The following is a 57,671-nucleotide window of genomic DNA, read 5'->3' on the forward strand; positions in this document are numbered from 1 at the left end:
TAGTTTGGTATGCTCTTTTTTAGGCTCACCCCCTAAAAAAGTAACGGACCTTCAAGATTTTTTCCAATTAGGGTCTTGACATAGTACCGCTGCTCTAACTATTTAATCAAGTTTTTTTGATTTAATTTGCAACCTAAATTTACCACTTATAAAAAGTGGAGTCAATGATTTAATCAAAAAAAATTGATTAATATGAAAGAATCCGCATATTGAATTATCTCTCCTTTTTTAATATCAAACACTTCTGCACCATCTTGGAGATCCAATCTTCCAAATGTTCCCCTGTGTTGTCGGATTTTTCGAGGTTGTGGATACGAAGTAACGTAAAATCCCCTTAAAAAACCTTTATCTAGGAAAAATGTCAGACTGTCTTACCCACTTCCTATGACAGAACAAGAAAAATAAGTCTTCACAGAACAATGTCTGTAAAGACTAGACGAAGGATAGGCGCTCTTAAATCCACTGCATATCGGCGCGAATCAACAAATCTTTTAAAGCTCGAATCGCCGTTACAGCTCGTTTAGGATTACTGGCATGAGGCAAATAATGATCCAAATGCGGTTCAACGGAGAGAAATCCGTCGTACTTGCGTTCTTTAAGAGCAATCAGCAACCTTAGAATATCTCCATCACCCTCACCTGCTGGTACAAATTGCTTTGGCAAAGAAGTTGCATCCTTGATATGTACATAATCGGTGTACTCCGCGAGTTTCGGATAAGCATCGTCCATGGTATTCACATCATCTTTGACGAAATTCCCTGAATCAAAAGCAAAGCGGAGCGAAAGTGATTGACAGTGTTGCAAAATTTCAACGCAGCGGTCATCTTTCGAGCCGTAGAGTCCGCAGTCATTTTCAAGAATCAGGATAACGCCATGCTGTTCGGCCACATCCGTGAAGTGTTTCATTCTGCGAAGCACTTTGTCTCTGCATTCATCTAAATTCGCTCCTTTCGGAGGCTGAAACGAGAAAATGCGGATATACGGTGTATTCAGCTTGCAGCTCGTATACCTCGCTGCAGCCCTTCTAATTGCGGTGCGAAATCATTAACAACCGGGTATTTGCCAAGCGGGGAACCAATGGAAGAAATCGCAAAACCGCGCGCTTCAGCAGCTTCTCGCACTTTCTTAAGTTCTTCATCTGACAAATCCAGCACATTTTTCCCCCAAACATTGCGAAGCTCGAGGTGGGTAATCCCTTCCTGCTGCAACACATCCATTTGTTCCACCAAATCGTGTGAAATCTCATCTGCGAAACACGTTATTTTTACACTTGGCATCTTATTTTCTCCTTTATTGGGAACCGTCAGTGTAGATTTCTCTACAGACGGTTCCATTACGTTAGTGAGTACAGTTCCGTTGAGATCTTACTACTTTAATTACTCACACTGATAATAAGACTGCTTATTCGGACAACATCTCCTTGGGTCGCCATGACGGTAATACGCGCATCTCCCTCTCTTACGAGAACAATACTACCCGTCTGATCCACCTGTGCTATGGTAGCATTATCTGTAAAGAATGCTATGGAGGTCGTCTCGGGATTTAAATTATAATCTGTTCCGTCTGACGATACTCCCTTCAACGACAGCTTAAGCTGGTCACCCACCTTGTTAGAAGAAGGGGCGAAATATTCATCCCATTTGGAAGCATCCAAATTGGCCTGCTCTTGGTTGGTATAGAAGCGAACCTCTGAGAACCCATTCCAGCCATCCTTCGTGGGACCATAACCATACGACTGCAGCCTGATAAAGCGGGTCTGGACGTCTCCTAGCTGGAACATCTCCGGGAATAGTGTGGTTCCGCTGGTAGACTGCATGGGAAGTAAAGGCTGCCAGTATAAACCATCATCGGAAATTTCCACTTCGAAATTGTATGAACGTTCATTCCCTAAATAACCTGACACGGACATCGAATGAACATTTACTTTATTCCCCAGATCGTAACGTATCCAATTCACCTCACCTTGACTGGTAGCCGACCATCTGGTGTTCAGATCATTATCAATTGTCCGATCAGGTGTGTTCACGTTAGCATAACCATCATTGGCATCCACGTAAGTTACATGAATCCATGTAGGCACGAATTCCACTTCCTCCTCACCTTCAATGGATACTTTGAGCCCGGCCAGCTGCTGTGAGGCGTTCTCCGACGTCTGGTCTTCCACAAACGTAAATGTGTAAATACCAACTCCGTTATGCCCTGCTTCGGATTGAAAAATGTGACATATTCTCCATCCACCTTCAAACGGAGGTTCAGCAGATTGAACAGCTCTACCTTCAGTGCAGCATCATCATTGCCTGAGAAATGAAAAGGGAAATCGCTATAAACTAGCAGTCCTGACGAGTCCCGAAGCACATGTACCCCGAGTGCCTCAGCCAGCTTATCCTCTGCAAGTGTAGTTACACCATTGACCAGCTGTGCATTCGCCTTCAAGACGTGTAATATGGACGGTGTACACCATCTCCCGCTGCTCCTTGGAAGCCACGGCGATGGTAACCGGATTGTCCCCCACCGCCAAGGAAACATTATAAGCCGTACCCGTTACATGCGGGCTGCCATTGATCGTCATATGATCGTAGAAGCTGGAAGTTGAGACAGGCGTCAATGAAAGTCGATCCACATTGTTGCCCACATAAATGCTGTATTCGGTCCGCCACGGACTAAAGTTCAACGCTCCGAGAGATAGCTCCAGGCTGCTAAGCGTAGCTGCTGCTCCCTGTTTGGTCACCAGAACGCTGTACGCCTTCTCCGTTCCATCCTGAGCCGTTACTAGAATGTTGATCGGATTGTTCAACCGATAATTCTACTAGGTAAGGTACATTTGAGAAATGAGGAGTACCATTAATGGTAAGGCTTTTGTAAACAGACGACAGGACGACTGGGGTCACCTCCAGGCTATTCACTTGATCTCCCACATCCACTTGATAGCTGGTGATTTCAGAATGAAAATCCAACATTCCCCTACTGAGAGTCAAACTGCTCAAGCTGGCATCATTGCTCAGAAAAATTCGGTTTACCTGTAAGGTATATGTGGTAGCTGTATCGTCCTGCGCCCTGACCTCAATGGGAATAGTGTTCATACCTGGCGCCAATTGGACCATATAGGTGCTGCCCGATACCGTTTCCTGCCCATTAATCTTCAAACTCTTGTACACTGCCGAGGCAACCGTCGGTGTAATGTCAATGCTGCTGTAGACACTTCCAGCGACATCCAACTGATAGTCCTTTACCAGGGGATTGAAATCCAGTGTTCCGGGTTGAACTGCAAGACTGGACAGAGTCGCATCGCTGCTCAGTGTTGGCGGAGTTGGAGTAAACATCGGTTGAAATCGCACGGCATCGGCCAGTACGAAGTTGTCAGCACCGTCCACTTTTATTTTTATATAATTGCTTCCGCTTGCCCCAAAATCAAATTCTCCTAACGAAATCCAAACGGCACCGCTGCTCCCCTTCTGGCTGATCGTAACAGAACTAAGCGTCTGTACACCGGAGCCATTCAAATGGGAAATATCGACAGGTACGTTAGTGGAGCGACTTGACTGGGATCTGTAAACCGATAAATAAACCCGATATTTTCCTTCTTGAAAGGCAGCTGATGTATTGTATTGAATAAATTGCCCGCTTTGAGAGGAGAGTCCTACAGTTCTGTAATCGCTTCCTATGGACCTATCGGGATTACTGGCGGTTGAGGTGCTGCCCCAAACTCAATCTATCGTTACTCCTGGGCTACTGTTGTCAATGACAATATCATGACTGCCCAAGGCATCTTCTAGAGAAGCAGCTTGCACATAGGGAACATTGCTTGCTAGCAAGCTAAGCATCATTAGAAAAATAGAGGCTAGTATGGTAATTCTTTTGGGTTTCAAATTTTCATCCTCCTCGAAAAAGATGCCACCGCTAAGTAAATGTCCGGGCGAAGGCCGATACAGCAACTTTCATCCCTCGCCCAGACGCGCTTACTTGTTATATACCCGATACAACATGACCGCAGCTTCCGCTCTGGTAATCTCATCCAAAGGACGTATGCCATGACCATCACCTTGAAGAATGCCGGCGGCCGTTAGTAGCGTTACACTTTCCCTGGCATACTCAGCCACCACAGCGTGGTCGGCGAAAATGGAGAGATCAGATTTGCTCCCTGTATTCTCTAACTTATCAGCAATATTCAGAGCTCGGGCTGTCAATGTAAATATATCCTGACGGGAGATAAAAGACTCTGGCTCGAAGCGATCGCCGCCTGTTCCCTCGGTTATTCCCAAACTAAAGGCAATGCCCACAGCCTTAGCGAAATAAGCGTTCTTATCCACATCGCTGAAATTGGTCTCCATGTCTGCTGTCAATCCCAAGGAATGAATCAGCAGCATAAGAAAGTCCGCTCGCGATATCAGTTCTCCAGGGGCAAAGGTTGATTCGGAGGTGCCATGAATGATTCCCTTGGAAGCAAGCACGGAGGTAGCCTCCTCAGCCCACTTGTAAGCAGCTGTATCCTGGAAGGTTTTCTCAACAAACGTTATGGCGTAGACAGCTTCGTTCAAATTACGGTCATGGAAGGTAACCATACCTGATGCATGGTTGTATTTACCGTCCACCACAGCAATAGGCGTTCCATCTGTGCCAATGCGCCAAACAACAATATGCTCCGCGTTCTTTAGTTCTTCTGCTGTAGGCGTATACGGCAAGGAGATTCCAATGGACGGAAGCAATGTCTCCTGAGTAGGAAGCAAGCGATCCGTTAGCAAGCTCACCTTAATCATTGTGCGATTGCCTATTGCCTCTTTGGTTTTGCTATTCAGATTAGAAGGTTCGGCAGGCTCTAAAAGAAGAGTCAATCGTGACTGCTCAGATGTTGATATGGGAATCAATTCTCCCGGCAACGTCACAGTGCCCAGAGGAGTGCTGATCTCCACTAGCAGCTTATCTTCCTGTCCTTTCATCTCATTAATAGGGAGGTCGATGACAAAAGATGTTGCTTGCTCAACTGACTCCACCTTAATACTGACCTTTCGCAAGCCCTTTTCACTAGGAATTGCCTGTTTCAAGGCCTCCAGAAAGGCGGCGCTGTCAATCTGTGTTTTACTGTTTCTAGGGGCAATTGGCTTATTTCATTACAATCAGATTTACCAATGGATTGAAGTAGCTGGTTGAGCGACTTCTCATCGAATTTCTCAAAATTATAAAGCTCCTTCATCTTCTCTTCTCTAAGATACCACTTGCCAGAAGAGTGTTTAGCAGAAAAATAGTCCTTGTATTCCGAAAGAAGTCGTGGTTTGGTTGTAGTTAATTTCCTGTTTCAGAGATGGCATGTTGATTGGAGAGAAAGACCATTCATCTTTCAGTAACTGTGCTCCCTTTATTTTCAGTCTAACACTTTATTTTCACCGAACGGCGGGAATATTGCTGTTTTTTGAATATCGGTCAGCGTAGGAGGATGCCGCATAGGAATCTGGTTTTATGACAGGTAGCCAACCCAGGGATTCAACACGATCGACCATTTCCGAAACATAAAGCGCCGTTTTGCTAACTGCTTTATCATGTCCTGCATCAATATGGATAAAATTATCAAGAGCAGCACCATGGTAGACGAAAGGAAGGAGAATGTCCTCCAGCTGACTTCTCTTTTGATCATCGAAGTAGCAAGCAATTTCCTCGCTTAAGCTAGTCTCGGTAGAAAGCTTATCGCGTACCGACATGATCTGACGAGGGATAATAACTTGCCGGTAACATGCCCATGCCCCTCTATTTTCGCGCCGTATGATTATACCTGTGATCATCTTGGTATAACCACGGTGGACATGACCGTCCGTACCAATTATCAAATTGTAGGTTGCATGCGGCTCCATTCTCATAAAGGACTCGATGCGAGAGAAGACGGTGTCGATTTCCATTCTTCGTTCGGCTGTGTTTGTAAATTCCATGTTGTGAATCCAGGGTATTTTCGGGTTCCTTTTCATATCATCACCTATACCTCAACGGGTCTCTCTTCCTTTCAGATTAGAATTTTTATTTTGGCAGGAGCTGCTGGGGTCGAACCAACGATATCGGCGTCAAAGGCCGCTGCCTTACCACTTGGCGAAGCTCCTATGAGTGTGACGAGTAGGATTCGAACCTGCGCGTTGTTTAAGGACCAGATTTACAATCTGGCGGCATCAACTTCTCGCCCATCGTCACGTATATATTGGTGCGCTCCATGAGACTCGAACTCATAATTGTCGTTAGACACGGTCATGGTCATCGAACCCATCACAGTCTGTTTTGGAGGCAGACTCGTGCTGCCTTACCGCTGGGCTATACCCCTATAAGATTGGTGTTTACGAATGGAATCGAACGAACCATTGACCTCGGGCTTATCAGGCCATTGCTCTACCTGTCTGAGCTACGTAAACATATTGGCTGTCCCAAGGTGACTTGAACCCCTGAACTATGAGACCATTTTTTATTTTTTGGTGACGTGGACGGGGCTCGAACCCGCAGATCCCGACGTGAAAGGCCGGTGTGTTTGTCCAGTTTCACCACCACGTCATGATGGTTTGGTCAGGATGGCCGGATTCGAACCGACGACGACTTGTTCCCAAGACTAGCGTTCTACCAAGCTGAACTACATCCCGATTTGGTGAGAAGAGACCGATTCGAACCGACGAACCCATAAGGGAGCCGGGTTACAACCAGCTGCGTTAAGCCGCTTAGATATTCTCTCAAACTAGTGCGGTTGGTGAGACTTGAACTCACAGTTGAGCTTTCGCTCACGGGGGGTTAAATCCCGCATGTCTGCCATTTCATCACAACCGCATGGCTCCCCCTCCTGGAATCGAACCAAGGATCACGGAGTCAAAGACCGTTGCCATACCACTTGGCTAAGGGGCAATATTGGGGAGATCGACCAGAATCGAACTGGCTCATATCGGGGTCACAACCCGACGTGTTATCCATTTCACCACGACCTCCATAGTGGTCTGAAGCGGGATCGAACCGCCAACACTCCTTTTTTTCTGACCGATGCTCTACCTTTGGGAGCTACCTGACCTTGGCGCGGTATACGGGAATCTAACCTGTTTCCAATGTTTGGAAGGTATTTGATTACTATTAAACCAATACCGCAAACGCACTCTACCGAACTGAGCTATACCCCGATGGAGATAGCTGCGGTAATGCCCCGCTATCTGTTGCCCGTCGTTTATCGGTAGACTGTTTGATGATCCCATTCGTATGAATATTGGTGGGTCCTGAGAGATTTGAACTCTCGACCAATCGATTAAAAGTCGATTGCTCTACCATTGAGCTAAGGACCCAATTGGTGCACCTGGAGGGACTTGAACCCCCACACCATTTCGGGCATCACGATTTAAACGTGACCTGTCTGCCATTCCAAGCACAGGTGCAATTTGGCTGCCTGAGAAGGGATCGAACCTCCGATCGGTGGGTCAAAGCCACCAGCCTTTCCTCTTGGCTATCAGGCAATATGGCCGAAGGACTCGGGATCGAACCGAGATCTGAGGAGTTTCAATCTTCCGCATAGACCATCTTTGCTATCCTTCGATTTTGGTGACGGCAGTGAGATTCGAACTCACGAATGCTGCTGTGAAAGAGCAGTGTGTTAGGACCACTTCACCATGCCGCCATGGAACATTTGATGGGATTCGAAACCATGAGATAAAAGTTTTGCAGACCTTCGCGTTTTGGCCGTTTCGCTACAAGTGCATATTTTTAGAACATATGTTTGGTTATTTGGGCATAATAAAAAGCTACCTTCAACGTCCCTTCCTTCATTTGGCATGAAGAAAGGCCACCATGGAGAGTAGCCTTTACGCATGGAAACTATTTTGTTAGCACGAAAGTGGATTAGCTGCTACAAAATCGCAGCGGGACAACCTCGCGAAACAAAAATCTCCGATGTATATAAGCGTAAAAGGCAAACGTATGATGTTGGATAAATTCGAACCAGTGTCCACACTGATTTAGGAATAACTCGGGTAATTGCTGTTCTTGTTTCTCCGTGTAAAACTTAATTTCGTGAGCATTCATGGTTCGTTTCCTCCTTCATCAATTTCATGTTTCGAATCGTAACACAGGATAATTTTACCTGTCAAGACTTATTTTTCAAATTAATTTTGCTCGCAATTCAATAAAAATAGGGTTGCCAGATCGCATTAACGATCCTGACAACCCTTTTTCACGTGTTTATGAGGAGCGAAACTACACCTCGAAAAACTGCCGCATATTTAGGGAGTTCGGGATCGCGATAACAGGAAATAAAGGTTGCTCGTAAAACTCGCACCCATTCGGCTGAATGTTAAAATGTTGATCATTACCGTTAAGTTTCCACATATCGTTTCCCTCCCTCTCTCAGTTTGATTTGATGTTTCTAATCATATATGCAGGTATTTCCAATTGTCAAGAACATTTTTTATTTATCATTTTTCATAGCAAATTAGTCCTCAAAAACAGTTGTTTTTTCGAGAATTTCGGTGAGTTCAACCTTCTCGTAATTGTGTTTGTTCTAACCAAGAAGATCCGAAGCCGCGTTAATAAACCTAGACAATTTCCTAATAGCCACAACGTGTGCATTGCACTAAATCGATGATAGTCATCAAGAAAATGGCTTAGTAATTCGTGGATCCTTTACTATACAAGCGGTAAAGTAACCTCGAACCTTGTTCCAAATCCTTTGCGAGAGGTAGCTGTCATATATCCCTTGTGATTTTCAATAATACGATAACAAATTGACAATCCAAGGCCTACACCATTTTCTTTTGTTGTAAAAAAAGGATTCAATATCTGATCAAGTTCTTCTTTCGTCATTCCCACCCCGTTATCTTCAATGATGATCTTAAATTCTTGATTGTCAGTATCTAATTCAGTACATAGTTGAATAAATCCATTCTTTTCAATGGATTCAATTGCGTTCTGAAGAAGGTTAACTAATACTTGTTTAATCTGAGAAGGGTCAATCATCGCTATCGTTAATTCATCATCGTAGATAGCTGTAATTGATGTGTTTTTCAAAATGGCTTGACTATTCATAAAGCGTATGGTGTCTTTCAATAATTCTTTCATATCAATTGCTCTTCTCTCTGGAGTACTAGGCTTCGCCATGACTACAAAATCCGAGACCAATTGCTTCATACTTTGAAGCTCAATATTAATTAAACCAACGTAGTTCTGAAATTTTTGTTGATCATTAGACCGCTGTAAGAGCTGGAAAAAGCCAATAATTGAGGTTAATGGATTCCGAATCTCATGAGCTAATCCAGCTGCCATTTTCCCAATTGCTGAGAATTTTTCCGAGTTAATGATTTGCTTCTCCAAGATTACTCGTTCTGTGATGTCACGAAACTGAGCGAATGCACCAAGTAATTCACCACGTTCATTTAAGATTGGCAGCACATCAAAGAGACACACATTTTCTTGATCTAATGAATAACGAAAAGTGAGCTCGATATTTTCACACTGTTTACGATATTTGAGTGCTTGATAGAAATAGCTACCAAAATGTTCAAATGGAAAAACTGGTGTGCCTGTAACGCTCAGTCGATTTCTTCCCGTTATCTTTTCTGCATAAGCATTAAATTCTGTAATGATTCCTCTCTCATCTGTCATGATGATACCATTTCGCATATTATCGACTACAAGCTGCTGTATGAGGTTTTGATTATGATTTGTGAGGCGTAGTGACAATTCTCGTTCAATAGAGTCCACCATATTTGCAAGCAGAGCTAAATAAGTATGATTATGATGCTCGACAGAAGTCATGATTGAAATAGCACCTGAGAGGTTGTGGTAATTTGTGAAATGGAATGGAACGCAGTAACAAGCAGCATTCTCCAACATCGTATGGTAGTGTTCCGCACCTATAATTTGAATAGGCTTTTGTTCTTGAAGTGCCAGAGCTACTACGTTTGTCCCCATAAATTCTTCATCACACTTAATGCCACTTTTGATGCCTAATTGATTTATCATCGATTTCATAGTTTTGTCACCATAATTATCTAAAAGGTAGCCAGTGTCATTGCTTACAACTATTAGATGAGGCGTCCCCGACAAGAATGATAATATTTTTTCTGAAAAATATTTGGTGACAACAAGGATATCTCTATATTTGTCCTTCTCTTCAAGAAGTTGTATTGCTGATAACTTTAACCCCGGAGTAGGTATTTTCAAGGGGTCCATCCCCCGTTCCAAACACCTTTGTCGGGAATTTACGATCCATTCATTCATATGATTCTCCTCAATTTAATAGCAAGTTCAAATATCATTAAATTTGAAATTAACAATTCTTACTGCTGCAGATAGTAGTGGCAACGAGTGAATTTAGCAGAATTGTATGCTAAAGACCCCATCGATTACCGAAGGGATTCGTCTACATGTGATACTAATCCTTATTTTCCCCTACACTGTTAGCGATGTAAAGAGTTTTGTCTATATCTATTCAAAAACCAATACTCTGATATACTCCATCTTTTTCTAAAGAGACTTTATTCGTTTTTTCGTCTAATACAACATCAAATTCATTTTGCATTACACTTGATAGTTCATCAATAATAGGAAATTTATCTTTAATGAATACAATATTAATAACTAATATTAAGGCACTTAGAAGGATTACTTTTTTCGTTTTTTTCAAAATTCTCCCTCTTTCTTTTAGCGTTCTAATGATTATGTTTAAACAAATATCTTGATAAAGTTGCCGTTAGAATAAGTGATGTAATTGCAATAATAAATAAACTAATTACTTGAATAAGACTTTGAATTTGTAATCGCACATTTAAGTGATCCAATATTATGAAGCGTATAGTTATTAAAGTAAGGTAATAAATAGATCCAAACAATAAAATGAATACTATCATTTTTATGAACTTATACAAGAGAAACACCTCTTTCAAAAAATGATTCGTTGGTGGGAATCCCCCTGGAATTATCCACTTAATTCCATTTGTTCAAAAGGCAACCGGTTTAGTCGGTTGCCTTTTCGTCTAGATTATTGAGCTATAGTTCTCCCGTTAGTTAAGTGGTCACGCTTTATACTATTTCTGGATGTATACTAATTAAAGTTTTAAGTAGTCGGAGGTGAGGAAATGGTTCCAAGATAAAATGTAGCGGGAGGGTTTCATTGAACACAGCTTTTCCACCCGATTCAAGATATTGTCCGAGTGTTATTTCATTCGTTACAATCTTTACAATATCGGATTGATTAAGTAACAAGATACCCTTCGTTTCAGCAGCAGGTACAGGGACATCTTGTGATATGGCTAAATATATTGTAGTTAATTGATCGCTATCCATTCGTTTTCCAACCAGTATCGGTTCAATGTCACCTTCTTGCCAGCCTCCAGGAATCAATTTGAGATTATCAGAAGCATCATACCAGTATGTAGCTGGGGGTTTAATCGGGGTTAAACGAAGTGTTGCCTCCTCATATGCTTCTCGTGAAGCACATTCCCAACCTGTCTCACCGATTTCTTTGTGACCACCCAATCTAACAACACCTAATGTTGTTCCAGATTTTGTAGGACCAACTTGAAAAGGAAATAAACCAGTAATATTAACATAAACCCCAGCGGTACTAACGTTTTCATTAATATCCATGTAATTCATCTTCCTTTTTTACCATAGCGAAAGTATAACTATCCCCTTTTTCGAAAGATTGACGGGTGGCTTCAATCCATCCTTCAGCTACCCCATCTGGATATGGATGAGGAATCGAAAGAGTTGTGCCTGCTACTTCTACGTTCCCAGCTAATACTTGAACCATTTTTGCATCAGATGGTTCGAAAAGCCGAAGGAATAAGCGATTTGTTTCAAAATTAAGTATCATATCTTGTCCTCCATTTATATCTATTATATATCTGCCCGAATAAGCAGTCAGCCTTATTGTGCTATCGTTTTCATTAGTTAAATGCGTTTTTTCCAAATACCGCCCAATCATCCAATCGCTGAGATTCAAGCGATAACTGTTCTGTCTTTATCCATTCTTTTGCTTCAACAACAAGTGGAGAGGAATTAGAAGAATTGATTTCATTAATTGGCAACCAAAATGCCCCTAAAGAATCTTGTCCTTCGAATTTTTCAGGATTCTTTGATAGTATTCCAGAAATGTATTGGACCAAATAAATCACAGCTACATGATGAATATGCGTAGTACCTCTTTTAGGAAGTTCATAAGGGATTAAAAAATCACAAACACCGACGTTCCTTTTAATGTCGATGTTAATTCCTGATTCCTCAATGAACTCTCTTTTCACAGCTTCTACTAACGATTCATTAGCTTCAACTGTTCCTCCAGGAAGGTCATATCGCCCAATGTATGGACCATTCCCTTTATGAATGACTAATAGCTTTTCTTCAATCATGCAAATCCCATACGCACCTAAATGCCGATGCCATTTTTCATTTTCGTTCAATAAAAACACCCCGCACAGAGACTATAACACATCTCTATTATTCTAGGAGATATTCCCTGTATCCTGCCCGTTAGCGGAATAGGCCACCTAATTTATCAACGGCGGCCTGCAAGGTCTTGTTATTCAGCTAATGTTTCTCGTTAATTTAACAAATGGTTTATTCAATTATGTGAAGCCTTCGTTTATTGCCGTTCTTGTTTTCTGCCGATAAATGCGAACGATAGCAAACTGCCGCCGAACAATATAATAGTTGTAACGATAAGTGACATATGCATTCCGTCAATAAACGATTTGCTGCCACTCAGAATCGAGCCGAGGATGGCGACCCCCAGCGTCGCGCCAAGCTGGCGGCTTGAATTTAGAGCGCCTGAAACTGCACCGGTCTGTTCCTTCGGGACGGAAGAGATTACGGCCGCCATCAACGAGGGAATCGTAAAGGACACTCCGAAACCGATCAGCAGCAATCCAATCATAGTAATGACATAGCTCGTGTTCACTTCCGTCCAGACTTGCAGCAGTGTACCCACTGCACCAAGGCTAAAGCCGAGAGTCATCGGTATACGCGCTCCGATTCTGCCAACAATTCGACCAGTCAGAATTGGATTTAAGGCCAGTGGTATCATCATTGGAAGGAGCGCGAGTCCGGCTATGTGGGCCGATAATCCTCGCGTTTGTTGAAAAAATAATGGCAGTACAAATAGAATTCCAGATAGGCCGATGTTAATCGCCATCCCGGCAAGCATTCCGGCTGATACCGTCGCATTCCTAAATAGCCGTAATGGAAGTAATGGTGTCTTGCCTTTCGCCTCAACAATCAAAAATAGGATAGCGCTCAACAGAGCCAGACTAAATGATGCAAAAATAACCGGGGAATTCCATCCGTACGTTTCCCCCTCCATCAGTCCGAACGACAATGCAGCTATGGCGACAATGACCGTGATTTGCCCCCAAAAGTCAAAGCTTTTCCGCGGTTTACGGTCCGTTTCCCGGACGAATAGGAAAGTCATGATTAAGCTAATGCCTGCAAGCGGCACGTTAAGAAGGAAAATGCTGCGCCAACCGAACGAGTCCACCAATAGCCCGCCGACAACAGGTCCTGCCGCCATCGCTGCCCCGGTAACCGCTGCCCAACTGCCAAGCGCTCGGGCACGTTCAGCTGGTCCAGGGTAGGCATGGGCAAGCAGTGTAAGTGAGGCTGGCATCAGAGCTGCGCCTCCTATACCGAGTATTGTACGTAGGCCGATAAGCGCGCCTAGCGTCGAAACTGCTGCCGAAATGGCTGATGCTGCGAGAAATAGGGCCAGACCGCCTGTATAGACACGTTTAGCCCCAAGTTTGTCAGCAAAGGCACCCATTGATAGCAGGAAACTCGCAAACACGATCGTGTAGGCATTGACCACCCATTGAAGACCGGATATCCCCCCACCCAACTCGGCGCGAATCGCAGGTAGTGCGACGCTCACAACCGTCATATCCAAGAGCACCATAAAGTATCCGAGTGAAAGTCCGAGAAGCAACAGCCCTTTGGCCAGCTTGTCGGTTCTGTTGGACTGTATTTGCATTTCTTTTTCCAAAGTAAGTCCCCTTTCATTACAATATTAAGTATTCGCAGTTTCGTCTCAGTCATAGTGTATAATGAATTGTATACTAGAATAAGATGAGGGTTTATCATAGGAGGAATTCTCCTACGATATGAGTCTGACAAGGAGAGCAGGATCAAATTTATGGAACAATCAAACAATACGCGGCTTGATGAGCTGGCTCAGTTTTTGAGGACACGTCGCGCCCGTATTTCACCCGAGCAAGCTGGTCTACCTAATGGAGGCCGCCGGCGCACGCCGGGACTTAGACGCGGCGAAGTGGCGCAACTCTCGGGCGTCAGTGTGGACTGGTACACATGGCTGGAACAAGCGCGAAATATTCAGGTATCGGCTCAAGTGCTAGAAAACATTGCCCTGGCTCTCCAGCTTGATTTGAATGAGCGCAAGCATTTATTTTTACTGGCCCTCCAGCAGCTGCCTGCCGATCTGACACCAGTCGAAAACACCATTAGTCTGACACTTCAGAACTTCCTTGACCTACAAGGTACGAGTCCAGCCTATGTTACCGATCAACGCCTAAATATTGTTGCATGGAACAAGGCTGCAAATTTGATTTATGGGGATTATGGGGCTATGTCGAAGCTCGAGCGAAATACTGTTTGGCGGACGTTCACTTCGCAATACGTGCGTGAATTGCTTCAAGGAAACTGGGAAAGGCATGCCCGGCATCGTTTAGCTCATTTTCGCGCCAGCTACGGTAAATTCGCCGGTGATCCTTGGTGGATGGAACTCATCGGGGATTTGAATCAGGTAAGCGCGGAATTCAGGGCATGGTGGCCCCAGCACGATGTTCTGAATGGTCCAGAAGGAAAGAAAATTAATCATCATCCGACGGCCGGACTACTTGTATTTGATCAAATTTCTTTTCTTGTATCTGATTCTCCCCACCTTACGGTCACGATTAATATACCGGCAAACGATAACGATACGATCCCCAAGCTTAATAAGCTTTTATCGAGTAATTGATACAAAATCGGCCCGATCTTATCGATCGAGCTGAATCTTTCTTGTTATGGATTCCGGTTTGAGAACGATCCCCGATTAGAAACGTTTGGCAACTTCCTTAGCATGTGCAATTGCTTTTTCTTTAATAGCTTGAGCTTGCTCTTGTGATTTTAATGCCGTTCCTTCAACAAAAATTGCCTCAATAGATTGAATCCCATAGAACTGTAAAACTTTATTCAGATAGCTGTATCCCATTTCAAGTGGAGCTAAAGGGCCTTCCGAATAAACAGAACCACTTGCTTGAATGTGTAAGACGTTCTTACTGGTCAACAGACCTTCAGGGCCGTTTTCGGTATATCTAAAAGTCTTACCCGGAATTGAAGTCGCATCTGTGTAATCTTTCATAACCGGTGGGATCGTGAAATTCCACAACGGGGAAACATATACGTACTTATCAGCAGCCACGAATTGATCAACAATCGCTTCAAGACGAGCCACTTTTGACTTCATCTCCCGGATTTGCCTCGCGGTACGCTTCGATAAACTCTTTGCCTACCGCGTGGCTATACGATAATACAGCCTGAGCCTGTCTCTGATTTTGGAAACCTTACATCAATGGGGAGTGGCCCATGTTGAGTGAAAGGAGCTCAAAAAGGAGAAAAATGAACAAACAGAAACGGACTAGCGTTCGACATTACGCTAGTCCGTTTCATTCTGCTCCGAGCACAATATAACGAAAGTGATTACGAGGCATGTCCGGCATCGCGGCCTGCCAGAACATAACGAAGTTCGATAAATTCGAACTATCCTCCCGTTAGCTTAACTGTCAGTCCAGATTTCAGCTTTATTTAACCGAACTAAATTACTTTCTTATCATCCGTCGAGAATGAGATAAATTTCTTGTCACCAGATATATCAACCTTTTCCTACAATTGGTTCCTCCTAAATATTTTACGAAAGAACCCCCTCTAAATTTGTATGAACGATGGATTATTTGGAATAATAAAGCTTAATATAAAAAAAGGAGCAAAATCCTTGGTTGCCATTGCTTACTCGATATTATGGTTACTAGCTGCCATTAAATTTGCTGACCGAAATTGGGAGAAGTACTATCCAACACTCCTCTTTGCTGCATTGAGTAATTGTCTTTATGAGTTGCTCTGTTATCAACATCAACTTTGGCAAATGGAGCCGAATGGTCTTAAGGTGTCTATGATTCCGATCTTATTGCTTGTTCTGATAGGCATGCCAGTATCGAGTTGGATATATCTTTCGAACTACCCGCGAAATAGTAAACTTCTTCGCCAGGCTTATTACATTATCTTTTTCACTGGCGTTTTTGTTTTGCTTGAATTTGTTTCTGTCAAATGTGGATCAATAACGTATCATAACGGATGGAACCTACTGTGGTCATCGTTTTTTGATATAATCATGTTTGTAATGCTGCGAATTCATTATCGAAAACCGTTATTTGGCTTGATGATGTCGATACCATATACTGGGCTTTTGATGTTTATATTTGATATAGGTTTTGATAAGATGAAATGAACCTCGTTATTCTATATATAAGCGCTGACCCTTGGGTCGGTGCTTTTTTATATAGCAACTTCGTTGATAGTTAGAAACGTATCTGCCCTTTGGGAAGCTCTGACCTAGAGGTTACTATACTAACACATATTGGAAGTGTTCTGCCCAATGGCTTAAGGAGGCTGCCGATCGCGGCAGACTTACTCTCAGCACGAAATGGCGTCAGGCGCTCGATCGGCGGTCTCCCACCTTTTCTGCCTCTGTCACGTGCCGCTGAACGAGGCAAACGGTATAAAGTCGGCGTGTCATGGAGTCGTTTTCCCCTCAAGAAAGATAGATTAGGAAAACGGTATAGGTACCGTTTTCCCAATCCCTTGCAGCTATGAGACTAGAGTCCGAGTATCTTACTGGCCAATGTCGCAAGGTCAAAAATGTCCAGCTTGCCGTTCAGATCGAGGTCATATATCGCAATCTTAGCCCAATCTGAGCTTTCGGTTGTTGCCCCGTAATTCTTTGCCAAGATAGCCAAATCGCCGATGGTCGCATTGCTATTTACCGAAACGACGAAGGCTTGAATGGCCGTTATCAAGTCGGCTACAGCTTGATCCACTTGCGCTTGGGTAACGATCTGACCAAGCACCGCGCTTGCCACGTTGATCGCCGCACTCAGCGCATCGACGGCTTGCTGCGGATAATGTCCCCACTTCGTGCCTACAACCGCAGAAGCTAACTTCATCTGCGCATTCTCAAGCTTGCTAGTCAGCGTCGTTCTGTCCACTTTAATCTGCACTTGATAATCAGGTCCGCTGTTCAGCTGCGTTTCCGTACCTTGGCCGTCTGCAAGAACGACTTTGGTTAGGTAGACGGAGCCGGTGACCGTTCCGGCAACGGCTTGCGTTTGGAAATGAAGCTTCAGCACGTCGATGGTACCACTAATTGCATCCACACCCGCGTCCGCCACAATGATTCTTACAGCTCCCGGCGACTGGACTTCACCTAAGATGGCATAGCCGTCGATCAAGGAGTCCGCCGAGATGTACGTCAACTTTGTCGGATCGAAGTTGACCGTCATCTCCTTGGCATACACGCTGGTCGTAACACTGACCAACCCATAGGTCAGGTCAAACGATTGTCCTGCGCTAACTTCAGCCGGTCCGATTAACCGGGTACCGCTGTTTACTTGTACCATTACCGTTGCTGTTGCTTTAATCGTTGTCCCCTGAACCGTACCTTCAACTGTGAACGTGCCCGTGTCTGCGTACATTTCCGGAGTTATGGCATCCCAGGCAACGCTAACCTCCGAGTTGGTTCCATTTGCGTAGGCAGCGGTTACTGTCTCCGGCATGACCGGGGCTGTTTCCGCTGTAGTTGTTACAAACACCGGTTCAATGCCGGTGATGGTATTGACAACAACCACGGTCGCAGCAGGTCTCGATACACCGGAAGGTCTACCTGGAATTGTCGGATTCGTTACTGTGAAAGTACCTGTCGATGCATAATTCGACGGGGCAATGGCAGGCCAAGTGACTCCCGAAACCTGTGCAGTCGTGCCGCCATTATATACGGCGGTTGCAACGCTCGGCATAACAGGAGGTACCCCTACCTCCGTATATATGGTAGGGAAAGGTTGATAACTTATGACCGCTTTAGGAGCCACCGTTACCGTAGCTTTCGCTTTTAAGTTCGTTCCGGCTACGCTGCCTTCCACGGTAAATGTGCCTGCCGAAGCGTATTGAGCCGGGGTAATCGCACTCCAAACGACATCCGCTTTAGTCGTCGTACCATTATCGTAAGCTGTCGTCACTTGGGCCGGCATGACCGGCGTGATGCCTGCTACGGTGTTCACGAAGGAATCTCCGATCGCAATAACGGAAGAAGACCTGACCGTTACATTCGCTTTAGCCGATATCGAAGTCCCTGGTACCGTACCCGTAACGGTGAATTGACCGGGCTGATTCAGCAAGCTTGGATCGTAGGAATCCCATGTCACCACGTTGCTGACATTATCGACCGAACCGTCATTGTAGGTCGCTTCAACATAGGAAGGCAGTTGAGGCGCTTTCCCCACCAGCGTCTGAGTGTTCTCATCAGCAATACTGGTAATCGATACCTGATCCGTAAGCCTTACATACACAGTGGCTTCCGCCTGCACGTTCGTTCCGTCGACAGTCCCCACTACGGTGAAGCTTCCCGTTTGCGACAGTTGTTGAGACGCAATCGGATCCCACAGCACGTTGGCCTCCACCATCGAGCCGTCTGTAAGAACTTTGGTTACTTTTGAAGGAAGCATCGGCTGTACATCCAGCGGCGTGCTGACCTTTATCGGCTTAACGCTTGCCGTTGGGGTAGCAGACACTTTCCATTCCAGAATACCGGTCCATTGTGTGCCTCTCGTAATCGTCATGCGCAGCTTCGTTGTCGATACTGGCATGAAGGTCGTCGTATTATACTTATTCAGGGCAACACCGTTGCCGAGTACAGCCTTCACATCCACAAACTCGCTGCCGTTCCAATACTGCAGCTTGCTCGATGTAGGCGCAAGAATACCGCCGTTGTCTGTCCACCAGTAAACATCGGATTTGTTGATGTTTACTGGTGTCGGCCATTCGTACTGAACCCATTGGCTCGCACCTGCTTGAGCCCAGTTCCCGTAGGCTCCGCCTTGCTTATCGGTCGAGTTTCTCGGATCATATCCGTCATTAATGGCGCTGAGATTTTCCCAGGAAGAGACGAAGGAGGTGCTAGGTGTTGCAATAAGCGCCAGGTTTACATCATTCGGAAGCGGATCGACCGTAACCGTAACGTCCACAGCCGTTGTCAGATCGCCATCGGTGGCGGATAAAGTCACCACATAGCTGCCAGCCTTATTGAAGGTGGCTAACGTGTTCTCCGAGTTTGCATTCGCGAAGAACGCTTGACCGCCTTCCGGACCGATCTTCAGGCTCCAGGTCGAGTTCAACACGCCTTCCGGCGCTCCATCATCCGTAACGGATGCAAGTAAATTCGCTTTCAGCGGAATTTTCACACTTGTATCCTGCTGTGCTGTCACGACAGGCGGCATATTCTTGGCAACCGGAGCAGGCACGCCCGTATTGAACACTTGAACTTCCTTCAGCGCTACGCTGTTTCCCGTCTTCGGCTTCATCAGCACTCTGAACTTTTGCGCCGTTACGGACGGGAATTGATCATGATTGTAGTTAGCCAGCGTAGGCGACTTATATTGTCCTGGAATCGCGATCCATGCCGATGTCGCTTCATCATAATACTGGACGGTATAGATCGAAGGCTCGCGGTAAGTAGTGCTCGGCTTATCGTTATAAAAGTACAATTTGACATCGTCGAACGTTTGCGGCTGCCCGAAATCAAGTTGGTACCATTCTTGAGTGTTCGTCGAGCCTTTGCTTCCCCAGATCGGCGGATTAGCGTAGAAGGTGCCGGAAACGTACGAGTTGCCGCTAATTGTAAATCCGTTCACGGCGTTCGCTGTAGTTGTATTATCTGCTGTGAAGGAAGCGGTCGCAGTTGCGCTCAACGCCAGGTTAGGCGCGCTGCCTGTTTCGGCGGTCAAATCCACGCCGATTTTCTGGAACATATCTGTGGCCCTGCTGTTCTTCGAGAGATCCACTTCGGTAGCTGACTTCATCTGTGCATTGCTATTATGAGTCAATACACTCGCTCCGGTGTTATCCTTGACGGCAACATCCCCGGTGGACGGGTTCCATTCGACATGGGCAAGCTTATCCGTGGTGAAAGCCAGCTCGCCGTCGATGTAAACCGAATACCCCTCAGGCACTCCAGCGTAGTTAACAGTTCCGTCCGGCTTATCCCAGACGATCGTCATGTCGGTATCGTGATAGTTTAAATTGTTCAACGTAAAGTGGTTCCAACCGATGTCAATGGGCCACAGCTCGACCGTCGAATCCGTACGGGGCACAAGACCAGCCACGTTCTCGATCATGGAATAGTTGTAGTTGCCCAAAATATTGTGATGAATCCATGATCTGTAGTCAATTTGCTTCGTATTCGGATTCCAGCTGTTGAAAAATTCATTGTTGTCTAAAAATTGAATATCGCCATTTGGCGCCATCGACCAGCCGGTCCAGTACATCAGCTTCTTGAACATATCGGCCGTGATGTAGTTTTGATTCGGATATTTACGCAGCACTTCCGAGAAAAGTCTTATGTTGCCGGTCGCATTAATATTGGAGAAGTTGTTCGTTCCGCCGACTCCCGCTGCAACTGATGCCGCTTTGTCCTTCTGGTTCGCTGTAAAAAACGGGAATACCGGGAACTCTTCTTTATCCGCCCAATAACGCAGCGACTCCAAATATTTCGGGTCATCTGTAGGAACTAATCCATCCATCTGGAACGGATAATAGTTGTTCGCTTCTTTCCATGGAATAAAGGTGTTGGATTGTAAATCCTTCTGTAAGAACATCTTCGAATTGTCATCCCATAAATTAGTCAAAATCGCATTTTTCAGATTATTGGCAATGGCGTACATTTCTTCCGCCTTAGCCGTATTTCCGGCAAAGCTGTAAGCCTTCGCCGAGGCCATCGCGTTCCCGTACACGAATGCGCTTTCCGTTCGGTCCTGATCGATGTTGCCTCGTTTCTCGAAATAATGAAACGCATTTCCGTCTCCGTCATTACCAGTCAACGATCCCCAGTTATAGTTGATCACATTGTTGTTGTTCGTATCGAACCGGTCCAACTGACCTTTTACATCCTTCTCAGCGTAACGCCCAAGATTATTTAAAATTTCCGGCTGGCCGCCATGAACTTGATAAGTTTGCCAGGCGGAATCGCCTATGTATTGAGCGTAGCTATTGTTCCAGTTGGCTGGGTCACCTGGGTTATCGGTAAACAAGCTGTCCCTGGATACTTCACCCACAGAAATCCAGTCGCCGTACGAATAAATCGGGTTTCTTAAATATTTGAGATCCTGCATATGCATCGGCTGCGTCAAAACGATCGCATTGTTGTAGCCAAGCGCTCCCTCGACGGAGATCGGGAATTGGTAGTCGTTTCCTGGAATATTGGCGTCAAGAAAGTTGAAACGGCTTAACCACCATCTGTAATAAATGATCTTCTTGATGTTTTCGTCAGGAACATCCATGTAGGGGATATTATCGGCCCACCACTGGTTGTTTTCCTTCATCTGGGTCAAGTATGCGGTATTCGGGTCGTAACCTTTATAGCGGTTATATTCCGTCAGCGATTCGGGAATTTCATTGGCAATGAAACCCATTTGGAACTTAATCGTGATGGATGCCCCGGCCTCCAAAGTAACGGTTCTTGTCAAGCCCCCGTTGCTAGCCGTCATACCGTCGCCGCTCAGCCTCGGGTACAGCTTCGTCAATTTGTTCTTGACATCAATACTACCGGTCAATTCCGTACCATTAGACGTCGGAGTTGTTGAATAAGGTGAATCTGCCGTTAAGGTTAATGATTTGCTGGCAGCTCCGATGTTTTTTATCGTTACATTCGTAACAGCTACGTTGTTATCGGTTATAAATTTGGTTTCCTCTAGCGTATAGCCGGCAGAGGCAGCATTGTAGAAACCGTACCAGTAGCTGGGTGTTTGATACCTCTTAGATACATCCTCTGTAAAGGTTATGCCTGTGGCCTGTATGGAGTATGCTTTTTGTTGACTAATCTCATCCCAATATGCCACATTATTGCCGAATCCGATAACCGACGCGCTATGTCCGTACATGTACAGTGCTTTACCGCGAGACATCATATACGTTCCTGCAGGGTCATTTCCACGCCGTGCTAGCAATCTGTCCATCCAGTACGAAGTTCCGCCCGCCGCAAGGTCGGCTTTGAACATATCCTGCATCATACTTCTGCTGGCATTATAGGCTGCAGGCTCAGCCGGAACAACCGGACCACCCGCGGAATTCGTAAACACGGGCATACCAGGATCATTATTATTCGGAACCGAGTCGGCAAACACGGTTACAGTTCCATTCAACAACATTGAACAAACCATCCCTGCTACTATCGCAGTCTTACGGATATTCCCCTTTTTTCGCCGCATAATGGCCTCCATATGACATATTTTTATTGCCGGATGAATGATACCCCAAATGCTTGCCCCTCCTGCAACCACCTCCGAACGAAGTTGTTACTGGATGAACTGATACAGTCTGTACAATACCGTTGCCGCTTGCGCTCTAGTGGAGCTGCCCTTGGGTTCGAAATAGCCCGCTTTTACACCGTTCATCAGACCCGCCTGCTGCACGGCCGTGACCGCTTCTCTGGCATAGTTCGAGGTTTGCTGCAGGTCCAGGAATCCTGCTGTCTTGCCAGCGGATTCGGCGGTTACTATCGTAACTTTAAGATGTTGCGCAATCCGGTAGATCAGCACGGCCATATCCTCACGGGTGATCGTATCGTTGACACCGAAGCTGCCAGCATCCTTGCCTTGCACAATGCCAGCCTTCTGCGCGGAGGCAATGGCCCGGTAATACCAGGCATTCGGTTCGACATCCGTTAAACCAGTAACCGCTTCATAGTCGGCCAGATCGAATAAACCAACGAGCATCTGAATGAATTCCGCCCGAGTCACTAGCCCCTCCGGAGCATACAACGCTTCGCCTCTGCCTTGGACGACTTCTCTAGCCGCCAGCCCATTTACCGCCTCGCGAGCCCAAGCGTACCCATCCATATCCTGAAAGGATACCTGTACAAGTTGCGCCGCATATTGGCTGAAGTGGCTCGGTTTAAATTCGACCTTACCTGTAATGGCATTGTATCGACCGTTCTTGACCACCTCAAGCTGGCCGTCTCCCGCTATATAGTAGATCACAACTTGACTTGGATTTTCGCCGGGTGCCAGCGTATAAGGCAATTCAACCTTGATCTCGTTCCCGTCAAAGCGAGTCAAATTTTGCCCGTCAAGGCTCAATTTGAAATCATAGACGGTGGAGGAACCAATCCGTTGTCTGGCCTGTGGTGTGAGGGTTACTGGGTCCACTTTGGTGACGGACAACTGAAGATTCGAAGTTTCAGAAACTTGACTGTTTCTGAGAAGCTTCGTAGCGATAGATACCGTTCCCAATTCCGACTCAATAATAATGGTATCAACGTCGCCCTCAACTTGTTGCAGCGCAGCGGCCGGCAGGTTGATCTGCAGTTCACGAACCTCGGAAGTTTTATTCACTTTGATCATTATCGATTTATTCTTCGACTGCTTTGCAGCTGCGAGCAGATCTTTCGCTTGAGCACTTACGGTGGCAGTCCCTTGGTTTGAAGGCAGTGCTTCAAGAGAGATGACGTCTTGATTCAAATTTGAACCGGAATTCGAGTTACCGGCGGGGGCCCCTGCACCCGGGTCAGGGATTGGACCCGGATTTGGACCAGGGTTTGGACCAGGGTTGGAGTTCGCTGGCGTAACTGCCACCTTCGCTTCTTTTCCTTCTGTCGTTGCAAGCGATTCCATTTTGCTGTCTAAAGCGGTCAATGTATTCAGACTTACGGAAGCAGACCCCGTATCTGTTGCTTTGAAAGTAAGTGAAAACAGGTTTTTGTCCCCGCTAAACCCCGGCTGCTGTCCCGTATGAGTAAAAACAAGCAGGATGTTGTCGTTGGAGACTTTTGGTGCCAGAACAAAGGTCTCTCCGCTTATACTGCTAAAATAGCCCGTATACTGAAGTTTCGTTGTATCGTACACAAGCCCGATTTCTGCGCCATAGACATCCGTAAGTGAAGTCCCCTTAACGGTCAACGTCACCGTCTCTCCCGACCTCACCGTGTTCGATAAAAAATCCAATTCGAATTTATCTGATGACTCTGTCGCGTTAGAAATAGGCAGAAAAGAAACAAGGAGCAGGAAAACCAAAGAAAATACTTTTAGGTTTAGTGACATGTGAGTAGCCTCCATATAGAAAGTTTCAGATGGGGGATGACTTGAAGTCACCCCCATCTGGGCTCATCGTTTTAGTTTAGTAGTATGCGTTGTGCCATGGAGACAAGGTCAAATAAATTTAGCTTGCCGTCATTGTTCGCGTCAAACAAGCGAAGCGACTGCCAATTCGCGGAGCTGCTGGTCGCATTGTAATTCGCTGCAAGTAGGGCCAAATCACCGATACTTGCCGACTGGCTGGCCGAAGCTTGGAACAGTGCAAACGCCTGCGAGAGTGCATCGCGAGCCAGATCCACCTGAGCTTGGGTAGTATCGCTTTGAGCTGACACCGTGTTGGCTGCAGCAATGGCACTATTGAGGCTGTCGATCGCGCTTTGCGGATAGTATCCGAAGCGCGGTGCTTCCGGATTGAGAACCTTCGCATTCGCAACAGCTGCTGAAACCTCCGCGATGACCTCGTTCAATTCGGTCTTGTTCACAGGAACGATGGCGATCGTATGCCCATTCCCTTTGTTTACCGGCAACTCGTTACCGAATTGATCGGCCAGCACGATTCCACTCATATAAACATTCGTAGTCACAGATTGATTCAAAGATCGGAACGTCAGCGCGAGGAGATCCATTGTGCCAGTCACCGGAGATGGGCCTGTGCTTGCCTCTATGATCCTGTATGTCCCTTCACCATACACGCTTCCTACTACGCTAAAGCCGTCCAGCAAGGAGCTCGCGCCTACAAACTCCAGTTCAGCCGGATTGTAGTTGACCGTCACTGATTTTGCGTATACGCTATCGGTTACATTCGACAAGCCGTAGGTCAGCTGGAAGGAATCTCCCGCCGTGACGGAGCTCGGTCCACTCAACCGATACGAAAGCGTCATGTCGCTTTCTGGAATCACAACTTCCATATCCGGGCTGGCATTCAGAGAACCGTTTTTCATATACCGAACAAAATACTTGCCGGCGGCGAGACCTGTGACTTCTCTTCCTGTGATCGCAGTATATTCTGCCGCACCTTCGATCCTATACTCCATTTCCGGTGTTACGCCATGGAGCTTTCCATCGTTTCCGTTGAAAATTGTCGGCGCAACCCCTGTTGGTGTTGTCGGTGCTTGCTGCACTGGTTGGAAAACTTCCCATTCCCATAAGCCAACGCCATTACCATCCCGAACTTGCTTTGTCAACGTAACACGCAGTGATTTAACTTTCAGAACCTGGTCAAATTTATAAACATTTGTGGTTCCCACCGGAGTAGTACTAGCTACGATGCCATCGGTAACAGTCCCTGCCGTTACCCATGCACCTGTTTGGCTATCTAACGGGATGTATGAATACGTGTACTGTTTAGGCGCTTTTATACCGCCATTATCCGTCCAAAGCACCAAGTTTGAGCTTTGGATTGTTGCACCCTGCGGCCAATCATATTGCACCCATTCCTCAGAGCTTGTAACGCCCCATGTACCCCAATGCGGGTTGTTGGTAGCGTCTTTTCTGCCGTCATTTACTGCAGGAAGGCTCTCCCAGGACGAAGTGTAGCTGGCAGAGATATTGGCGGAAAACGCCATATTATTATTTCGTGGAGTCAACAACCGTAAATCTGTCAGTAGTTTTTCAATCGCCTGAGCAACTTCCTCTTCTGTAGCAGCCTTGTTCGCCATCACAGCGGATGCGTTCGCGAGCGCGACAGCAATTGGCGCTAGACCTTCACCACTTAAATTCGTAGCTTTTAATGCATTTGCATAGCTGTAAATCCTTGCTAGTTCTGTTTTGTCTGCCCCACTCGTAAATCCATTGACCTTCCATTCCAAAACGCCGCTTCCAACGATAACAGGTTTCATGTCAATACGAGCGCCTGTAATGTATGCAGGCTCAAAGGTGGTTGTGTTGTATTTATTCAATGCATTTCCGAGACCGTTTATTGCTCTTGGTGTGTACCAATTTCCGTTCTCATCACGAAGCTGTAGCTTCATATCCGTGGGTTGGAAATTCCCGGAACCATCGCGGAAAACATATACATCCATCGAGGAAGCAAGGAAAGCTTCATCCCATTGATACATGATCCATGTCGGGTCTCCTTCTTTACCCCAGTTGTGCCATGCGCTGTTCGCTGCACCTTTGGTAGGCGAGAAATCCGCTGAACTCTTTGGGTCGAACCCGTTGTTCAGTGCCGAAGGGTACCCGTCACCGCCGGAGAAACTGGCAGTAGGTGTTGCAGTCAGCGCATTATTGTTAGGTTGTGATTTCACGACATATACAGTGACACGTGCCTTCGAGTCGCTGCCTGTGATATCACCCGTGACTACGAATTCACCTTCATTCGCATAGCTGACTGGATCAAATTCGTTCCACGAAACGTCAGCCTTCCTAAATCCGTCATCGATCAGAACATCCACCTGACCAGGAAGTGCCGGTGCTGTGCCCTTTTGTGTCACAACGCTGAGTGCCCGGTAAGAGCCATCGTTGTCTTTTGTGATATTAATCGTGACATCCTTGCTGGCCACTTTGTCATCATCAGCCGCCGTAAAAGTAAACACGTAGGTGCCTGCCTTGCTAACGCCACGGGCATACGAATTTGCTTTATCACCATCGACAAAAGTAATTTCCCCTGCGCCATTTGGACTTTGCTTGAGCGTCCATCCATATGACAAATTGGGTTCAAATACCGCGCTGTACAGCGGATCCGGGGTCGCCGCACCGGATAATACGAGAATACTGCTATTCGAAGCATCTTGGACCGCAGTCACTTCCCCAATGTTTGGAGGCTGTTTTTCCGGCGCTGCGGCTAACTCAATGGTCAGTTCGCCAGAACCACTTTTTTGCCCGTCGTTGGCGGTTAGCTTGACTGTATAGGTTCCGCCTTTGGTACCGACAGCCTTTGTGGTGGTTGCCTTAGGATTGGTGAAGCTTAGTTTGCCGCCTTCTGGGGTACTGACAACCTCCCACTGGTAGGTCAGCGAGCCATTCGGTGCGCCGTCGTCGTTCACCATGCCGTTCAGCGTTAATGGAATCAACGCCTGCGGGTTTTGTGTCGCAGTCTCTACCGTAACCTGCGGAGCTTGATTTTCACCTATAGCTGTCTTTTCAATCGTCAATTCGGCCGTAGGTGCGTTGCTCATTTGGTACATCGCAACACCCTTATTGTTCTGAACATAGAACTGTCCGGCATCTGCATCATCCAGCTTAATTGTATAATAGCCATTCTCTAGGCCTGCCCCGTCAAAAGTAATCTTTGAAGCGTGCTCTTTTTCATCAAGATTCGAAATCTGCAAATGAAATGCCTTACCGTCTTTTTGAATCTGAGCACTTTCAATTTTATCACTTTCCGAGACCAGGTAAATTTTCTCATCGATTAGGTTGATGCGCTTGCCAAAACCGTCCTTTGGTGTGATATGGTAGCTTTCGCCTTCGTCAGTGACCAAAGCTCCATATCCGAAAAGTCCAAATACCGGATCGGTGACAATATCTGAACTGATGCGCAACAGCGAGCCATACAGCCCTTCCTCTGATTCGCCGGAAAAGTCCTGCCAGCCGTTGTTCATAACGCGTGTACCACCATCGTTTACGTTTTTGGTGCCGGTTCCTCCCTTCTGAGCGTTATATCTCCAAGAGATTCCGCCTACAGACTGTGCAGAAATCTGCCCCATATTAATGGCGTTGAAGTTTGAAATTTTCGCCGCATAGTTGCGCTGCTGTGCGATAGCAGACTGATCATCAGACCTCCCGTTATTCTGATAGCGGAGCCAGTCATCCATAATTGATCCCGCCAAAGACGCAGTATATTGGAAATTCCACCAGCCTTCGCCTGCGCGGAATACCGGTACGGAATAATAGTACCAAGTGGGCTGAATGCCTCGCATGGCACGAGTCTTCAAGTCAGCCATTCCCATACTTTTCAGGGCTGCGCCTGCCCGCGCGTCTTCAGGGTAGTATGTGCGCAGCGCCTTGGCTGCGGAATAGGCTCCTTCTTCGCCGGTATTGTCATATTCAAATTCTGACCCGTAAGGATAAGCGGCGTTTGTCACGTTCCGTCCTTTGGTTTGGGCGAACTTACTTTTCAGCTTCTCATACTCAGTCAGCATTCCCTCTTCTTTCAGTGCCTCAATCATATCTGGAATCTGCTGTTCACCATAGAATCCAGTTGATCCGCTGGAGGCACGGTTATAGTATATGCCATAGGCCTTTTCTAGATAGTATTGCGGCGTTTCGCGGTACTCCATCAGATTGGGATACGACTTTTGGATCCGATACATATTGAAAAATCCAGTTGCTTCCATAATTTCGGAGAACGTCCGTGTATAGGGACTTGTTGAATTCGTGTTAACACCTGAATCTTTGAGGTAGTTTGCAACCGTAAAACTACTCTGCGTATTCTTCATATAATTTTCCCACATGAAGTCGATCAGGTAGGTTTCAATTGATCGAATTTCATCTGGATTTGGATCCAGATAATTCTTCGTGACCATGAAATTGATGTTATCGTGACTCCAGTCATCGCCCCAATGGCTTGTCGTTGTGTCAAGACCGGTTGTAAGATACCAGTCACGGTAGATGCCGTAGTTAGGATTGTTCGGGTCCTTGTCTTGCGTGTTCTCAACCATAAATTCGGAATGGGCCTGCACCGTTTGGTCAAGCTCGGCCAGAACATTGAATTCAAATTGGGTGAATTTATCTACCTGTTCACTACCGGCCTTCAGCTTGTAGTTCACTCGAACGCTGTTATTGCCGATATTGCCAAATTGGAGCGAATAGATATGATGCTGTTCACCGTTTATAATCTTGGTTTCTACAAACTGTACGGATTCTGTATAATCCGGGTTCCCGTCAGGAAGTCCACGTCCGGCGCGAGAATTGTTGACCATTTTATCTCTGGTCTGGCCTGGCTTGATATCCGGAATATGCGCTTCGTCAAACGGATCATTCTCGTCAACAGACTGTATATCTATAGACTGTATGTCGATGAAGCTGTCGTCGTAATGCAGATCCAGCTTAACGGGCATATTGATCGCAGTCTGAAAGCCGGGCAACGCTACTGCATCAATCATTCCTGATTTGTACAGGATGGAGCGAAGGTTTGCCTCACGGTCCTCCATAGAGGTAGAAGCATTATTTGGGCTGTTAGCATTATCCTGCGGGCTGTTGTCACCTGCGCGTACCGCTGAAAATTTAAACTTATAAGTTTTTTCCTCATTCGGTCCCAAAACCAAGCTGGTGGCATCGGTAAAATATCCACGGCCGGTTTTCTGTATATCCTTGGAATGGATATACAAAACATTCAGCCCCGGAAACCAGCCGCCACTGTCACCGACCCAGTTTGAGTAATTACTTCCAGCACGCAGTTCTCCCGCGTCGCCCAACCAATAATCAACATACTCTATGCGTGCGCCACTTTCCGGCACTGGGGTAAACAGCATGAAATTTCCTTCGCCACTCGTGCGGATAGCATAGGAATACCCGCTGTCGGCGCCGGCAAAATTATGTGTGGTAACTCGGTTGTCATAGGTATCCGATACAGATCTATATTTGTTATTCCAAGCCATCGGCAATCCGATATCACCGAATTCAATATATTTGCTGCTTTTGTTTTTCACAGTGATACCCCACTGCATTGAACCGTCTTCGCTATTCATATCAAATACAGACTTTACGTCAAAACCTTTCATCACCCGATTGGCAGTGGAGTTCAAGTCCTGTCCTATATAGTTGACTTCCACTTTCTTACCGTCTGGTGAGGCCGTTTTCGCAATGTAAGGATTATTAGGATTGATGGTAGAATATTTTGTTGAACCACCAGCAGCCAGTGTTTTGTTTGTATCAACTTCTACAAAGCCAGCCCTGTTGTCAGGAAATTGTTCACTGTCACCGGTGCGGTAAGATAAAATCATTTCGCCCATCCATTGGTGCTGGACGTCGTTCTGTGGTGATGTATTGTTGGGCAAAACAAAATTGATAGGATTGCCATTTTTGTTTGTAGGGTTATTTTTGATATATAGTTCTTCAATCTGCCCTAAATCACCGATTTTGGCAGAAAGGCTAGCATTGGAGATGCCATCCGTTGCTGCGGCTACCGAAGGCACCGCGTTAATCCCCAAGGGCAGCGCCCCGGAAAACAACAGCAACGCGGAAGCCAGTGGAACCAGTTTTTTTGTAATCGTTTTCATTTTTACCTCCCGTTTTAATTAAATTTCTGAAAATGAATCAAATGCATTCCCAACCCTCTACGAAATACCTTTGACCAATTAGATGGAGGATGACGCCATCTATTTGACCTGCCTTGCAAGCCAATTCGATCTCATCAAGTAGTTCCCCAAAGTTAACGTTTGTATTTCTACTTCGATTCCATCTTGGAAAGCATTAAACTAGTCTGTCACCGTCTGAGTCACATTGCCATCCCCAAAAATGGTCTCCTAAGCAACAATTTTCTGGAATTAAACCACCTTTTTTTGTAAATTTCGAGAAAAATTGTGAACGCAAAACAAACCCCATACTTCAAACGTGCTTGCGCCATTTCGCGGTACGGAGTCCCCTCATGATGTTGTTATTTTTTCACGTATCCAAACCTTCGTTTCGACCGGTTTACGATTCCCCCAGCATGCGGAGGGAACGGCTGAGAACTAGCGGGCCATATTGCAAAGCGATTTTTCCAGCATTTTCGTGCACCTTAGGATTCCGCTTTATGCATTCGACGACCATCGCAAAATGCAGCTTGATTTCGTCGTGATCCGTCCGCCTTCTGTTGATATGTACATATCCCCGCTCAGTGATTACTTCCAATTCCAGTATTAACGTATGCAGTCGAGCGATAATGATCTCTCCATTCGTTCCCGTCTCAACGTTGAAATAACTATTTGACATCCTATTGGCCGATGCAAGTTTAGGGATCAAAATGATAGCGCTTGCAGTAATGACCGAAGCAATTATTGTCTGAAATGATTTAGATACTGCGATGTGTTTCCAGTGATTTTTCCATGTTTATAGCATTTATTAACCTCCTCATTTTTAGATGCAGCATTCTTGAAAGTCGTAATGAACATATGCTAACTCCTCCTAATCGTAGTGAGACTTCTGTGAAACCAGCATGCTAAACTCTATTAGTTAATGAAACCTAATGAATTCATTGTACATAATACACGTTATTACAACATTAAAATTCCCAACATATTTTTTAAAAATTACAACTAATATTTTTTCAATTGACACATGCTTATTGTAATAAATCCCCTTCATTAAATGTCATTTTTCGAAAATTCTTAGTTAAAATTTATAGATAAAGTATGATGTTGATACAGTAATTTAAATTTTTGTTTTAAAAATAAGAGCTTTTAGAGAGAGATTTATGAAACCACAAGTTCTTCATTTCATCAATCCATCAATCCCTTATTTTCTAGATTGGTCCATAACCTGAGTCGCAGAAGAATGTGGTTTCCAGCATACTTCGTATTTATCTCACTGCTAATAAAGTAGGAATCTCTCCCTTAAATTTTCGCAAAAGCTACACGGTATTTCCGCATTAAAAACACTAAAGAGCCTATGACCTTAGCAATCAAAGGAACATAGGCTTTTTGTTATCTTACTCGTTCGTCATGCTTTCCTAGTATTTACCCAAACAATCATCTCTCCTGATTGATTGAACTATAGTTACCAGTTACTTCAACAAACTGTATTAAGAATTGTGATTAATAGTTCCTCTGAGTACATATGGTGCTGATGATTTACCAATTGTTAATCCCTTTAACTCACTCGGGATATGTATGTATTCTTCTGCTCTTTGAGGTTCCATCCAAGTAACTTCCTCAATTTCTTCTGGAAATGAAATGTATATTTCTCCACCAATTACATTCCCTCTAAAGGTAAAGAAAATTGTATGATGTTCCCTATCTACAAAAAAAGCTTCACTTACACTGAATATACCATTTAATTCAACCTCTAAGCCCGTCTCTTCTTTTACCTCACGAATAGCAGCTTCTTCAAGTGTTTCACCTCGTTCTACTGTTCCACCAGGAAGTGTATAGTAGGAAGATTTCATACCCTTGTTCTTAACCATCAATACATTTTTTCCTTGTTCATCAAAGAGAAGCACATAGGCAACATCTACTCTTTTCATTTAATAAATCCCCTTCTCAAAGAAATGTGAATTATCAACAATTCGTTACATTATTTGAACTCTCCTCCTCGTTAACGTAATGAGGCTGCTAATTATGCCGGCAGCCTTCTCCGTATGTAACTAACGTTCTGCGTTAGCTACATGAACTAATCTATTCATCTATAGTTATTTTGTTTTTAAACCTAACCACATTAATAGAGATGGTAATACGGAGAATGGTAAATAGAACACACTCATTCCTTTGTATTGGAGTGTGCTTGATAATTTAACATACATGATATCAGCAATCATATACATGCTTGGTACTACACCGGCTAAATAAATATCCATAATCACCCATAATCCATCACCATTGTTGTTGTACCTTTTAAAGGCATAAATAGAAGTTATACCAATAATAGCGATAAGGGAAATAGGCATGATAGATGCTATCTCTTTTTTCCAATTACTTAACTTAACCAAACACCTTCTTCCAAAAAAATAGTAAATAAAGATATTAATTAATCCAAGTTCAATTGATAAATTAAAGGAAGTTAATAGTACTATTATGATTGTTAGAACAGAAATAACCAAATGAAATAAAAGCGATCTGAAAAAATTTATCAACAATACACAATCATCCCCCAATTCTGTAAACTTCCGTTCATCGTAATACTGCTTGCTCTTATTTTTCCACTTCTTGAATTTCTTTAAGAATGTCCGTAATTAGGACTGCCTTTGACTCTACAAGGACATTTCTCAACCAAGCCACACATTCCTCTGAAAGGCTATTGCGATTGCCATTTGGAAAGTGATATATCCATGTAATCACCTGTAATCTCTTCCCGAGAAGTTCTTTGCATATCTATAAGTCACCTCAATACATATTTTAACATGTCCTTGCCAGTTACTTGAATGGAATCAAAAAAGAGCTGCTTAAATGCAGCTCCCGAGCTATAGCAAATTTAGGTTAACTTTTGTAGTCATCTTATTGTTCGCATATGCAGCCGCACCGATCATACCAGCTTGTCCACCTAATTTCGCTTGTTCTATTTTACAAGTACGGGAAGAAAGCTTTAGAGCATGATTTCTAACGGTATCACGTACTGAATTTAGCAAGCGATCACCAGCTGCCGACATTCCACCACCGATTATAACCAATTCTGGATTTAATAGGTTGATTACATTCGAAAGACCAAATCCAAGAATCCTTCCTGTTTCTTGCATAACCTCAATTGCAAGTGAATCTCCAAGATCGTATGCCTCAGAAATCATATGGGCAGTAATTGCCGTCCGATCGTCTCCCACCCATTGCAATACGATACTTGACCGACCTTCCTCAAGCTTGTCTGTAAGAGTTTTAACCATTCCTATCGCAGACACGTATCTCCCTAGACAGCCTGAGCTTCCACAACGACAAGGGCGACCTTCCCGGTACATATTCATATGCCCAATTTCGCCCGCGCTAGATGTAGTACCGTAGAAAACCTTTCCATCATTTACAATACCAGATCCTAGACCGGTACCTAACGTGATCAATACCAAGTTTTTGTAACCAATGCCTGCACCAAACATCCATTCACCATACATATTTACCCGCACATCATTGTCGATAAAAACAGGAAACTCAAAATTACTTTTCATTTGATTCACAACATGAATGTTTTCCCAATCTGGAAAGTTTGGTGAAAAAATGGATAGACCTTCCTCTGGATCAAGTAATCCAGGTATTCCCATACCCATGCACTTAATAGAAGTTTGATGGATTCCTTCGAACGACATCATCTCTTGAACAATTTCTTTAATTTTGTTTAACACATGAGTAGGTCCTTTTGCTGCTTCCGTGGGGTCACTTCTATCGTGAATTTTTTGAAAGTCCGTGTTGAAAATTGCAGACTTAATATTTGTTCCACCAAGGTCAATTCCAATAATATATTTACTCATAACTATCTCCGCTCTCATATATTTTTAAATATTGTAAATTACTTGATTATTAAAATGAATGGACTTATGTGACTATTATCATTATCACATCGAGTTTTTCTACAGTAATCTGCCCAATAGCTTAATGAGGCTGCCACTCATTTTACGGTGGCAGCCTCATCTTGTTGATTTATTGAAGTAACGTTCCTCGTTAGCGGAAGGGTTTCGTAGCATCAATAATGAGCGACACAAAACCTAATTTCCCATCCATGTTCCTATGATCAAATCGTTTTGATCGGTAAATAAAACCTTTTGTCTCATCCCAATCATTATAATAAAATTTTCCATTTTCATCACAGTATTCAAGCAATTGTAAGTTATAGCCTGCTTCCTCGAACATTGTACGTAAAGTATGATAAGTATGTACAATTTTATGAGAAGCAGCAGGGTGATCTTTGGGACCAGGACCACCGATCTTGACTATATTCTGATACGCTTCATCTGGGAAATAGCCATCTGGTACCGCACAGCGGATGTACCCTCCCACCTTTAAAAATCTAAAGCATAAGTTTGCTGCTTTAACTCCCTCATCATAAGTAAGATGTTCCCAAACATGTTCCGCCAATATGGCATCAATTGAATCAATAGCGAACTTGTTATCCCAATCCTCGCCTACCAATAAACTTAACTCATGCTCTTCAGTGTGCAACCAATCTGAATTATTTTTACTTCCGCCAGAACCAACTACAACACGTACCAAAGTTCTCCCCCCTTACTTTAACTAAATCATATCGATTAATATGGAAATCGAAAATGGAATAAAGGCACTATTATATGGAATTTTATGACACCATGCAAATCTGCCTGAGGGATTGGAGAAGGCTGCCGTTATTATTGCTGTCGGCAGCCTTCTCCAAATGTTATTAAGCTTATGTTCCGTTATACCGATTATTTTCTTTAAACAACAATGCTTTCATTGCAAAACGAGGCAAAATTAATTGTCTTCTCCATCTAGATGGTTGATTTATTAATCGATAAAGCCATTCTGCATTTAACTTCTGCCATACAACTGGTGCTCTTTTGACTGTCCCAGCAATGATATCAAGACTTCCTCCAACGCCAATAGCAACCCTAACATTTAGTTTATTTTTATATTTATGTATCCAAAATTCAGCTTTTGGGGCTCCAAGTGCAACCACTAGAACATCGGGACTCAAGGTCGCAATCTCATCTACAATTTGTGCCTCATCCTTATGATCAAAAAAGCCATGCTGTCTACCCAAAACGGATACGTTTGGGTATCTCTTACCTATTAGTTCTGTTGCCTTTTTACTAGTCGTCTCATTCGCGCCCAGAAGATAAAATGACCAATTTTTTCTGTTACCTATTTCCAATAAATTGAATAGAAGATCACATCCTGTAACACGTTCGGGAAGTGGATTTCCCTTTAAACGAGAGACCATGACAATGCCTGCACCGTCCGCAGTAAGGTGTCCCGACTCATCAATTATGGTACGGAGCAGTAAATCATGTTGACAAGACATGGTGATTTCAGGATTTAGTGTTACCACATGGAACAGTTCCGCCTTTTTTTCCTTTATTACTTGGTCAATAATATGGACTGTATCTTCCATAGTTATTTTTGGTACTGGAATTCCCATTATTTGCGAACAGTTCTCCATAGAATCCACCTTAGGTTTTTAACCACATTTTAACATAAAGGATTACTCCAAACTATCCTACGCAGTACCTCACGACCCTAACGGGACACCTTGCCGGTTTGGTGATATATGTTGAAGGCCGCCAAGTTGAGCTGTTGCCGCTGGGCTCCCTAACTTATTAAATATATACTTCTCTATTCAGATTCACAATGTCTTGGTGCGAATATCCTCCAGTAGTTGACGATAGCTTCTCTATAACTTTATCTCGTTGAGATGGGGCTTTTTCTTTATCTGCTTTTTTTAATGCTTCGGTAAGTTCCTCTTTGGTAAGTTCTGTGCAGTATGCAGGGGTTCCTGGCTGTTGCCTCCACGAATCACTTAAAGATCCGCTATCTACTGGGTCGAAGCCTAGCTCATTTACTATGTTCATGGTTATTTGTTTATGCAACTGGTTATCACCAGCAATCGCTATGGCAATGCGTCCACTAGTATCCTCGGGAGTTCCTTTATATTCTAACGTATAGGCTAATAAATTGTTGAAAGCTTTAGTGGTAGGTCTGCCTAAATGATTGGATACCCAAACACTTTCAACCAACCCGTTCTCAATTTCTTCAATTTCCTTGTCTCTTTGTGGATAATAATTTGATGTGTCTACAACAACTACTTCCTCCCCAACTTTATCCACAACGTTGCGAATGCTTGGCAGTGCGTGGAAAGGGATAGATATGACTAGAACATCAATATTTGTAATTACATCATCTACATTCACAGGTGTTCCTACAAGTTCTTTTCCTTCTAGCCGTTCAATCCCGCGAGCATCTGCAATTTTGACATCATGTCCATTCTCAACTAATTTTTTTGCGATATTCGACGCGATTGGTCCTGCCCCTATTATTCCAAATCTCATTTTCATTTCTCCCTATTCTATAAGTTATTTTACTTCGGAGATCGTCTAGTCGTCTGCCGTCGTGTATATCAATGTATTGATTTCATCGTCTCGCCATTTACTACGACGCGGCGGATGAAGAACGCCATACCCAAGCCAATCAATGCGATAATCATTGTAAACAAGAACACATTTTGAGATCCGGACGTCATCGCGTTTGCAATTTCGGTCTGCTTGGTCGAAGAGGAGGAGCCATGCAAGTATCTCTCCATACCACCGGTAAGAAGACTATTTGCGACCGCTGTTCCAATCGCGCCTATAACTTGCTGTAGTGTATTCATGACTGCCGTACCATGCGGGTATAATTCCGGTGGCAATTGATTTAGCCCATTCGTTTGAGCAGGCATCCATATCATGCCTACCCAAACCATGAGCCCGATATGCAAAGCCACGATAAAGGCCACTCCATTTGTAGTGCTAGTTGCATCTCTTTTCCTTTTCCCATGTTTCTCTTCTCCTTTATTTTATAGTTGGACAAAGTAACCAACCAATATCTATTTTTTAGCTTTGATTAAGCGATATAGGGTTATTCACTATTTAGCTTGCTAAACAATAATCTGGATTTAGTTAGCATGCTAAACATAAATGCAAGAGTTAACTTATAATAAGTTACTCTCCATTTGCTTCAAAAGCCGCCTTAATAATAAGCGCTCTTCGGGTAAAATGGAATGCAGTAATTTTTCTTGCTGCTGTTTCCATTTGAATTCAACCGGGTTTTCTAATTCTTTGCCTTTATCGGTAAGGAAAATTCGCATAACCCTTGCATCATCTTGATCGCGTTTACGGTGTATAAATCCGTTTTGCTCAAGGGATTTAACCATATTTGTTACCGTAGGCGGCTCGCATTTTAGATGTTCGCACAGTTGCATTTGTGTTACCCCATCGCCTAACCACAAACGGTATAGCAAGTTCTCTTGGCCAACGTAAAGATTAAGTTCCCGTAGAGACTCGCTATAATCTCGTCGCATTTGGGAGGAAATTCGATCTAACGACTGGCGAATATCGCAGTCCACCGTATATGTCATTAATATTTCTCCTCCACATTCACGAATTATATTTAGCTCGCTAAATATATCACGCTGGAATTCTCGCGTCAACAGAACCTAATACTAATTAACGGAATACAAGCCTTCACATAGCCCAGAACCCCTTGAATAAAATCAATGGCTGCACCATATTAGTGATAAACATATGCATAACTGTAATTGTCAGGCTACTCATAAGCGGCGAACTCTCTATGATTTGTGGAGATTTTAGAGCAAACTACTATGTGCTGCATGACTACAAACATTATTCCCTTTGTAATTGTCTTACATTCAACACACACGTTATTCTGCCCGTAAATGTGAGCGAAAGGCTGCCGATAGTGCCGGCAGCCTCCCATTGCTGTGTATTGAACAATCTGTGTCTCGTTAGCGTAACGATGAATTCATTGAGAATTTAAAGATTCAATTAACTGTTCTAATTCTAGTTCTAACATTGAATTAAGACGAATAGTAAAATTATCGAAAACCAAATCTTTAGTTAGCTCATTTGGAACAATTACAGTGTGCATTTCTGCTGCTGTTGCGGCTTTAGCACCATTTGGGGAATCCTCAAAAGCAATGGCATTATGTGAGTTAACTCCAAAATAATCTAGTACATTTAAATATAGTTCTGGATCTGGTTTCACATTTTTGACATCTTCATGAGTTCGGATACAGTCAAAATACCCAACTAGATTTAATTCTTCTAAATTGGGCATAACCCAATCATATGGAGCACTAGATGCAAGACCAATTTTCAAACCCAGTTTCTTTGCTGATTTCAAATAATTCGCAACACCTGGGCGTTCTTTTACATTTTTAATCAACATGTCATATTTTTGTCTTCTTAGTATTCTCAATTCCTCACGATTGATTGGTCTTCCAATAGATTCTTGCAAATAGGAATATGGGTCAAATGCATTCATATGTCCACCAATTCTTTTGCAATATAATTCTAATGGGAGTTCAATACCATGCACTCTAAAAACCTCTTGAAAAGAATAAAATTCAAATGTTTCCGTATCTCTAATTAAACCATCAAAATCAAATACAACTGCTTCAATCACCTATGTCGCCCCCACTTTATTACTATACCAAGTTAACGCATTACCATAATAAATAATTATATATTATGTTTCAATTATTTGTAAGTGTTTTTCACATTTCTTATTGAGCAAATCTGTCCTTTAGTTTAATGACCATTTGAATATATCCATTACAAATACAACAGATCATACGAGGGATGCGTTTCTTGAATATTAAGGGTTCACAGCGACACTTCTTGGATTTGATCCTACTGGAATCGTAGCTACAACCGTATTTGTTATTCCGTTAATAACGGAAACATTGTTAACGTTAAAGTTCGCTGCGTAAATCGCGTTTGTTAAAGGATTGACAGCGACACCAAATGGATGAGTACCAACTGGTGTAGTTACAACCACATGCGTAGCCCCGTCTATAACGGAGACAGTGTTGCTGTTGTTGTTTGTTACGTAAATACGGTTCGTATTAGGATTGGCAGAGACACCTTCTGGATTTAAGCCTACTGGAATCGTAGCTACAACCGTATTGGTGATTCCGTTAATAACCGAGACATTGTTGCTGTTAAAGTTCGCTACGTAAATCGCATTTGTTAAAAGATTGACACCAACATCTCTTGGATTTACTCCTACAATAGGAGAAGCAATAACTGCATTCGTAGCCCCGTCTATAACGGAGACAGTGTTGTTGCCTTGGCTCGATACGTAAATACGGTTCGTGATAGGATTGATAGCGACTCCAAATGGGTTTCCTCCGACTAGAATCGTAGTTATTACCGCATTCGTAGCTCCATCAATTACGAAGACATTGTTGCTGTTGATGTTTGCTACGTAAATAAGGTTCGTATTGGGATTCACAGCAACACCGAATGGAAGTTGTCCTACTGGAATTGTAGCTATAACCGTATTTGTTATTCCGTTAATAACGGAGAGATTGTTGCTGGTTGCGTTTGTTACGTATATACGGTTCGTGTTAGGATTCACATCAATGCCTACAGGCTGTACTCCAACGGGGATGTTCGTAATGACGCTATTTGTAAACCCATTAATAACAGCGACAGTGTCGGCTAATTGGTTTGTGACATAAATTCGATTAAGAGAAGTAGGAATAGTAGGACTCGCCGGTCCTGTTGCTCCAGTTGCTCCTGTTCCTCCAGTTGCTCCAGTTGCTCCTGCTACACCTGTTGCGCCAGTTGCTCCAGTTGCACCTGTTGCGCCAGTTGCTCCAGTTGCACCTGTTGCACCTGTTGCTCCTGTTGCTCCTGTTGCACCTGTTGCTCCAGTTGCTCCAGTTGCTCCAGTTGCTCCAGTTGCTCCAGTTGCACCTGTTGCCCCAGTTGCTCCTGTAGCACCCGTCGGACCTATCGGATATTCAGAAAATTTGATTTCAATTTCTCGCCCATTGTAAAGTTCAATTTCAATTTCCTGGACCTGATTCCAATCAATGTCTTCTAAAAAATCCTCAAGTTCGGATTTTCTTTCAGTTGAGTCAACATCTTCATCGAATTTCAATTTGTACTCGACACCATTAAAATACTCGATTTCAACTTTTTGGATATTAGTAATACCTACATCTATTAATATATCTATTAACTGAGCAAGTTTACTCATAATCCCATCACCTCCCTTAATTCATCATACGTATTCCTATCATATTTGTTTGGACTTAATGGTATTAGAATAATAATACCCAATAAAATGCCTTTGACTTTTTATATATAGTAAGGTGCGGAGCGGAGTGAACTTTTACCAGTCGACACCTGGTCATCAAGTTGAGTGCTGTTCCGAAAGCAATGAGTCTTTGGGTCATGATTAGTTTCAACAATAACTTCCCTATCCTTTTTGGGAATACGGAATTAAAGAAAGAGTTAAACCCGGACGTACTCCCCAAACAAAAAACGCTACCAGTAGTAGCGCGGGATCATCATATAGACTGTATATTGCCTTCCTCGAATCAGTTCTGAAGGCTCAACATACCTCATTGTCGTTTGAATTGAGTCATGACTTGCGAGTCTAGCAACCAAAAGAGGAGCGTAGCGGTGAAGCAAGCTCCTCAACTCCCTCGGTTCGATTAAGTTTTCTCACGTATGCTCGCTTATTCGCAGGATTTCACCCTTGTTAAAAGACAGGAGGTTTGGAATTGAGTCACCGTAATAGACCTTGGCAACATGAAGGCGCACTGAAGCACAGGGTGAGGCTTACACCCCATATATTTCCATATACTACACGTTATCTCCACGCCGCCCCTGGAGGTTTTTACTCCCATGTCTCAACGGGTCTATGCCCTCTCATTCCTTCGTTACACCTGTCCAAGGGGTGGAGCCGGTCTTGCTATCGTTACGGGTCTATGCCCTTTGGTTGAACACATCCGGTACCCCGTGCTTTCTTTTGAACCCCCGCGAATAAGCCAAAATTCGTACGACGAAACGGTTGGATATTACTAAGTACTTAAGCTGCTAACTGAAGTGGCATTGTTTTAGTAGGGTCGTAGGCTTCGTTGCTGCGGGCCATTCCAACGAGTATTCGGGCTAATTTTCCACACAGTTTCATAAGAGATCTCATTTTCTTCATCTTTTTCACCTATTCGGCTAGAAGCTGCTTTAAATGAAGCTTGTACGCATAAGTAGCTTGTTTAGAACCAACAGAATGACTAGCAAGAGCAATAAGTGATCTAGCCTTTATTTCGCCAGGCTGACGTTTCATTAGGGACTTCCACCCACATACCACATCTCGAGGCTCTAATTCCCTCAATTCTTCAGGTGTTGAGAAAAGCCGTAATGTGGCCAATGAGCCTTTGCACATAAGGTTTTTAAAGACTTGTCGCAATTCAGGAAACACAACTTCAACCCAGCGATGAAATTGATTCTTCGCACTAACGAGTCTCGTTACGACAGAGTCCCGGTTTGAGAAAAAGACTCGAAGTTCCTCAAAGGCTTCAGGTGTGGTGCGAGTGAAAGAGTAGTAGCCATTCTTAACCATGTCTGCAATTACAAGCGCATCCTTTTTGTCGCTCTTAGATGCGTATTGTCACGGTTTTCCTTATTCTTTTTCACGAGATGAGGATTGACGAGAACAACTTCATATTGACGCTCGGAGAGCCATTTAGAGACGTTAAGCCAGTAATGCCCGGTAGGTTCCATACCAATGATAGCCGAACTAAGGTTATGAGCTGCTTGCAGTGAATGAATCCACCGAAGAAGATTTTGAAATCCTTCTTCATCATTCGAAAAGGTTATTGGAATACCGACCACGATTCCACGAAAATTAACTGCTCGTGCGACATGTTCTTGTTGAGCGATGTCGATCCCGACAACTAGATGCTGAGTGGTAATTATTTCAATGAATTGATTTTGTTTGTTCTGCGCTTTAAACTTCATTAGAGCGTCCTCATGGATGATGGGATTTTAAGGGCTATGACCCGTTGCGTACTCCCATCGTACCGAGGCGCTTATTTTTTTGCAAAGCTTAAAATTAACGCTCTACAGGAATGCTATCGTTCACAGTTAGCGTAATGACCCTTCTCAATCATTGATTCGTCAAAACTGAGTTTACAACCTATTAAAATAAATCTGTAACGGCCCCTTTGGAAGCAGAAGAAACTAATCTCGCGTATTTACTAAGAACACCTGTAGTAAATTTCAATTGTGGTTGAACCCATTCATTCTTTCGTTTCGCTAACTCTACTTCCGAAATATCAAAGCAAATTTCTTGCGTTTCACTATCAATGGTAACGATGTCACCCTCTTGCAGAAGAGCTATTGGTCCGCCTACTTGTGCTTCTGGTGCAACATGACCAACTACAAAACCATGTGAGCCACCTGAAAATCTACCATCAGTTATGAGAGCAACTTCTCCACCAAACCCTTTCCCGACGATTAAAGCGGTAACTGAAAGCATTTCTGGCATGCCTGGTCCGCCCTTTGGTCCGCAATACCGAATAACTAACACATCTCCTTTGCGGATCTGGTTTTGTAAAATTGCCTCAGTAGCCGCTACCTCGCTATCATATACGCGTGCAGGACCAGTGAATCGAGACTTTTTCATCCCTGACATTTTGGCTATTGCGCCTTCTGGAGCAAGATTGCCCTTTAGAACGACTAACGGCCCACTCGTCTTTAAGGGATTATTAAACGGGCGAATAATGTCTTGATTTTCAAGTAACGGTTCTGATGCTGCCAAATTTTCTGCTAAGGTTTTACCGGTAATCGTCATACAATCACCATGGAGAAGACCTTGCTCAAGAAGAAGCTTCATCACGCCGGGAACCCCACCAATATCACTTAGATCCTGCATGACATACTTTCCACTCGGCTTAAGATCTGCAATGTGTGGCACTTTTACACGAATGCGTTCGAAATCCTCATAGGTTAACTCTACTTGGACAGAGTGTGCAATCGCAATTAGGTGCAAGAAGGCATTGGTAGAGCCCCCCAATGCCATTACAAGTGTAATCGCATTCTCAAATGCTTTCTTTGTCATAATATCGCGCGGGTAAATTCCCATCTCAAGAAGTTCGAGTACTCGCTCACCTGCTTCTTCGCATTCCAATGCTTTTTGAGGTGATATCGCTGAGGTAGAGGATGAACCAGGAAGACTCATGCCTAATGCTTCTGCAGCAGATGCCATTGTGTTAGCTGTATACATTCCTCCGCAAGCTCCGGCCCCAGGGCAAGCGTTGCACTCTACCTTGTGAAGCTCCTCATCACTTATCTTACCATCATGATACAGCCCTACTGCTTCAAAAGCACTGACAATATCTACGTCTTTACCGTCTAACTTCCCAGGCTGAATTGTTCCGCCATATACATATACCGCAGGCAAATTCAGTCGGCCGATAGCCATTAAACACGCTGGTGTATTTTTATCGCATCCGCCTACAGCAACAAGCGCATCGAAACGCTCTGCGTTCGTAACAATCTCAATGGAGTCTGCTATAGCTTCACGGCTTGGTAATGAGTACAACATCCCGTCATGCCCCATTGAAATTCCATCTGACACCGTAATGGTATTAAAAATTAGAGGAGCGCCGCCATGAAGCTGAATTCCCTTTTTCGCTGCAAGCGCTAAGGAATCAATATGCATGTTGCATGGGGTTACTTCACTCCATGTACTCGCCACGCCAATCATCGGCTTCTTGAAATCCTCGTCTTTAAAACCGACAGCCCTCAGCATAGCGCGATTAGGGACGCGATTAACTCCCTCACTTATAACTTTGCTACGAATTCTTAAATCTTTATGACTAGACATACTCATTCATCCTTTCACTATTAGATTAGGGCATACAGTTCATGCATTGGTCTTATTAAGTTTTGTTTCATATGTGCTGAGGCTTTTTCAGTGTCTTTCTCTTCCAAAGCTAATATGATAGATTCGTGCTCTTCCACAGAGATAAGTGTCCCTGTGACTGGTTGCTTAAGAAAGACATATTTAAACCTTCTTATATGAATTTGCAGTGATGTGCTAAATGATGCGATGTACGCGTTATCCGATACATCTATAATTAAATTATGAAACTGCTCATCAAGTTCCATAGCATGGTAAGTCTGTCCACTCTGGATGGCTTGGGCGAATTGCTTATTTATTTCTTTCAAGACCTCGATCTGTTCCAGTGAAATGAGTTTTGCTGCATATTCAGCAGCCAAAGAATAGAGCGCAGCGAGCGTTGGGTACATCTTAAGAATATCTTCTTTTTCTATGCTCGTTACTCTCGTTTCTTTACCAGGAAACATCGAGACAAGTCCTTGCATTTCCAAAAGCTGAAAAGCCTCCCTGATTGGAGTTCTACTAACAGCCAAAGATTCCGCTAGTTCAGCATCAATTAATTTCTCGCCTGGTACGAGTGTACCCTCAATGATCCATCTTTGGATTTGAGTTAATGCTCGTTCTTTAGCTGATACTCGAGTTGGTGAAGCAAAATTGTGGGGAACTGGCATTTTAAGTCTCCTCTTTCAAGTTAAATATATATATGCAATATATCGCATATTGGAGTTCGATGCAATAAGTTTGGATTTAATTATTTATTTTTTTGTTGATTATTTTATTAAAATGAGCAGAATGCCGAGGGCACCTGCTCATGAAGATGAAGTAATTATTCAGCAAACGTTCTGCGTTAGCGTAAAGACACGATTTTATCAACCATCATTGTTTACTTGTCTTCATTCATAATCAGTTAGACTTGCAATAATGATAACAATTGATTTATTGAATCTATTTGGTACGATGGTTCATCATGTCCTTCAGTCCATGGATGGATGCCACGTATCCAGACTGGAGTTAATCCAGCTGAAGCTGCACCAAGGATATCATTGACTGGATGGTCACCGATGTACCAAGTGTCAGAAGCACACATATTTATTTCTTCAAGTGCAATAGCAAAAATTTTCTCATCTGGCTTCTTTACGTTCACTGATTCAGAAATAATAATGGTACTTAGATACTCACGAATACCTAATGCATCTATTTTTCTGTTCTGAGAGAACGAACCACCGTTTGTTATAATTCCAAGCTTTATGCCATGTGATTTTAGTTGCTCCAAGACTTTGTACATACCTGTCGTTGCGACACTACAACGTGGAAATGTTGAAGCCCAATGCTCACTTATTCGGAAAGATTCAGGAGGGTTTTGTGCCCAAGGTAGTTCTTTTGTTAGTAGGGCAAAAACCTCTTCCCTTGAGCGATATCCATTCCCGTCCGCAATTTTGAATAATTGATAGACCTCTTCAGTAGATATTGTGTTTAAATGATTGTGAAAACTCTCCATAAATGCATAACTATACTTCATGAGTGATTGACTTCTATCGGTCAAGGTTTCATCAAGGTCAAAAAGAATTGCCCTAGGTGCCATTCGTTAACTCCTCCCGATGTATAGTACAAAAAATACTAGTCTACTTCGTTCATCTTCAACAATCGTTATCCTTTAGCTTAACTCCATTTTTGATTTAATGAATAATTTCGTGATCTTCTCCTTCTTTAGGGTCATTGATTACCAGCCACTGTGCCTGTATAACATTAAATTCTTGATTGCAATGATCGACAGCTTCATCGAGCATTTCAAACCATAAGTCAGCAACACTAGTCTTATCTTCTTGTGTATCATACAAAAAGACATACACTTCGCTCTCAGATTCGTAAACCATAACTTTTTTAACGTTCTCCACTGCCTCTTCAAGTAGGGCATACATTCGCACTTCAATACCCCCTTATTAGTTCTATACAATATTCTATCATTAAATTTAACGATTCTAACCTTTAGTTCAATCAATTGGGCTTATTGCGCTAGTAGTTCTTTAAGAAATTTATTATTTTTTTTGAGTTATAATCTTTTGCAATATCTATTGGGTTTTTCCGTTACAGTCCAAGGCGTTTTTACACCATTATCCAACAAATACTTTATTAATTCTGTTGGTTCCTCTCCAAGGCTTCCACCCGCATGAATTGTGCCGTCTATGGATATATCAACGGCTACATGTAAAGGTGTCCATTCTTCAAAACTCTTAAAATTTATCTCCGCCCCGTTCTGAAGCAAAACTTTACTACCTCTAATTGTTCATTTTCTACAGCTATATTTAGTAAAGAATGACCACTATTTATAGACTCATAATTTGCATTAATACCTTTCGAAAAAAGGGATTTTACGCACTCAATATCACCTTTCGCAACTGCTCTACAGATATTATCATCCAAGATTACCCCTCCTTTTAAGGGTATTTTACCATAAATACCCATTTATGTAATCTGCCCGTTAACGTAGTAATGGCTGCTTCACGGCAGCCATTTAACTATCGTTTTGCGTTAGCGCAATGGCGTAGTGTGGTTAAGTGGTGCATGATGACAGCAGTATTAGATTCCAACTATCTTAAAAACAATTCCCAACTGCCCTCTTCATTTAGTTTTATCTGAGATACCTCAGTATAATTAAGAAAAAAATCTTTCCTAAAGTCATGTAAATAAGAGCAATTATAACGATTCATAAATGAAACACAAAAATTTCCAGCTAATTCATCAGCACTACCTATTTCAATCCGTATATAGGTCTTTACATCAAATTCAAATCTGATTTTTAAAGTTTCTATTTCTTCTTTCCACCATTCGAAACAGATGATTATGCAAAAGTATAGACCAGAAATTGGCGCCTAAGGCTCGAATACTTTGCATACTATCGAACCTAGGATTTATCGAATGCCCTTTTATTCCTTGCAAAATTTTCTCTATTATCTAGTTTGCTAAAATGCCCTGCGATTTATTTCGCAGGGCATTGATCAGTTTATTAAGAACCAATAATCTAACTCAATTGCACTAAACTAACCGACAAAAGCTTCATCAAAAAATAAACCAGTTAACTTGTTTTCATTATAAAGATTATAAAACTTTTCAGTACAAAAAATACGTGAAGGATAGATGTCTACTTTAAATAAATCTGAGCCGTCCCAACTTTCAAGGTCAAGATACTTTGCTCGCCCTGAATCAATAGGATTATCGCCCGTAGTTCTAATACGAATAGAACCACATTCAGTACAAACATCCGTAATTAACTCCGATTTATTTAAATCAAGTTTTGCTTTACCTTTAACAAAAAGATGATAGTATTCAATTGGTGAATCCGAAATTCTTTTTAGCTCTGCTGAAGTGTAGTTATCATTTCTAAGACGTTTCTTATCTAAATCTGTTAAATCTGTAGATGATTTAATAACTACATTCTTCAGAAGGAAATTGGTCATGTTATTCTTAACGAGCAATTCTTTTACTTTAGTATTAATAAAAGTACTAAATATTTCATAACTTAAAAAATCTGGGAAGTTGCTATTTGAAAGTGCAATTTTTATGTTATGATCTGATTCATTCGTAAAAATTAATTCTGTCGTCCAATCTTCGCCGCATGATGAACAATTAATTTGTTGGATAGGGTATTCACCAATGCTCATTCCAATAGCATATTTTTTAGTTCGGCCTAGATCAGCGGATAAATAATAAAATCTCAAGGTTCTTCCCCCTACTATTTTTCTTTCATTTGTTTTGACAAAATTATGTATTTACATAGAGAGTAGTTAGCATTTTACTATTAACACATATTGGAAGTATACTGCCCCGTTACTTGAATACAGGGCTGCCTCGCGGCAGCCCTTTTGAGATTAAACTATCGTTCCGCGTTAGTTCAACATCCTATTAAATTTCTTAAGGTAGCTACTATTTAAGGGTCCCCTGAATCCACTGATTGGCGCGTCTTAGTTCATTTAACTTGCTCGTCGGCCGATGGACCGTATAGGCCGGGCACCGGAATATCAAGAAGCCGTAAATAAACCCCGAGCTGCGCACGGTGGTGGACCATGTGGCTTAATCCGAAGGTGCGAAGCGCGATAGCTCGCGGTTTGCGCAGGATGATATGGTCGCCGTTCCGCAAGGTCCATTCCTCCCCGAGCGTCTTCTCATCGCATTCGGCTAATAGCTTTTCAAGCTACGACATTCGCGTCGAATTCCTCCAGCACGTCTTCGCGACTTTCCAAAGCTTCCCGCCGAAGCGGCACAGTCGAAAGATCGAATTCCGGGTAATGAAAAATCGCGACTTGCCAGTTCAGCAGGTTGATTAGGTGCGTGGCCAGCCCGCCCAACGTCATAGATTTCACGTGGGGCTTCCATGTCATATGCTCCTCGGGCAAGCGCTCCAGGATGCGGCGCGTAGTGGCCAGCTCATGCATGGCGTCTCCGACGATCAGTTGTTTCACCATTGATTCCCTCTACTTCCTTATATGAAATGCACTCTATTCTATATTACCATATATTTCAAGTATCCTGCCCGTTAGTTCTGTTTCCGCTTGCTAACTCGTCAGTTCTGGCAAATATAAGGGGCAAATTAAGCTCACCAGGCGAGGCAACTCACTACTGCGCAAGCATCTCTATTTCACTGTTTTTCACCATTTTGGACATTAAACAAACTCAATTAGGGTTTTATCAATTTCTTGAATATGTCCGATAGTTAATACGATACATTTTTCAAACCTCCTTCAATTTTTGATAATGCAAAAACGCTCTTGTCTTGTAGAGACGAGAAGCGTTTGCTTCCGGTGCCACCCAACTGGTCGGGACCGGCTAACTTAGGATCATCATTTGCATGATAGTCTTGATGGAAACGCCTCAAAGCTACGATCCTCTCACTCCCGTTGCTTCCGTATTTCCTTCTGCACTTGCCGCAACGCCTTTTTCGATCCACGCTCCATGTCGTGCTGAAACTTGCGGTCTTTATAGCTGGAGAACAGCGTATTCAGATCATATCCCGTAGGATACAACTCGCTGGCTTGTAGTTCTAAGGATACCCGCTTGGCATGCACCTCTACGAGCTGCCCTTCAAATAAAACCGTCATATGGTTGAAGCTATCTCGGCCTTTGTACACGATCGCGGGTTCATCATGCTCTAATAACCGCACACGATCACCCATCCCGTACTCCTCAAGTACAACTTCCGTTTCATCCGTAAGTGCCACTACCGGCTTCTTCATCACTTTACTTTCATGAAGGAGATCCAACCGATAGTTCTTACTCTTCATATACAGCTTCGCCCGCTCCAATACCGCATCTTTCAACTCCATCCTCTTCGAGATCCAAAGCGCATTGCTCTCGCCCGATTGCCCAATCAGTAGCTTATATTGCGGCTCTAAGGTCTCGTTGTCGAATGCCATGGCTGCGTTCATGAAATCCGGATGCCGTTCCGAAAATTCCTTAATCTCTCCATAGTGCGTGGTCGCAACCGTCATACAACCCATTTGGTAAAATTCTTCCAGAATCGCAATGGCCAGTGCCGCACCCTCATTGGGTTCCGTTCCGCTACCAATCTCATCAAACAACAACAACGTATTCCGATTCGCTTGGCGCATGATCTCGGCTATATTTTTCATATGGGACGAAAAGGTACTAAGCGCATTCTCCAGGCTCTGATTATCCCCGATATCAACGAACATACGATCAAACACAGCCACTTCGGTAGACGCATCCGCCGCGATGTGAAATCCGGACATCACCGCCAGCGCGATCAAACCGACCGTCTTCAGGACAACCGTCTTGCCCCCCGCATTCGGACCCGTAATGACCAAACTGCGATATCTATCGCCAATTTCAAAATCCAGCGGAACTGCACCTCCGGACAATAACGGATGCCTGCATCGGACTAACTTAATCGTCCCGTGGTCGTTCACTTTAGGTGCGATTCCATCCATGCTTTTGCTAATTTTCCCTTTGGCGAAAATCATATCGTACAGACTAATCAAATCAATATTGACCGTTATCGGCTGGGTTTGATTTGCGACTAAATCCGATAGAGCCGACAGAATCTGAAGCTCCTCCATCCCCTCCTCCATCTTGAGACCCGAAAGCTCTGCGTTATACTTGGCAACAGTTAATGGCTCCATAAACACCGTCGATCCCTTGGAAGATATTTCGACAATCGTTCCAGCCACTTGATGCTTATAGGCAGCTTTAATCGGGATGGTGAAGCGGTCATTTTTTTTGCTGACAAAAAACTCCTGAATAACCTCCTTGTTCGCGCTGTTCTTCAGAAACTTTTGCAGCTGCTCCTCAATCTTCGCCTCGGCAATATCAATATGCTTGCGGATTCGTCTGAGCTCTTTACTCGCCCCGGAGTCCACCCGATTCCCTTTAATAGCTTGGTGAATTGCATCTTCAATGTTCTGGAAATCCCACATGGAGTTGGCATAAGCACTTAGCTTAGGAGCGTAGAATTCCTTCTCGGTCATGAATTTCTTGACTTTTCGGCAACCCCGGAGAAAATCAGCAATGGCAATCAGTTCGGAGGGATCCAGCACCATCCCTTTGTCCAGCTTCTCCATCATGAGTTTAATATTCGAAATCCCCAACAGCGGCACATGTCCCTCGGTATCTAGAATCGCGCGGGCTTCCGTTGTTTCAAGGAGACGTTGCTTCACTACTTTGAGGTTTGAACTTGGTTCGAGCTGATCGATCAGTTGCTTGCCCAGACTGCTTACACAATAGCTTTGGACGAGTGTCTTCAATTCGTTATATTGTAATTTGTCCTTTGTACTTGGATGCATCTTTGCATTCTCCTCACGATTGGGTGATCATGATGAAGATCCCTGCACCATAAGATTTCAACGTTTATGCCCAAATAAGCGCAAAAAAAGCTGCGGGAAACCCACAGCTCATTACACTCAATTTACATGACGTTACACATAGAGAAAAGCCATCAGCTGACAAGGGATTTGTGTCCAAAGCCGCAGTTTACTTCCTCTGTTCGAGTCATGGTTCATGATGTATTCGCAGGGTTCTTCATAGGTAACTTAAATAAAACTATCATATAGGATTTTTAGAAATGGTATCCCGCTTCACCTATAGAATAGAATGTTATCTTCTTAAGTTATGCCTGTTGAAAACCTGCTACACTCATAAAACACCTCGTAGGGAATGTGTCTTGCATTGAAATCGTATGATGTAAGTAGGATATATGATTTGATGTAGGAAGTCAAGGGTTTAATGACCGCTAGTCAATTCTGAAATAATCATTTGGCTGGTGGAATACTTTCCGAAGTATTTGAACTATCCTGACCGAAGCGCCAAAGACCACCACGCTCTACTGCCCGAAGTTTAGCGGATCGTCAGATGTGGGCGTTTTCAAAATCCAGATTAACTTATGGCGTATACTGGCCTCGTTCCTCGTGAACATTCGACAGGCATCAGCACGCGCAGAGGTGGCATTACCAAGGCAGGTAGTCGAGTATCGAGACGTATTATGGTTGAATCCAGCTGGAGTTACCGTCATAAACCCTCAATTGGAAGAGAGCTTCGAAAACGATCAGAAGGCCAAGCAAGCGAGCTACTTGCGATTTCATGGCGAGCACAATTACGACTGAACAAGAAATATCACAATCATTGATATCTAAAGGATGAAATCCTGCGAATAGATGAGCTTGCGTGAGGAAATTAAATCATACCGAGGGAGCGAAATTGCTAATGGAAATTAATCACCATTGCGGTCTTATCGTCTGATTTCTTAAAGCGAATATGTTGAATACACTCAGGATCGCTATCCTCAAGTTCTATTAATTCTTGCGTATAAAGTCTTATACCTTTATTCAATATTGTTTGCGCAACAAATCTCCAATACGAACTCTGTTCGGGTACGATATTTGTTGGTAAAAACATCCTATCAGTCAACAAAATGATATGTTTTAAATACGTCAGATTAATTTTCCCGTATTCGAAAAAACGAACAGCATCCTTTTCCCCATTTAAAACCCCGTAACCACCATCTGTATTAGCGCGATATCGGTTCTTTCTTATTGTATCAATAACGGTTTCATGAAGCTCTTTCTGGCTTTTTAAGCCTTTTGTTATTCCTTCCTGCCATTTAGCTAATGCTGGAGATTCTACGTGAGCGACTTGTCTCCATGTTAATGGGCGAACCACTTCATTAGCATACACGGCTAGAATCATGCAATCCCCTGTCTGTATGAACTCCACACCATCATCCTGAATACGAACGATTGCCAATGCCGCTCCCCAGAGTTCTTCCTTTTTTTCCAGATCAATATTAGCGAGCACCATTTGTTCCCTAAGAAGATCATTCACCTCAATCATGTGGTCCTTTAAACTTCCAGGATCAGTAACAGATTCGAAGTAGTTTTTCACCAGATTCGCCGCAATAAAACCGCCAGTTTCCTTTTTGGAATTTAGATAGGGTACCAAGGAAGATACACCATCCAAAGCTCCATACAAATTTGCTTTCGGATGCATAATAATAGCATCCTCATTTAGTACCCCAACGCCTTTCTTGGTGATCTCCTCATAAGTAACATTCAAGTTGTTCACCCCTTTCTCAAATTAATCTGTAAATCCTCGATCTATTTTACCATTTTCTCCACTACCAAGTATTGGAACTATTCTGACCGATAGTTGAGCGGATGGCACAGAAACAAAAACAAGCGATGGATCGTTTCCATCGCCGCACTATAGTTTCTTGTTAGAGCAATAAAACACCATTTCGCGGACCTGCTAAGGTAATAATCGTTCAATTTCTTGACTCTTCGAAAAAAGCTAGAATTGACGTTCGTCCGCTTGATACCCTAGATCTCCAGGAGAAGATATTCCATTCCGAAGTTTACAATGAACCTATCTAAAATTGCCTAATTTATTGGCTATCCAGTCTTTTAAAGCGTCTTCGTGTTGTTTATTAAAAAGCGGTGGAAAATCTTCAACAGAGAAATATCTTACCTCTAATGATTCTGTCCCGTCTGCAATTAGCTCTCCGCTAACTGGCTTGCACTGAAAAAAGAATGAAATGGTTTGAGCTTCCCCGCCATTTGGATATTTTTCGAAATATTTGGTGTATATGCCGATTAAATGTTCAACGTTCACTGTTAAACCAGTTTCTTCGAAAATTTCGCGAATTGCTGTTTCCTCAGCGGATTCTCCGAGCTCCATTGCACCGCCTGGAAATCCCCAAGCATTTCTATCTCCTCGTTTTTGCAATAGTACTTCATTCTTTTCGTTGTAAATAATTCCTCCGGAAAAGTTAAGAAATATTAAATCATTTCCGACCTTTTCTCGAATAAAACGAATATAGTTTTGATTTTCTACCATATTTCCCCTCCACAACGATAACATATTAACTAAGTAGGTCTCTTGCAAACTCAAAAAGCTTCTCATCATCCCCCATTTTATAAATGGCTTAATTGAATTGTAACAATTTCAACTGGATTTTGAATGGATTAATGAAACTGAAACATGGAATTTTATAACTATTTTCCAATCTCTAATGAGATAATGTTCTTGTCACCCGACAGGTCCCAAATCACCGATGATCCCCATTCTTTCATTGATGATCATAAAGTTGTAAGAATCCGTTATCCTTTCTAAAAGAGAGAGGTTCCTCTGTCCCAACTGGCCTTAGGCATTCTAGGTTGGCTCCATGTTGACTTCGGATATAGAAAAATACATCGCCGGGCGTATAAGCCTCATGGCGCTGTATTCTATTATTAAATACTATTATGTTTCCTTCGGTCTCTCTACTTCTCCGACGGCTATCGGGTTTTCCCTGTTCGAAATCCAATCGATCCAACTCATTTCCATGCCAGCCCCCCCGTCTATACGGTCATCCTCACTTACAAGATGCTGGAATGCGGATGCTAGACTGTCTACGAATTTTAATTGTATCGACCCATACCGCTGAACTTGTCTAGCTGCTGCAGTTTCTTTGATGGCTTCGGGCAGTACGACAACAATCCATCGCAAGTGCGTATGTTCGAGGATCGGTAGAGCTTTCAACATTGAATCCAGAGTGGCGACCGTCCTTTCGGCGATAATTCGATTATCGATCAGAAGGTGAAAGGGCTGCGTCGCCTTTTGCAAAGCTATGTGCGCATCTGTCGCAATATCCTGGAAATCCTCCATCGTTACAACTGGTTCAAAATGTGTTAACGCCAAAATATGATTTGACACCAGCCAACCTGCTGTATAGCGCATGCTTAACCTCCTTTGTTTTGTGGTCAAATATTGATATATTGTCGACTAAATGCCCATAGCGCCTCGGATTCTTGGCCTTCGGTCAAAGGAACCTGGAAACGCATGGGGCGATTCTGCTTCCAGTGCACCCCCGAATGATTCTCCAAGATCAACCGACCTAGATAAGCGCTACCTTTGGCTATCGGCTGGCCGAATATTCGAGCCATCAATCGGAACAGCAATGGCGCCTCGTGGAACAAATTCGTTCTAACCATTCCCGGGTAGCAGGTATGCACGCGTAACTGCGGATATCGCTTGGCGAGCTCGGAAGCATAGAGATCGACAGCAAGCGCTGCCTTCATAGCGGACTGCAGACCGGCTTGAGGTTCAGCCCAAGCGGTTGAGACATTCTTGTGGACGCCATTACCTCCTACCATAACGATGCATCCGCCGGGTACAATCTTGTTCTGCTGAAGAAGCATCTCCGATAACGCGAATTTACTCAAATAGTTTGTTGCGAAAGTCGTCTCCAACCCTTCATTGGTCAGCCGGACCTCTTTGTCGGTAGATATTCCTCCCGCACACAGCGATAACGCATCAATCGGACCTTCGAGCTGTTCCGCTAATCGACGTACATCCGACATCTTGGCCAGATCTGCATAGAAGTAGTCTACCCCTAGCTCCGCGACAATTTTTGCGCCTTGAGTTTGATTTCGACCGACGATCGTCACCTTCCATCCGCTTTCAGCGGCTAAGCGCGCCGTTCCGTAACCGATTCCGCTTGTTCCTCCCGTAACTACAATTCGCATAACAACCCCTCCCCTATTAGTTAGGATCCTAGCTATTAAATAAACATAATTCATATTCGTCACTATACACGCACCATTGTGCTCACCTCCTCTCCGATAGTTAGGATGCTAGCTATATGTAAAGGCTAAAAACCCCTATTAATAATATTCCTTATCCCCTAGGTTCTTTGCCACTCTTTGCAGCCAATGTCCCAGCAAATCTCTCTCGGCTTGCGTGAACCCTTTAAGCATCTCGTCCTCGAATTCCAAAATAAGATCCACCAGCTTACCGAACACCTCATTGCCCTGCTGCGTAAGCGTCACAATGTTAGCCCTTCCGTCTGTATGGCTAGGTTTACGGGTGATGTATGATCGAGCCTCCAGCTTATCTAATATTCCGGTTAACGTCGCGGATGTAATCCCACTATGATGCTGGAGCTTCTGCTGCTCCAACCCTCCGGATTGAGCCAAATAGCCCAGGATCTCGAATTGCGAAGTCGTCAGATTGAATGTGCTTAACCGAACGTCAAGCTCTTTGCGCATAATAATATAGGTTCTTTTCAAGTAAAGGATGGATTGAGACATGCGGAATGGCTCCATTCTGAGATCGTGTTAATATAATTAGCATCCTAATTATAAATCGGGAATTCCCAGAATGTCAACCGACTTCGCTTCATTATTCAGCATAGCGGCAATCGAACAGATGGATTAACGTGCTAGCTGCAAATCGGGTCCTGTACCGCAACTACGCGGCTTTATACCTTTATATCCTTGTTATCCGATAAATCCCATTCTAACCTAGCAAATTATTAAAAATGCCTCGGAACTGCAACAGCCACTGCTGTAGTGCCTTCATCCAGCACGAAATGAAATGGAATTTCGATCAACGTTTCTCCGTTAGCGTAGTATTCCTTTAGTAAAATCCAAATAGTTATTATCTCTTAACCTGATCACTTTCTCATTGTGTATTTTCAACTTGGCTTCAAAACTACCTCTATTTTGTTCGAAAACCGTAGTCCATTTGTACATCATCTTCAACATCATGATATCTGGCTTGTAGTGGCACTGTTCAAAGACATGCGTTTAGACAATGTCGTCTTTTTTTATATAAGTGTTCAACAGAAGTCGAAGTTGCTGCATAACAAACCCTACATGTTTACTGTCTCTGCTCAATCTGCTTGCCATGACACTCCCTTCAAGAGAAGAAACTATAAATGATGATAGTGAATCAATATCTGCATCTGGACGGATTTCTCCAACAGATATCCCATGGTTTAATATATCTTTTATAAGGCGTGACATCTCCTCATACGCAGCTAAAGCTTTATCACGAAGCATAGGAAAATTATCATCGCATTCAACTGCAGTATTCAACAATGGACATCCTCCTTTGATTGGAGGATTGTTAACTGGATCAATATGGACATTGCAAACAGCCATGATCTTGTCTATCACTGAATCAGCATTATTAATGGCTGCTGATACCTGTCCCATCAAAACCTGCCCCGCATATTCAAAAGCTTCCACTGCGATTTCATCTTTGTTTGAGAATCTTCGATAAATTCCTCCTTTTGTTAACCCTGTTGCCTCAATGATGTCTTGTATCGATGACCCTGCATACCCCTTTTGATTAAATAATTCAGCGGATTTAATAATAATGTGTTGTCGTGTTTTTTCGTCTTTACGCATTTTTCAATCCTCCATACATCCCAAAAAGCATTTGAATATATTGTAACATTTCTCTTGCATTTAACTAAATATTAGATTAACCTAAAATAGAACCGGACGGTTCGGTTCGGTAGTTATAGCATATAGCTCATCATCAGAGAGGATAATGAATTTATGAACAATGTTAAAATCGTCCGCATTCCAATCCTCCCCATGCATATGGTAAACTCCCACTTACTTGTAGGTCCGGACGGATGCATACTTGTCGATGCGGGTTTACCAGGGTCTGAGAATAAAATTAAAAAAGCCTTAGCTAAGGAAAGACTCACATTTAAAGATATCAAACTCATCGTTGTAACCCATGCGCATGTCGATCACGCCGGAAGTGCAGCGAGTATTCGCGAGCTATCAGGAGCACCGATCTTGGCTCACGAAGGAGATGCTACACATTTTAGTCGTGAAACGCAGATGACTTTTTGCCCAACTGGTTGGTTTGGCCAATTATTTATCAAGACTCCATTAATGTTCGAGCCGTATATCGGTTTTGAACCGGATATTCTTCTTACAAAGCATGATGTTATCGACCTGAGTCGATACGGAATTCCGGGAAGAGTTAAGCAAACACCTGGGCACACGGCTGGCTCTGTCTCTATAGAGCTTGCTACTCATGAAGCTTTGGTTGGCGACCTTGTCGCCTCCGGAATTTTGTTAGGCGGTATCATAAGAACCACTCATGCCAT

General features: G+C 43.5%; 47 protein-coding genes, 15 tRNA genes and 3 pseudogenes (1 of these 65 running past the window's edge). 4 read left to right on the forward strand and 61 right to left on the reverse strand.

From position 1 onward, the window contains the following. Window positions 1-453 precede the first annotated feature (453 nt). The 31 genes from ASG89_RS35090 to ASG89_RS11610 form a co-directional block, all read right to left on the reverse strand. Entirely contained in the window at window positions 454-1,029 is a 576-nt protein-coding gene (locus ASG89_RS35090) for a sugar phosphate isomerase/epimerase family protein (RefSeq protein WP_082592998.1), read from the reverse strand. Further along, window positions 990-1,277 carry a hypothetical protein gene (locus ASG89_RS35545; protein ID WP_057310765.1) on the reverse strand — a complete coding sequence of 96 codons (288 nt, stop codon included), beginning with the start codon at window positions 1,275-1,277 and terminating at the stop codon, window positions 990-992. Before ASG89_RS35545 ends, ASG89_RS35090 begins: the two co-directional genes overlap by 40 nt. Before the next feature lie 95 nt (window positions 1,278-1,372). After that, window positions 1,373-2,080 (reverse strand): discoidin domain-containing protein, encoded by a 708-nt coding sequence (locus ASG89_RS11485; protein WP_057310767.1) that lies wholly within the window; start codon window positions 2,078-2,080, stop codon window positions 1,373-1,375. Then, window positions 2,059-2,433, reverse strand: coding sequence for a hypothetical protein (locus ASG89_RS37615; RefSeq protein ID WP_057310769.1), 375 nt, complete (start codon window positions 2,431-2,433; stop codon window positions 2,059-2,061). The genes ASG89_RS11485 and ASG89_RS37615 overlap by 22 nt, the downstream gene beginning before the upstream one ends. Continuing rightward, the gene (locus tag ASG89_RS35550; protein ID WP_162259693.1) at window positions 2,381-2,728 is read right to left on the reverse strand and encodes a cadherin-like beta sandwich domain-containing protein; all 348 of its coding nucleotides are present in this window, start codon (window positions 2,726-2,728) and stop codon (window positions 2,381-2,383) included. The genes ASG89_RS37615 and ASG89_RS35550 overlap by 53 nt, the downstream gene beginning before the upstream one ends. After that, a complete protein-coding gene (locus ASG89_RS11495) occupies window positions 2,697-3,500 on the reverse strand; it encodes a cadherin-like beta sandwich domain-containing protein (RefSeq protein ID WP_057310771.1) in 804 nt (267 codons plus the stop codon). Before ASG89_RS11495 ends, ASG89_RS35550 begins: the two co-directional genes overlap by 32 nt. A 204-nt stretch (window positions 3,501-3,704) precedes the next feature. Further along, window positions 3,705-3,866 carry a hypothetical protein gene (locus tag ASG89_RS36280; protein ID WP_157276613.1) on the reverse strand — a complete coding sequence of 54 codons (162 nt, stop codon included), beginning with the start codon at window positions 3,864-3,866 and terminating at the stop codon, window positions 3,705-3,707. Between the two features lie 90 nt (window positions 3,867-3,956). Beyond that, complete coding sequence (locus tag ASG89_RS11500; protein WP_057310773.1) at window positions 3,957-5,039, reverse strand: S-layer homology domain-containing protein; 1,083 nt, start codon at window positions 5,037-5,039, stop codon at window positions 3,957-3,959. A gap of 336 nt (window positions 5,040-5,375) precedes the next feature. Continuing rightward, window positions 5,376-5,915 carry a ribonuclease H-like YkuK family protein gene (locus ASG89_RS11505; RefSeq protein ID WP_235549721.1) on the reverse strand — a complete coding sequence of 180 codons (540 nt, stop codon included), beginning with the start codon at window positions 5,913-5,915 and terminating at the stop codon, window positions 5,376-5,378. 91 nt (window positions 5,916-6,006) lie between these two features. Then, window positions 6,007-6,080: transfer RNA gene (locus ASG89_RS11510), tRNA-Gln, on the reverse strand. Between the two features lie 5 nt (window positions 6,081-6,085). Continuing rightward, window positions 6,086-6,168: transfer RNA gene (locus tag ASG89_RS36285), tRNA-Tyr, on the reverse strand. 134 nt (window positions 6,169-6,302) lie between these two features. Beyond that, a tRNA-Ile gene (locus tag ASG89_RS11515) sits at window positions 6,303-6,383 on the reverse strand. Window positions 6,384-6,441: 58 nt separating this feature from the next. After that, window positions 6,442-6,519, reverse strand: a tRNA-Glu gene (locus ASG89_RS11520). A gap of 9 nt (window positions 6,520-6,528) precedes the next feature. Further along, window positions 6,529-6,605 (reverse strand) — tRNA-Pro (locus ASG89_RS11525). A 96-nt stretch (window positions 6,606-6,701) separates the two neighbouring features. Next, window positions 6,702-6,786: transfer RNA gene (locus ASG89_RS36290), tRNA-Leu, on the reverse strand. A 1-nt stretch (window position 6,787) separates the two neighbouring features. Beyond that, window positions 6,788-6,861, reverse strand: a tRNA-Gln gene (locus ASG89_RS11535). Between the two features lie 4 nt (window positions 6,862-6,865). Then, window positions 6,866-6,941, reverse strand: a tRNA-His gene (locus ASG89_RS11540). 81 nt (window positions 6,942-7,022) lie between these two features. Then, window positions 7,023-7,095, reverse strand: a tRNA-OTHER gene (locus tag ASG89_RS36295). Between the two features lie 116 nt (window positions 7,096-7,211). Next, window positions 7,212-7,286: transfer RNA gene (locus ASG89_RS11550), tRNA-Lys, on the reverse strand. A 3-nt stretch (window positions 7,287-7,289) separates the two neighbouring features. Further along, a tRNA-Leu gene (locus ASG89_RS11555) sits at window positions 7,290-7,376 on the reverse strand. Window positions 7,377-7,380: 4 nt separating this feature from the next. Next, a tRNA-Gln gene (locus tag ASG89_RS11560) sits at window positions 7,381-7,454 on the reverse strand. Between the two features lie 3 nt (window positions 7,455-7,457). Next, a tRNA-Phe gene (locus ASG89_RS11565) sits at window positions 7,458-7,533 on the reverse strand. 4 nt (window positions 7,534-7,537) lie between these two features. Further along, window positions 7,538-7,615, reverse strand: a tRNA-Glu gene (locus ASG89_RS11570). 1 nt (window position 7,616) lies between these two features. Further along, window positions 7,617-7,695: transfer RNA gene (locus ASG89_RS11575), tRNA-Cys, on the reverse strand. A 495-nt stretch (window positions 7,696-8,190) separates the two neighbouring features. Continuing rightward, on the reverse strand, window positions 8,191-8,322 hold the full coding sequence (locus tag ASG89_RS38200) for a hypothetical protein (RefSeq protein ID WP_268795613.1): 132 nt from the start codon (window positions 8,320-8,322) through the stop codon (window positions 8,191-8,193). A gap of 297 nt (window positions 8,323-8,619) precedes the next feature. Further along, window positions 8,620-10,212: an ATP-binding protein gene (locus ASG89_RS11585; RefSeq protein WP_057310779.1), complete on the reverse strand. Its 1,593-nt coding sequence runs from the start codon at window positions 10,210-10,212 to the stop codon at window positions 8,620-8,622. A 211-nt stretch (window positions 10,213-10,423) separates the two neighbouring features. Then, the gene (locus tag ASG89_RS11590; RefSeq protein WP_057310781.1) at window positions 10,424-10,618 is read right to left on the reverse strand and encodes a hypothetical protein; all 195 of its coding nucleotides are present in this window, start codon (window positions 10,616-10,618) and stop codon (window positions 10,424-10,426) included. A gap of 395 nt (window positions 10,619-11,013) precedes the next feature. Then, complete coding sequence (locus ASG89_RS11595; protein WP_057310783.1) at window positions 11,014-11,580, reverse strand: NUDIX hydrolase; 567 nt, start codon at window positions 11,578-11,580, stop codon at window positions 11,014-11,016. Next, on the reverse strand, window positions 11,570-11,905 hold the full coding sequence (locus ASG89_RS11600; protein ID WP_157276614.1) for a GNAT family N-acetyltransferase: 336 nt from the start codon (window positions 11,903-11,905) through the stop codon (window positions 11,570-11,572). Before ASG89_RS11600 ends, ASG89_RS11595 begins: the two co-directional genes overlap by 11 nt. Further along, window positions 11,883-12,395, reverse strand: a complete 513-nt coding sequence (locus ASG89_RS11605) for an NUDIX hydrolase (protein ID WP_057310787.1) — start codon at window positions 12,393-12,395, stop codon at window positions 11,883-11,885. Before ASG89_RS11605 ends, ASG89_RS11600 begins: the two co-directional genes overlap by 23 nt. Window positions 12,396-12,577: 182 nt before the next feature. Beyond that, window positions 12,578-13,969, reverse strand: coding sequence for an MFS transporter (locus ASG89_RS11610; protein WP_235549722.1), 1,392 nt, complete (start codon window positions 13,967-13,969; stop codon window positions 12,578-12,580). A gap of 150 nt (window positions 13,970-14,119) precedes the next feature. On the opposite strand from ASG89_RS11610, the gene ASG89_RS11615 reads away from it, so the two are divergent. After that, window positions 14,120-14,962, forward strand: coding sequence for a helix-turn-helix transcriptional regulator (locus ASG89_RS11615; protein WP_057310789.1), 843 nt, complete (start codon window positions 14,120-14,122; stop codon window positions 14,960-14,962). Window positions 14,963-15,037: 75 nt separating this feature from the next. Here the strand turns inward: ASG89_RS11615 and ASG89_RS11620 are convergent. Then, window positions 15,038-15,512: pseudogene (locus ASG89_RS11620) on the reverse strand (NAD(P)H-dependent oxidoreductase); the annotation flags it as partial. Window positions 15,513-15,919: 407 nt separating this feature from the next. Between ASG89_RS11620 and ASG89_RS37620 the strand changes: the two are divergent. Further along, the gene (locus ASG89_RS37620) at window positions 15,920-16,489 is read left to right on the forward strand and encodes a CBO0543 family protein (protein WP_235549723.1); all 570 of its coding nucleotides are present in this window, start codon (window positions 15,920-15,922) and stop codon (window positions 16,487-16,489) included. 367 nt (window positions 16,490-16,856) lie between these two features. Here the strand turns inward: ASG89_RS37620 and ASG89_RS11630 are convergent, their stop codons facing one another. The 23 genes and pseudogenes from ASG89_RS11630 to ASG89_RS11735 form a co-directional block, all read right to left on the reverse strand. Further along, window positions 16,857-22,514, reverse strand: coding sequence for an Ig-like domain-containing protein (locus ASG89_RS11630; RefSeq protein WP_057310793.1), 5,658 nt, complete (start codon window positions 22,512-22,514; stop codon window positions 16,857-16,859). Window positions 22,515-22,601: 87 nt separating this feature from the next. Continuing rightward, the gene (locus ASG89_RS11635; RefSeq protein WP_057310795.1) at window positions 22,602-24,344 is read right to left on the reverse strand and encodes an S-layer homology domain-containing protein; all 1,743 of its coding nucleotides are present in this window, start codon (window positions 24,342-24,344) and stop codon (window positions 22,602-22,604) included. Between the two features lie 71 nt (window positions 24,345-24,415). Continuing rightward, window positions 24,416-30,496, reverse strand: coding sequence for a DUF5695 domain-containing protein (locus tag ASG89_RS11640; protein WP_057310797.1), 6,081 nt, complete (start codon window positions 30,494-30,496; stop codon window positions 24,416-24,418). Between the two features lie 415 nt (window positions 30,497-30,911). After that, window positions 30,912-31,190, reverse strand: coding sequence for a beta-L-arabinofuranosidase domain-containing protein (locus tag ASG89_RS36300; RefSeq protein WP_162259694.1), 279 nt, complete (start codon window positions 31,188-31,190; stop codon window positions 30,912-30,914). Between the two features lie 808 nt (window positions 31,191-31,998). Beyond that, window positions 31,999-32,439, reverse strand: coding sequence for an NUDIX hydrolase (locus ASG89_RS11645; protein ID WP_057310799.1), 441 nt, complete (start codon window positions 32,437-32,439; stop codon window positions 31,999-32,001). A gap of 165 nt (window positions 32,440-32,604) precedes the next feature. Further along, entirely contained in the window at window positions 32,605-32,901 is a 297-nt protein-coding gene (locus tag ASG89_RS11650) for a hypothetical protein (RefSeq protein WP_057310801.1), read from the reverse strand. A 471-nt stretch (window positions 32,902-33,372) separates the two neighbouring features. After that, window positions 33,373-34,362 carry an ROK family protein gene (locus ASG89_RS11655; RefSeq protein WP_057310803.1) on the reverse strand — a complete coding sequence of 330 codons (990 nt, stop codon included), beginning with the start codon at window positions 34,360-34,362 and terminating at the stop codon, window positions 33,373-33,375. Between the two features lie 190 nt (window positions 34,363-34,552). After that, window positions 34,553-35,101, reverse strand: a complete 549-nt coding sequence (locus ASG89_RS11660) for a class I SAM-dependent methyltransferase (protein ID WP_057310805.1) — start codon at window positions 35,099-35,101, stop codon at window positions 34,553-34,555. Between the two features lie 169 nt (window positions 35,102-35,270). Next, complete coding sequence (locus ASG89_RS11665) at window positions 35,271-35,975, reverse strand: WecB/TagA/CpsF family glycosyltransferase (protein WP_321166493.1); 705 nt, start codon at window positions 35,973-35,975, stop codon at window positions 35,271-35,273. 205 nt (window positions 35,976-36,180) lie between these two features. Continuing rightward, on the reverse strand, window positions 36,181-36,909 hold the full coding sequence (locus ASG89_RS11670) for an NADPH-dependent F420 reductase (protein WP_057310809.1): 729 nt from the start codon (window positions 36,907-36,909) through the stop codon (window positions 36,181-36,183). Between the two features lie 68 nt (window positions 36,910-36,977). Further along, window positions 36,978-37,340 (reverse strand): hypothetical protein, encoded by a 363-nt coding sequence (locus ASG89_RS11675; protein WP_057310812.1) that lies wholly within the window; start codon window positions 37,338-37,340, stop codon window positions 36,978-36,980. Between the two features lie 207 nt (window positions 37,341-37,547). Beyond that, a complete protein-coding gene (locus ASG89_RS11680) occupies window positions 37,548-37,973 on the reverse strand; it encodes a MarR family winged helix-turn-helix transcriptional regulator (RefSeq protein ID WP_057310813.1) in 426 nt (141 codons plus the stop codon). A 404-nt stretch (window positions 37,974-38,377) separates the two neighbouring features. Beyond that, complete coding sequence (locus ASG89_RS11685; protein ID WP_057310814.1) at window positions 38,378-39,040, reverse strand: HAD family hydrolase; 663 nt, start codon at window positions 39,038-39,040, stop codon at window positions 38,378-38,380. A 192-nt stretch (window positions 39,041-39,232) separates the two neighbouring features. Beyond that, complete coding sequence (locus ASG89_RS11690) at window positions 39,233-40,624, reverse strand: hypothetical protein (RefSeq protein WP_057310815.1); 1,392 nt, start codon at window positions 40,622-40,624, stop codon at window positions 39,233-39,235. 972 nt (window positions 40,625-41,596) lie between these two features. Continuing rightward, a pseudogene (locus ASG89_RS11695) lies at window positions 41,597-42,390 on the reverse strand (IS110 family transposase); the annotation flags it as partial. Between the two features lie 181 nt (window positions 42,391-42,571). Further along, window positions 42,572-44,260 (reverse strand): dihydroxy-acid dehydratase, encoded by a 1,689-nt coding sequence (gene ilvD, locus ASG89_RS11700; protein WP_057310817.1) that lies wholly within the window; start codon window positions 44,258-44,260, stop codon window positions 42,572-42,574. 20 nt (window positions 44,261-44,280) lie between these two features. Further along, complete coding sequence (locus ASG89_RS11705; RefSeq protein WP_057310819.1) at window positions 44,281-44,946, reverse strand: GntR family transcriptional regulator; 666 nt, start codon at window positions 44,944-44,946, stop codon at window positions 44,281-44,283. 236 nt (window positions 44,947-45,182) lie between these two features. Continuing rightward, window positions 45,183-45,857 (reverse strand): HAD family hydrolase, encoded by a 675-nt coding sequence (locus tag ASG89_RS11710; protein ID WP_057310821.1) that lies wholly within the window; start codon window positions 45,855-45,857, stop codon window positions 45,183-45,185. A 94-nt stretch (window positions 45,858-45,951) separates the two neighbouring features. Next, window positions 45,952-46,194 (reverse strand): hypothetical protein, encoded by a 243-nt coding sequence (locus tag ASG89_RS11715; protein WP_057310822.1) that lies wholly within the window; start codon window positions 46,192-46,194, stop codon window positions 45,952-45,954. 319 nt (window positions 46,195-46,513) lie between these two features. Next, window positions 46,514-46,696: an ankyrin repeat domain-containing protein gene (locus ASG89_RS11720; RefSeq protein ID WP_057310824.1), complete on the reverse strand. Its 183-nt coding sequence runs from the start codon at window positions 46,694-46,696 to the stop codon at window positions 46,514-46,516. Window positions 46,697-47,313: 617 nt separating this feature from the next. Next, window positions 47,314-47,991 (reverse strand): hypothetical protein, encoded by a 678-nt coding sequence (locus ASG89_RS11725; RefSeq protein WP_057310826.1) that lies wholly within the window; start codon window positions 47,989-47,991, stop codon window positions 47,314-47,316. Between the two features lie 248 nt (window positions 47,992-48,239). After that, window positions 48,240-48,735 (reverse strand): annotated as a pseudogene (locus tag ASG89_RS11730) (DinB family protein). A gap of 423 nt (window positions 48,736-49,158) precedes the next feature. Beyond that, window positions 49,159-51,069: an endonuclease MutS2 gene (locus tag ASG89_RS11735; RefSeq protein ID WP_057310828.1), complete on the reverse strand. Its 1,911-nt coding sequence runs from the start codon at window positions 51,067-51,069 to the stop codon at window positions 49,159-49,161. 596 nt (window positions 51,070-51,665) lie between these two features. Between ASG89_RS11735 and ASG89_RS38630 the strand changes: the two genes are divergently transcribed. Next, a complete protein-coding gene (locus ASG89_RS38630) occupies window positions 51,666-51,908 on the forward strand; it encodes a transposase (RefSeq protein ID WP_082593010.1) in 243 nt (80 codons plus the stop codon). 74 nt (window positions 51,909-51,982) lie between these two features. Here ASG89_RS38630 and ASG89_RS11745 read toward each other — a convergent pair whose 3' ends face one another. The 6 genes from ASG89_RS11745 to ASG89_RS11770 all read right to left on the reverse strand — a co-directional run bounded on the left by ASG89_RS11745 (window position 51,983) and on the right by ASG89_RS11770 (window position 56,952). Then, entirely contained in the window at window positions 51,983-52,843 is an 861-nt protein-coding gene (locus ASG89_RS11745) for a protein phosphatase 2C domain-containing protein (protein WP_082593012.1), read from the reverse strand. A 300-nt stretch (window positions 52,844-53,143) separates the two neighbouring features. Continuing rightward, a complete protein-coding gene (locus ASG89_RS11750; RefSeq protein ID WP_057310834.1) occupies window positions 53,144-53,614 on the reverse strand; it encodes an NUDIX hydrolase in 471 nt (156 codons plus the stop codon). A gap of 405 nt (window positions 53,615-54,019) precedes the next feature. Further along, window positions 54,020-54,496, reverse strand: a complete 477-nt coding sequence (locus ASG89_RS11755) for a hypothetical protein (protein WP_057310835.1) — start codon at window positions 54,494-54,496, stop codon at window positions 54,020-54,022. A gap of 23 nt (window positions 54,497-54,519) precedes the next feature. Then, window positions 54,520-55,284, reverse strand: coding sequence for an SDR family NAD(P)-dependent oxidoreductase (locus ASG89_RS11760; RefSeq protein WP_057310837.1), 765 nt, complete (start codon window positions 55,282-55,284; stop codon window positions 54,520-54,522). A 138-nt stretch (window positions 55,285-55,422) separates the two neighbouring features. Then, window positions 55,423-55,848: a MarR family winged helix-turn-helix transcriptional regulator gene (locus ASG89_RS11765; protein ID WP_057310839.1), complete on the reverse strand. Its 426-nt coding sequence runs from the start codon at window positions 55,846-55,848 to the stop codon at window positions 55,423-55,425. Between the two features lie 498 nt (window positions 55,849-56,346). Continuing rightward, a complete protein-coding gene (locus ASG89_RS11770; protein WP_057310841.1) occupies window positions 56,347-56,952 on the reverse strand; it encodes a TetR/AcrR family transcriptional regulator in 606 nt (201 codons plus the stop codon). A 153-nt stretch (window positions 56,953-57,105) separates the two neighbouring features. Here ASG89_RS11770 and ASG89_RS11775 point away from each other — a divergent pair, with 153 nt between their 5' ends. Then, window positions 57,106-57,671 carry the 5' portion of an MBL fold metallo-hydrolase gene (locus tag ASG89_RS11775; protein WP_057310843.1) on the forward strand. The gene runs 160 nt beyond the window's last position, so the window shows 566 of its 726 coding nt (coding positions 1-566); the start codon lies at window positions 57,106-57,108; the stop codon falls past the right edge of the window.

It is taken from the genome of Paenibacillus sp. Soil766 (genome assembly GCF_001428105.1).
Taxonomy (GTDB): Bacteria; Bacillota; Bacilli; order Paenibacillales; family NBRC-103111; genus Paenibacillus_E.

Excerpts from the sequence above, each read along its gene's own strand:
- ASG89_RS35545 (WP_057310765.1), bottom strand. The coding sequence starts at position 1,277 with ATGCCAAGTGTAAAAATAACGTGTTTCGCAGATGAGATTTCACACGAT.
- ASG89_RS11505 (WP_235549721.1), bottom strand. The coding sequence starts at position 5,915 with ATGGAATTTACAAACACAGCCGAACGAAGAATGGAAATCGACACCGTC.
- ASG89_RS38200 (WP_268795613.1), bottom strand. The coding sequence starts at position 8,322 with ATGTGGAAACTTAACGGTAATGATCAACATTTTAACATTCAGCCGAAT.
- ASG89_RS11585 (WP_057310779.1), bottom strand. The coding sequence starts at position 10,212 with ATGAATGAATGGATCGTAAATTCCCGACAAAGGTGTTTGGAACGGGGG.
- ASG89_RS11595 (WP_057310783.1), bottom strand. The coding sequence starts at position 11,580 with ATGGATATTAATGAAAACGTTAGTACCGCTGGGGTTTATGTTAATATT.
- ASG89_RS11615 (WP_057310789.1), top strand. The coding sequence starts at position 14,120 with ATGGAACAATCAAACAATACGCGGCTTGATGAGCTGGCTCAGTTTTTG.
- ASG89_RS37620 (WP_235549723.1), top strand. The coding sequence starts at position 15,920 with ATGAACGATGGATTATTTGGAATAATAAAGCTTAATATAAAAAAAGGA.
- ASG89_RS11630 (WP_057310793.1), bottom strand. The coding sequence starts at position 22,514 with ATGCGGCGAAAAAAGGGGAATATCCGTAAGACTGCGATAGTAGCAGGG.
- ASG89_RS11635 (WP_057310795.1), bottom strand. The coding sequence starts at position 24,344 with ATGTCACTAAACCTAAAAGTATTTTCTTTGGTTTTCCTGCTCCTTGTT.
- ASG89_RS11640 (WP_057310797.1), bottom strand. The coding sequence starts at position 30,496 with ATGAAAACGATTACAAAAAAACTGGTTCCACTGGCTTCCGCGTTGCTG.
- ASG89_RS36300 (WP_162259694.1), bottom strand. The coding sequence starts at position 31,190 with ATGTCAAATAGTTATTTCAACGTTGAGACGGGAACGAATGGAGAGATC.
- ASG89_RS11645 (WP_057310799.1), bottom strand. The coding sequence starts at position 32,439 with ATGAAAAGAGTAGATGTTGCCTATGTGCTTCTCTTTGATGAACAAGGA.
- ASG89_RS11655 (WP_057310803.1), bottom strand. The coding sequence starts at position 34,362 with ATGAGTAAATATATTATTGGAATTGACCTTGGTGGAACAAATATTAAG.
- ASG89_RS11665 (WP_321166493.1), bottom strand. The coding sequence starts at position 35,975 with ATGGAAGATACAGTCCATATTATTGACCAAGTAATAAAGGAAAAAAAG.
- ASG89_RS11670 (WP_057310809.1), bottom strand. The coding sequence starts at position 36,909 with ATGAGATTTGGAATAATAGGGGCAGGACCAATCGCGTCGAATATCGCA.
- ASG89_RS11680 (WP_057310813.1), bottom strand. The coding sequence starts at position 37,973 with ATGACATATACGGTGGACTGCGATATTCGCCAGTCGTTAGATCGAATT.
- ASG89_RS11690 (WP_057310815.1), bottom strand. The coding sequence starts at position 40,624 with ATGAGTAAACTTGCTCAGTTAATAGATATATTAATAGATGTAGGTATT.
- ilvD (WP_057310817.1), bottom strand. The coding sequence starts at position 44,260 with ATGTCTAGTCATAAAGATTTAAGAATTCGTAGCAAAGTTATAAGTGAG.
- ASG89_RS11705 (WP_057310819.1), bottom strand. The coding sequence starts at position 44,946 with ATGCCAGTTCCCCACAATTTTGCTTCACCAACTCGAGTATCAGCTAAA.
- ASG89_RS11710 (WP_057310821.1), bottom strand. The coding sequence starts at position 45,857 with ATGGCACCTAGGGCAATTCTTTTTGACCTTGATGAAACCTTGACCGAT.
- ASG89_RS11715 (WP_057310822.1), bottom strand. The coding sequence starts at position 46,194 with ATGTATGCCCTACTTGAAGAGGCAGTGGAGAACGTTAAAAAAGTTATG.
- ASG89_RS11735 (WP_057310828.1), bottom strand. The coding sequence starts at position 51,069 with ATGCATCCAAGTACAAAGGACAAATTACAATATAACGAATTGAAGACA.
- ASG89_RS38630 (WP_082593010.1), top strand. The coding sequence starts at position 51,666 with ATGGCGTATACTGGCCTCGTTCCTCGTGAACATTCGACAGGCATCAGC.
- ASG89_RS11750 (WP_057310834.1), bottom strand. The coding sequence starts at position 53,614 with ATGGTAGAAAATCAAAACTATATTCGTTTTATTCGAGAAAAGGTCGGA.
- ASG89_RS11755 (WP_057310835.1), bottom strand. The coding sequence starts at position 54,496 with ATGCGCTATACAGCAGGTTGGCTGGTGTCAAATCATATTTTGGCGTTA.
- ASG89_RS11760 (WP_057310837.1), bottom strand. The coding sequence starts at position 55,284 with ATGCGAATTGTAGTTACGGGAGGAACAAGCGGAATCGGTTACGGAACG.
- ASG89_RS11765 (WP_057310839.1), bottom strand. The coding sequence starts at position 55,848 with ATGTCTCAATCCATCCTTTACTTGAAAAGAACCTATATTATTATGCGC.
- ASG89_RS11770 (WP_057310841.1), bottom strand. The coding sequence starts at position 56,952 with ATGCGTAAAGACGAAAAAACACGACAACACATTATTATTAAATCCGCT.